Raw genomic sequence first — 54590 nt, 5'->3', positions numbered from 1 at the left:
GCTCATGGCCTACATCGACAAAGGCCGCGAAGCCGAACAGCCGCGCGCCGAACTGTTGCTGGGCCGCCTCTATTACGAAGGCAAGACGCTGCCGGCCGATGCAGCAAAGGCCGAACAGCACCTGCAGGCCGCCGCCGACGCTGGCGAAATCAGCGCCCATTACTACCTGGGCCAGCTGTACCGCCGCGGCTACCTGGGCAATGTCGAGCCGCAGAAAGCCGTCGACCACCTGCTGACTGCCGCCCGTGGCGGCCAGAACAGCGCCGACTATGCCTTGGCCCAGCTGTTCAGCGAAGGCCATGGCATCCGCAGCGAGCCGACCAACGCCTGGGTGTTCGCCCAGCTGTCGCAGCTAAACCCGACGCCACAGTCCAGCGAGCTGCTGCAGCAACTCGACCAGCAACTCTCGCCTGACCAGCGCAGCCAGGCCCAGCGCCTGCTGGCGCAGGAGAAGCAGGCACGCGGCAGCATGAGCCAAGGCGCCAACAGCACCCTGGCCCTCGAAGCCTTGCAAGACGACGAAAAAGAAGTAGACGGTGAGGACTCGCTATGACGCTCAATCCCTTCGTGAAAGCCGGCATTGGCCTGAGCTTCGCCCTGCTGTGGTCCTGCCCGACCCTGGCCGACATGACCGCTGAGAAAAACTTCGGCCTGGACGTGAAAATCACCGGTCAATCGGAAGATGACCGCGACCTGGGCACCCGCCCTGGTGGCGACGTCAACGGCCTGGGCCTCGACCTGCGCCCATGGGTGTACGGCGAGCGTGGCAACTGGAGCGCCTATGCCATGGGCCAGGCCGTTGCCGCCACCGACACCATCGAAACCGACACCCTGCGCCAGAACGATGACGGCACCACCACCGACACCGGCGACGACAGCCGCAAGTCAGACAAAAACTACCTGGCCATGCGCGAGTTCTGGGTCGGCTACAGCGGCCTCACCGCCTACCCGGGCGAGCAGCTGCGCTTCGGCCGCCAGCGCCTGCGCAGCGACGACGGCATGTGGCGCGACACCAACATCGAAGCGCTGAACTGGTCCTTCGACACCACCTTGCTCAAGGCTGACCTGGGCGTGGCCCAGCGCTTCAGCGAATACCGCACCGACCTCACCGAGCTGGCCCCGGAAGACAAGGACCGCACGCACATCTATGGCAACGTCGCCACGCAGTGGACGCCTGGCCATTGGGTTGGCGTACGCGCCCACCACACCCACGACAGCGGCAGCCTGAAAAACCCCGGCGAGACGGTCGATGCGCTGGACAAGACCCGAACCGGCGACCTCACCTGGCTGGGCCTTGAGGCCAACAGCGACGCCTACAACTGGCGCAACGATCACACCGTCAACTACTGGGGCAGCCTGACCTGGCTGACCGGTGATCGCGACACCCTGAGCAGCCAGGCCGTAGGCGACGAGCAGGTGGCTAACGGCAAGCAGAGCGGCGACGTCAACGCCTGGGCCACCGACCTCGGCATCCGCCTGCGCCTGGACCCCAACTGGCAAGTCGGCGCGGCCTATGCCCGTGGCAGCGGCGGCGGTGGCGACGACGGTTCGAACAACTTCGAGCAGACCGGCCTTGAGAGCAACCGCTCCAACTTCACCGGTACCCGCTCGCGCGTGCACCGCTTCGGCGAAGCCTTCCGCGGCGAGCTGGGCAACCTGCAAGCAGCCACTTTGTTTGCCTCCTGGCAGCTGCGCGATGACTACGACGCCAGCTTCATCTACCACAAGTTCTGGCGCGTCGATGGCCAGCAGAACATTGGCTCCAGCGGCATCAATGCTGCGGTCAACGACAACGGCGTCAGCCGCCCGCTGGTCAACGGCGAGAAAGACCTCGGCCAGGAAATGGACGTGGTCGTGACCAAGTACTTCAAGCAGGGCCTGCTGCCCGCTTCAATGAGCCAGGCCATTGACGAACCGTCCGCCCTGGTGCGCTTGCGTGCCGGTGTATTCAAGCCGGGCGATGCCTATGGCAAGGAAGCGGACTCGTACATGCACCGTGCCTTCGTCGACGTGATCTGGCGCTTCTGAGGCCGGTAGAGGATTTGTTGCCATGACCCTTCACCCGCACCTACGTCACAGCCTGTTGGCCAGCGCCTTGCTGCTGGCCTCAGGCCTTGCCGTCGCCGCAGAACCCACGGCAGTCGCCAAGGAACTGCAGCAGGCCAAGACCTACACCATCTCTGCCGCACCGGTCGAACCGCTGCACATGGACCCGCCCAAGCTGCCCGACCTCACCGGCTTCACCGCCGAGGCCGTGCAGAAAAAGATCGACCGCAGCCACAAGGGCAAGGTCAGCGTGCGCCGCATGCTGCAAGAAGTGTCGCTCAAGGAATTCATCGGCGGTGACAACAAGGCCGCCGAGTGGGTGCAGCGTCAGCATGGCATCCCGCAGGCGATTTTCGTCGACGACGGCCATGTCGACCTGGTCGAGTTGAGCAAGCAGGTACCCAAGCAGTACCTGCGCGAAGTCGAGCCGGGCGTGTACCTGTCGCGCCTGCCGATCGTGGTGGGGCACAAGGGCATCCTAGAGATCGACGGCAAGGTCAAGCAACTGCGCCTTTCCCAGGAAGGCGGCGCGTTCCTGGTCAACGACGGCAAGCTGTTCGTCACCGACACCCAGGTCACCGGCTGGCGCGAGAAGGACAACGGCCCGGCCACCTTCCGCTCGCCCAAGGAGTTCCGCCCGTTCCTGTTGTCGTGGGGCGGTACCGAGACCTACATCGTCAATACCAAAATGGCCAGCTTCGGCTACGCCAAGTCCAAGTCCTACGGTGTGAGCATCTCGCAGTACACGCCGAACATGTCCAAGCAGATGGGCCGCGCCGAACCTACCGGCTGGATCATCGGCTCGGAGTTCAGCGACATGTGGTACGGCTTCTACTGCTACGAGACCCAGGACTTTGTGGTCAAGGACAACACCTACCGCGACAACATCGTCTACGGCATCGACCCGCACGACCGTTCGCACCGCCTGATCATCGCCGGCAACACCGTGTACGGCACCAAGAAGAAGCACGGCATCATCGTCTCGCGTGAGGTCAACGACAGCTGGATCATCAACAACAAGAGCTACGACAACAAGCTCTCGGGCGTGGTGATCGACCGTAACAGCGTCAACAACCTGATCGCCTACAACGAGATCTACCGCAACCACACCGACGGCATCACCTTGTACGAAAGCGGCGACAACCTGATCTGGGGCAACAAGCTGATCAACAACCGCCGCCACGGCATCCGCGTGCGCAACAGCGTGAACATCCGCCTGTACGAAAACGTTGCCATGGCCAACGGCCTGGTCGGTGTGTACGGGCACATCAAGGACCTCTCCGACACCGACCGCGACATCGCCCTCGACCCGTTCGACACCAAGGTGTCGCTGATCGTGGTCGGCGGTGAACTGGCGGCCAACGGCTCCGGGCCGCTGTCGATCGACTCGCCGCTGTCGGTCGAGCTGTACAAGGTTTCCATGCTCGCGCCGCGCAAGGCCAACGGCATCAGCCTCAACGGCATCCTCGGCGAGCGCCAGGACGAAATTCTCGACCTGCTGGTGCGCCAGCAAAAGGCTGTGCTGATCGACCCGGTCGAACGCCAGACCGAAATGATCGATTAAGGAAGCCCAGACCATGACTCCACACCTGATGAAACTGCTGGGCCTGTCCGCCGCCCTCCTGGCGATCAGCCAGGGCGTGCGCGCCGACGAGGTGAAAGCCCCGACGTTCAGCGCCGAACCCTGCTGCCAGCTGTGCCCCGAGGCGCACGACGCCAGCCGCTACACCACCCGCTACCAGCAGAACTTCACCACGCTGGTGCAGGCCCAGGGCGACTGGCTGTTCCGTACCCGCGAAGACCTGCGCACCGAGTTCACCACCACGCCCGCCGGCTACAAACGCCTGCAGCAGGTGCACGACGCGTTCAAGAAACGTGGCGTGGAACTGGTCGTGGTCTACCAGCCGACCCGTGGCCTGGTGAACCGCAACATGCTCAAGCCCGAAGAAAAGGCCGCCTTCGACTACCAGAAGGCCCTGAGCAACTACCAAGCCATGCTCAAGCGCTTCGCCGGCATGGGCTACAACGTCCCCGACCTGTCGCCGCTGACCAACGAGCAACTGGCCGCCGCCGACCAGGGCAAGGACTTCTACTTCCGCGGCGACCAGCACTGGACGCCATATGGCGCCGAGCGCGCCGCCAAGATCGTGGCCGATACCGTGCACCACATGCCGGCTTTCGAAGGCATCCCGCGCAAGGAATTCGAAACCCACAAATCTGGGCGCATGGGCAAGACCGGCACCCTGCACAACGTCGCCGGCCAGCTCTGCGGCACCAGCTACGCCGTGCAGTACATGGACCAGTTCGCCACCGAGCCGAAAGGCGCCAGCGGCGGCGACGACCTGTTCGGCGACGGCGGCAATGCGCAGATCACCCTGGTCGGTACCAGCCACAGCGGCAAGAACTACAACTTCTCGGGCTTCCTCGAGCAGTACATCGGCGCCGACGTGCTCAACGTCGCCTTCCCTGGCGGTGGCCTGGAAGGTTCGATGATCCAGTACCTGGGCAGCGAGGAATTCCAGAACAACCCACCGAAGATCCTCATCTGGGAATTCTCGCCGCTGTATCGCCTGGACCAGGAAACCATCTGGCGGCAGATCCTCGGCCTGCTCGACGACGGTTGCGACGCGCGCCCGGCCCTGATGAGCGCCAGCAGCACACTCAAGCCTGGCAAGAACGAGCTGATGGTCAACGGCAAGGGCGGCGTGATTAAAGACCTGATCAACCGCAACCTGCAGATGGACGTCAAGTTCGAAGACCCTTCGGTCAAGGTGCTGCAAGCGACCCTCTGGTACCTCAATGGCCGCCACGAGGACATCAAGCTGGAGAAGCCGGAAACCTCCGAAACCGACGGCCGCTTCGTCTTCCAGATGCGCGAGGACGAGGACTGGGCCAACCAGAACCTGCTGGCCTTCGAGATCCAGGGGCCGGAAAACGGCACCCAGAAGGTCGAGGCCAAACTCTGCAAACGCAACAACTTCGCCGTGCCTGCGCACACCGCGCAAGCCGGCCAGTGAGGCGACCATGACCACGTTCAAGCACATCTTCAGCCCCGCCCTGCTCGCCCTGGCCCTGGTCGGCGGCGCCGCGCATGCCGCGCTGGTGCCCCCTCAGGGCTACTACGAGGGGATCGAAAAGCTCAAGACCAGCGACGGCAAGTTCCGCTGCGAAGCGGCGCCCAAGCCTTACACCGGCGCGCTGCAGTTTCGCAGCAAGTACGAAGGCTCGGACAAGGCACGGGCGACCCTGAACCTGGACTCGGAACAGGCCTTCCGCGATTCCACCAAAGACATCACCACGCTTGAGCGCGGCGTCGCCAAGATGGTCAACCAGTACATGCGTGATGGCCGCCCGGCGCAGCTCGACTGCACCCTGACCTGGCTGGGGGCCTGGGCACGCGCCGATGCGCTGCTGTCCACCGACTACAACCACACCGGCAAGTCGATGCGCAAATGGGCGCTGGGCAGCATGAGCGGCTCATGGCTGCGCCTGAAGTTCTCCAATTCTCAGCCCCTGGCCGCGCACCAGACCGAAGCCGAGCAGATCGAGCGCTGGTTCGCCCGCCTGGCCGAACAGACCGTGCGTGACTGGAGCGACCTGCCGCTGGAGAAGATCAACAACCACAGCTACTGGGCCGCCTGGTCGGTGATGGCCACCGCCGTGGCCACCGACCGCCGCGACCTGTTCGACTGGGCCGTGAAGGAATACAAGGTCGGCGCCAACCAGATCGACGACCAGGGCTTCTTGCCCAATGAAGTCAAGCGCAAGCAGCGCGCCCTGGCCTACCACAACTACGCCCTGCCGCCGCTGGCGATGATCGCAAGCTTCGCCAAGGCCAACGGTGTGGACCTGCGCAGCGAGAACAACTTCGCCCTGCAGCGCCTGGGCGAAGGCGTGCTGGCCGGCGCCCGCGACCCGCGCCATTTCGCAGAGCGCGCAGGTGAAAAACAGGACATGAAAGACCTCAAGGTCGACAGCAAGTACGCCTGGCTCGAGCCCTGGTGCGCGCTGTACCAGTGCGTGGGCGACACGCTTGAGCGCAAGCACGGCATGCAGCCATTCGACAGCTTCAGGCTGGGCGGCAACCTGACCCGGGTCTATGACCCGAGCGCGGCTTCGAAGAAGTAACACCCCTGTCGGGGGTGATCTGTGTGGGAGCGGGCTTGCCCCGCGAAGGCGTCAGCAGCGACAACGCCTTTGCCCTTTCGGGCCTCTTCGCGGGACAAGCCCGCTCCCACAGGAAATGAGTTGCTCTCCAGTCATGAACTGGGGGGTTTGGGGGGCGCTTTGCCCTGGATGCTGTGAACAAATTAGGAGAACCGGGATGGTCTTCTCGTCCAACGTGTTCCTGTTCCTGTTCTTGCCGATCTTCCTCGGCCTGTACTACTTGAGCGGGCAACGCTATCGCAACTTGCTGTTGCTGGTCGCCAGCTACATCTTCTATGCCTGGTGGCGCGTGGACTTCCTCGCCCTGTTCGCCGGCGTGACCCTGTGGAACTACTGGATCGGCCTTAAAGTCGGCGCAGCAGGCGTACGCACCAAGCCGGCGCAGCGCTGGCTGCTGCTGGGCGTGGGCGTCGACCTGGCGATCCTCGGCTATTTCAAGTACGCCAACTTCGGCGTCGACAGCCTCAACGCGATCGTCAGCTCGTTTGGCCTGGAGCCGTTCATCCTCACCCACGTGCTGCTGCCGATCGGTATCTCGTTCTACATCTTCGAGTCGATCAGCTACATCATCGACGTGTACCGCGGCGACACCCCGGCCACCCGCAACCTGATCGACTTCGCAGCGTTCGTGGCAATCTTCCCGCACCTGATCGCCGGCCCCGTGCTGCGCTTCAAGGACCTGGTCGACCAGTTCAACAACCGTACCCACACCCTGGACAAGTTCTCCGAAGGCTGCACCCGCTTCATGCAGGGCTTCATCAAGAAAGTGTTCATCGCCGACACCCTGGCAGTGGTCGCCGACCATTGCTTCGCCCTGCAGAACCCGACCACCGGCGACGCCTGGCTGGGCGCCCTGGCCTATACCGCGCAGCTGTACTTCGACTTCTCCGGCTACAGCGACATGGCCATCGGCCTGGGCCTGATGATGGGCTTCCGCTTCATGGAGAACTTCAAGCAGCCGTACATCAGCCAGTCGATCACCGAGTTCTGGCGCCGCTGGCACATCAGCCTGTCGACCTGGCTGCGCGACTACCTGTACATCACCCTGGGCGGCAACCGCAAAGGCACCTTCAATACCTACCGCAACCTGTTCCTGACCATGCTGCTGGGCGGGCTGTGGCACGGCGCCAACTTCACCTACATCATCTGGGGCGCCTGGCACGGCATGTGGCTGGCCATCGAGCGGGCGCTGGGCCTCGACACCAACCCGCAGCGCTTCAACCCGGTCAAGTGGGCGTTCACCTTCCTGCTGGTGGTGGTTGGCTGGGTGATCTTCCGGGCCGAGAACCTGCACGTGGCCGGCCGCATGTACGGCGCCATGTTCAGCTTTGGTGAATGGCAGCTGTCGGAGCTCAACCGCGCCCAGCTCACCGGGTTGCAAGTAGCCACCCTGATCATCGCCTACCTCACCTTGGCGTACTTCGGCCTGCGCGACTTCTACCGCAATGCCAAGCCGACGCCGCAGGCGACCCCGGTGCAGATCAACGCCGACGGCTCGATTGGCCTGGACTGGACCCGGGTGATGACCCGCGTCCTGATCCTGCTGCTGTTCGTGGCCTCGATCCTCAAGCTTTCGGCGCAGAGCTACTCGCCGTTCCTTTACTTCCAGTTCTGAGGTTGATGACCATGACCCGGACATTACGCATTACCTATTCGCTGTCGTTCCTCGGCCTGCTGGTCGGCATGGGCGCCTGGTCCACTGGCGGCCTGGACAGCTTCCAGCGCACCGCCCAGATGACCTTGCTCAACGGCAAGCTGGCCAAGGCCGCCGAGACCCACTACGACGAGCAGTTCCCGATCAAGCGCCTGGGCACCAACCTCTGGGCGGCACTGGACTTCAAGCTGTTCAACGAAGGGCGCCCAGGCGTGGTGCTGGGCCGCGACCAATGGCTGTTCAGCGATGAAGAGTTCAAACCCACCGCCGGTGCCGAGCAACTGATGCAGGAAAACCTGGCGCTTATCCGTGGCGTGCGCGACACCCTGCAGCAGCATGGCAGCCAGCTGGTGCTGGCGATCGTGCCGGCCAAGGCGCGGGTCTACTCGGAGTATGTGGGCAAGGAGCTGCCAGCCAGCCTGCATGACGACCTGTACAACCAGTTTCATGCCCAGGCCCGCCAGGCCAACGTGTTCGCCCCGGACCTGATGGCGCCCCTGGAGCAGGCCAAGGCCCGTGGCCAGGTATTCCTGCGCACCGACACCCACTGGACGCCGATGGGCGCCGAAGTCGCCGCACAGGCGCTGGCCGAAGCGGTCAGCCGCCAGAGCTTGCTCAATGGTGACCCCCAGGCCTTCATCACCGAAGCCGGCAGTACCGCGCCGTACAAGGGCGACCTGACCAACTTCCTGCCACTCGACCCGCTGTTCAGCAACCTGTTGCCGGCGCCGGACAACCTGCAGCAACGCACAACACGCCCAGCCGAAACCGAAGGCGAGGCGGGCGATGCGCTGTTCGCCGACAGCCAGATTCCGGTCGCACTGGTAGGCACCAGCTACAGCGCCAACCCGCACTGGAACTTCCTCGGTGCCCTGCAGCAAGCCCTGCACAGCGACGTCGCCAACTACGCCGAAGACGGCCATGGCCCGCTGCTGCCGATGCTCAAGTACCTGCAAAGCGATGCTTTCAAAAATGCCGCGCCACAAGTGGTGGTGTGGGAATTCCCCGAACGTTATCTGCCCATGAAAAACGACCTCAGCAGCTTTGATCCGCAGTGGATCGCGCAACTGAAAAACACCCGTAAATCCGAAGAAAACCTGGCCCTGTCGTCCACCCGGACGAACCACTGATCGATAGAGAGGAACACGCACATGACTACCAAAACTTCCATTGCCAAAGCCCTCACCCTCGCGGCCGGCCTTTCCCTTGCTTCGATGCAGGCCTTCGCCGGCGCCGATGCCGCGCTGTATGGCCCGACCGCGCCGAAAGGCTCGACCTTCGTGCGCCTGTACAACGCTGCCAGCGCCCCGGCCGCCGCCTCGGTCGGCAATACCCAGATCAAACAAGTCGGCGCCCAGGCCAGCAGCGACTTCAGCTTCCTGCCCGGTGGCGACTACACAGCCCAGGTCGGCGGCAAGAGCGTCCCGGTCAAACTGGCCTCGGACAAGTACTACACCCTGGTCAACAGCGGCAGCGGCAACCCGCAACTGATCGAAGAGCCACCGTTCAAGAACAAGCAGAAAGCCCTGGTACGCGTCCAGAACCTCAGCGACCAGTCGCTGACCCTGAAGACCGCCGATGGCAAGACCGAAGTGGTCACCCCGGTAGCAGCCAAAGGCCGTGGCGAACGTGAGATCAACCCGGTCAAGGTCAACCTCGCCCTGTATGCAGGTGACAAGAAAGTCAGCGACGTCAAACCCGTCGCCCTGGAGCGCGGCGAAGCTGCCGTGCTGTACGTCACCGGCTCGGGCAGCAGCCTGTCGCCGGTCTGGGTCACCCGCCCAGTGTCCACCAACTGATCCCCTGCCTCGTTAACGACCTTATTGGAGAAACATCATGATCCCGGTAATTCTTTCTGGTGGTAGCGGTTCGCGTCTGTGGCCTCTGTCGCGCAAGCAGTTCCCCAAGCAGTTCCTGGCCCTGACCGGTGAACACACGCTGTTCCAGCAAACCATCCAGCGCCTGGTGTTCGAAGGCATGGATGCGCCGATCGTGGTCTGCAACAAGGACCACAAGTTCATCGTCCAGGAGCAGCTCGGCGCGTTGAAACTTGAAACCCAGGCCATCCTGATGGAGCCGTTCGGCCGCAACACGGCGCCCGCCGTGGCGATGACCGCGATGAAGCTGGTCAGCGAAGGCCGCGACGACTTGATGCTGGTGCTGCCTGCCGACCACGTGATCGACGATCAGAAAGCCCTGCAGCGCGCCCTGGCCCTGGCCACCGTGGCCGCCGAGCGTGGCGAGATGGTGCTGTTCGGCGTGCCGGCGACCAAGCCTGAGACCGGCTATGGCTACATCCGCTCCAGCCAGGACGCACTGCTGCCAGAAGGCGTGGCGCGGGTTGCGCAGTTCGTCGAAAAACCCGATGAAAAACGCGCCGCCGAGTTCGTCAAGGCCGGTGGCTACTTCTGGAACAGCGGCATGTTCCTGTTCCGCGCCAGCCGTTTCCTCGAAGAGCTGAAAAAGCACGACGCCGACATCTACGACACCTGTGTGCTGGCCTTGGAACGCAGCCAGGAAGAAGACGATGTGTTGAGCATCGACGAAGCCACCTTCGCCTGCTGCCCGGACAACTCCATCGACTATGCGGTGATGGAGAAGACCCAGCGTGCCTGCGTGGTGCCGATGTCGGCCGGCTGGAGCGACGTGGGCTGCTGGTCGTCGCTGTGGGAAGTGCACGACAAGGACGACAACGGCAACGTCACCAAAGGCGATGTGGTGGTGCAGGACAGCCGCAACTGCATGATCCATGGCAATGGCAAGCTGGTGTCGGTGATCGGCCTCGAGAACATCGTCGTGGTCGAGACCAAGGACGCCATGATGATTGCCCACAAGGACAAGGTCCAAGGCGTCAAGCAGATGGTCAAGACCCTGGACGAGCAGGGCCGCAGCGAGACTCAGAACCACCTGGAAGTGTACCGCCCATGGGGCTCGTACGACTCGGTGGACATGGGCGGCCGCTTCCAGGTCAAGCACATCACCGTCAAGCCGGGCGCCAGCCTGTCGCTGCAGATGCACCACCACCGCGCCGAGCACTGGATCGTGGTGTCCGGCACTGCCGAAGTGACGTGCGACGAGAACGTGTTCCTGCTGACCGAGAACCAGTCGACCTACATCCCGATCGCCTCGATCCACCGCCTGCGCAACCCAGGCAAGATCCCACTGGAGATCATCGAAGTGCAGTCTGGCAGCTACCTGGGCGAGGATGATATCGAGCGCTTCGAGGACGTCTACGGGCGCACCTCGACGCCGGTCGAGCGTGGTGTTTCGGTGAAAACCATCGCGCAGTAAGTGAAACCCCGGGGCCGCACCTGCAAAGATCACACGATCCGGTAGGAGCGGCCTTGTGTCGCGAAAGGAGGGCAAAGCCCTCCCGCTTTTGAGCCCTCCCCCATTTCAAGCTACGATGGTCAGACCCCGCGCAACCAAGGTCTGCAAGCCCCATGATCATCGGTGCCTTCCTCATCCTCACCTGGCTGGTGCTGCTGCTGCGCTACCCGGCCAAAGCCCTGCCGATATCCCTGGCCGCTGTCTGCGGCCTGGGCCTGGTCGCCCTGTTCGTCGCCTGGCAAGACACCCGCGAAGCCACGCAACTGGCACGCCTGGACCTGCGCCTGAGCTACGCCCCTGACAAGTGCCCCGCCGACCGCGCGCTGCACGTGCACATGAAAAACGGCAACAAAGTCCCGCTCACCGAGCTGCGATGGCGCGTGGGCGCGTATGCGCCGGGCGATACCGTCAACCTTGCCGAAAACACCTACAGCGCGCCGCGTTATCGCGGGCCGGGTGAGCTGCAACCGGGTGCCGAATGGAACGATTGCCTGCCGGTACCGCCTCTGCGTTCCGGCTACCGGGCACAGACGCTGGAGTTTCGTGCCGAGCGTCTGCAAGGTACATTTGCCAATTGACGCATTGCCTGCCTCGCGAAGAGGCCGGCGCAGGCCACACACAATTCCCAGACCCAAGGCCCTCCCCATGCCCACCGTCCTGATCACCGGTTGTTCCAGCGGCATCGGCCGCGCCCTGGCCAACGCCTTCCGCGATGCCGGCCACGAGGTCTGGGCCACCGCCCGCAAGCCTGAAGACGTCGAGCAGTTGTCCGCTGCCGGCTTCACCGCCCGGCAACTGGACGTCAATGACAGCGATGCCCTGACGCAACTGGCCGATGAGCTGCAAGCGCGCCACGCCGGCCTCGACATCCTGATCAACAACGCCGGCTACGGCGCCATGGGCCCGCTGCTCGACGGCGGCGTAGACGCCATGCGCCAGCAATTCGAGACCAACGTATTCGCCGTGGTCGGCGTGACCCGCGCGCTGTTCCCGCTGCTGCGTCGCGCACGCGGGCTGGTGGTGAACATCGGCAGCGTTTCCGGGGTGCTGGTCACGCCGTTCGCCGGTGCCTATTGCGCCTCCAAGGCCGCGGTCAACGCCCTGAGCGATGCCCTGCGCCTGGAGCTGGCGCCGTTTGGCATTCGGGTGATGGAAGTGCAACCGGGGGCGATCGCCTCGCAGTTCGCCAGCAATGCCCAGCGCCAGGCCGAGCAGGTACTGGCGGCGGATTCACCGTGGTGGCCGCTGCGCGAGTACGTCCAGGCACGCGCCCGGGCGTCGCAGGACCGGCCGACGCCGGCAGCGGTGTTTGCCCAAGGGGTGCTGGCGGCTACGCGCAAAACGGCGGTGCCTGCGGTGGTGAGGTTGGGCAATGGCAGCACAGCGTTGCCGCTGATCGCCAGGCTGTTGCCGCGGCGGCTGCTGGGCTGGGTGTTGCGCAAGCGGTTCGGGCTGCTGCGTCCGCTTTGATGTTTGGCCAGCACAGCCAGCGCAACCGTCATACCTTTTTCGACGGCTGAGTATCAAACGCCTGCCAGCCCCCGCCCAGCGCCTTGTACAACCCCACCAAGGCCTGGGAAACCGCTGCCGAGCTGTCGATCCACTGCTCTTCGCTGGCCAGCAACGCACCCTGTACCGTCAGCACATTGAGAAAGTCCACCGCCCCTTCCACATACTGGCGCTGGGCAGTCTCCAGGGCGATGCGGTTCTGCCGCACCGCCTCGGCCAGGTGGTCGCGGCGCAACTGGCTGGCGTTGTACAGGCGCAGCACATCGTCGATCTCGTGCCAGGCACCGAGCACCACCTTGCGGTAGTTGAGCGCCGCTTCCTGCTGCTGCGCCTCGCGCAACTCCAGCGTGCCTTTAAGCCGCCCCCCTTCGAAGATCGGCAACGACAGTTGCGGGCCGAAGGCGAAGCGGCGCGAGTCCCAGCCGCCGAAGTCGGACAGCTGCATGGCCTGGAACCCCATGCTGCCCGACAGCCGAATGCTCGGGTAGAAGTCGGCCTTGGCCACGCCGATGCTGGCGGTTGCCGCGTGCAACCGCGCCTCGGCCTGGCGAATGTCCGGGCGGCGCTCAGCCAACTCGGACGGCAAGCCGATGGCGAACTGCTGTTGCGGCGCGGGCAGTTCACCGCCTTCAAGCAGCTGCGCCTGCAGGCTGCGTGGCGGTTCGGCCGCGAGCAGGCTGAGGGCGTTGATCAGGTCGTCGCGGCGGGCCTCCAGGCTGGGCAGGCGGGCTTCGATCGAAGCGACCTGGGCACTGGCTTGGGCCACGTCGAGGCGGGTGGCGACACCTTCGGCCTGGCGGTTTTCAGACAGCTTCAAGCTGTGCTGCGCCACCTTCAGGTTGTCACGGGTGACATCGAGCGTGTGCTGTACCGCACGCAATTGAATGTAGTTGCCGGCGGTTTCCGACAGCAGCGCCAGCAGCACGCCACGGCGGTCGTTCTCGGCCACTTCGACCGTCGCATCGGCAGCCTCGACCTGGCGCCGCACGCGGCCCCAGAGGTCCAGCTCCCAACCCGCGACCAGGTCACCCTGCCACAGGTTGAAGGCAGACTTACCGGCATGGCCAGAGGGGTCGCTCAGCCCTTCGGCGCTGTTGCGAGCACGGCTGTAGCCCGCGTTCACATCCACCGAAGGCGCTTCGTCCGCCGCCACCGTACTGCGCAGGGCACGGCTTTGCAGCAGGCGTGCACTGGCCATCTGCAGGTCCAGGTTGCGTTCGGAGACCTGCTGGATCAGCGCGCTGAGGCGGGCATCGTGAAAGGTTTCCCACCAGCGCAGCTCCAGCGGCTCGGCTTGCGGCTGGCTTGCTGCGGCCTCGCCTTGCAGCGCCGCCCACTGTTGCGGGGCCTGGCTGGCGGGGCGCTGGAAGTCCGGCCCCAGGGTGCAGCCGGCCATGAGCACAGCCAGCAACAACGGGCTCAAGCGTAATGCTGGCTTCATCGCGCGCTCACCTCTTTGCCCTCGAGCTTGTCGCCACGGGTATCGATGGTGGCTTCCACCGACATGCCCACGCGCAGCCGTGCAAGCAGCGCCTGGCCGTCATCGAAGACGATCTTCACCGGAATGCGCTGCACCACCTTGGTGAAGTTACCGGTGGCATTGTCGGGTTTGACGGCGGCAAAGGTGACCCCGGTGGCCGGCGCAATACTCTCGACATGGCCCTTGAGTTGCTCGCCAGAGAAGGTGTCGACCGTGATGCTCACCGGTTGGCCAGGCTGCACGTGGGTCAGCTGGGTTTCCTGGAAGTTGCCGACCACATAGGCCTGCTGCAACGGCACCACCGACAACAGGCGAGCACCCGGGTTGACATAGGCGCCCACGCGCAAGGCACGCTCACCGACCATGCCGTCCACCGGTGCGGTGATGCGCGTGTAGGACAGGTCCAGCTGGGCCTTTTCCAGCCCGGCTTCAGCACGCTTGAGCTGGCCATCGGCGCTGGCCACCTGGGCGGTGAGGATATCCACCTGTTTGCGTGTCGCCAGCAAGGCCGCCTGGGTATTGGCCAGGCGCGCGCGGGCCTGGTCGACCCCACTGCGCGCTTGCTGCGCGTTCTGCACGGTGCCGGCGCCCTGCTCGGCCAGGCGGCTGTAGCGGTTGACTTCATGATCGGCGAAGGCGGTTTCGGCCTGAGCCGCTTTTACCGCGGCCTCGGCCTGGGCGATCAGTGCCGCCTGGCGCTCCAGCGTGGCGCGGGCGTCGGCGCTCTGCGCCTTGGCCACCAGCAATTGCGCCTGGGCAGCGTCGAGCGCGGCCTGGTAGTCGCGGGCATCGATGGTCGCCAGCAACTGGCCGGCCTTGACCTGCTGGTTGTCCTCGACCAGCACCTCTTTGATAAAGCCTGCGACTTTGGGCGCGACCACGGTGTAGTCGGCGATCACGTAGGCGTCGTTGGTGCGCTGGCGGTGGTCACTGCCAAACATCCAGGGGCCGACGATGCCGGCCAGCACGGCCACGGCGAGCACCGAGCCGATGATGATTGTCTTGCGGTTGTTGGTCATCTCAAGTTCTCGAATTCATTCACGGGCTCAAGCCACCGCACGCGGCGGGAAGATCCGGGTAGGCACGAAGGGGATCAGGCAGATCAAAGCGACGGCGATGCAGGCCATCACCAGGTACTGGTCGGCCGAGGTCAGTACCTGGGCCTGTTCATGAATGCGTCGGGCAAGGCCGGTGGCGCTGCCATCGATCAACGGCGCGTTGCCCAGGCTGTCGACCAGGTGGTTGGAATGAAAATGCCGGCGCACGGTGCCCATGGCATCCAGCAGGCCACCGGCAATCACCGCCGACAGCCCTTTGACCGTGTTGAACCAGGCCGAGGCGAACGGGCCCTCCTGCGGGGTCATGCCATTGGTGGAAAGCATCAGCAACGGCAACACCGCCATCGGCTGGCCAAACACCTGCAGCAGGTAGAAGGGGTAGAAATCGCCGCGAATCCATTCGGAGGTCAACAGGCTGCAGCCCACGCACGACACCGCCAGCATGCCAAGCCCGATCGCCAGCACCCAGCGGCAATCCACCACGCGCAGGTTGCACAGCGCTGCCGTGAGCGGCAGGGCGATGAGTTGTGGCATGGCCACCAGCATCATCAGCGGGCTGGTCTGCGCCGGGCGGTAGCCCTGGATCTGCGCCAGGTAGGCTGACGGGATGGTGCCCACGCCAGACAACACAACCAACACGCCGGCCAGGGTCAACAAGGCAAAACTCAGGTTGCGCCGCGAGAGCATGCGCAGCTGGAAGAACGGCAGCGGCTCGGACCATTCGTTGTACATGAACAGCACCAGCAACAGCAGGCCGCCCCCCAGCAGCCAGCAGATCAGCGGCGAGTCGAACCAGCCCCAGCGGTCACCCAGCGACAAGCCGAGGACGATGCAACTGATGGCCGGCAGGCCAAGCAGCACGCCACGCCAGTCGAGCTGCTTGAAGCGTTCGAGGCGCAGTGGGTCTTGCGGCAGGCCCCAGCCGACACAAGCCATGGCCAGCAGCGACGGCAGGATGATCTGCCAGAACGCCCACTGCCAGCCGACATACTCGGTCCACAGGCCTGCCAGCGGCGTGCCGAGGTTCGGCCCGAAGGTGGCGGTCAGGGCATAGCAGGCCAGGCCATAGACCTTGATGCCCGGTGGCAGAAAGCGCAGCGCGACGCTCATCAGCATCGGCGGCAAGGCGCCAGAGGCGAAACCCTGCAGCACCCGCAGCAGCATCAGGCTGTGCAGGTTGGGGGCGAAGGGTTGCAGCAGGCCCAGCACGGCGAACAGGCCGACGGCAGACAGGGTGAAGCGGCGCAGCGAAAAGGTCGTGGCGAGCCAGGGTGCGAAGGCCATCGCCGAGACCGAAGCCGCGCTGTACACGGCCAACAGCCAGGCGCCCTCGTCGGCACCGATGCCCATGGCGCCACGGATGTCGTTGAGGGAAATCTTGGTCACTGCCTCGTTGAGGCCGGCGCACAACACCGCCAGCAACACGCCGAACAGCCCCACCACCACCTGCAGGCCGAACGCCGACTGCGCAGGGGCAGCCGGCGCAGGGGCGGCGGCCAACGCAGCAGAAGGCGCGGTCAGGGAACTCATGGGATACATCTCCAGCAACAATTTTAGGGCTGGAGCAAGTCTAAGAAGATCGAATGCTGACGAAAACTGACTTGTTGGCAGCTTTATATTGCGTCAGACGCAATTGATGGTGCGCTCACGGGTCCAACCGGCCACACGCCCTCAAGGTCTGGCGCAGCCACCGATGCGCTGGGTCGTTGTCGAACCGCGGGTGCCAGGCCTGCATTACATTGACTTTTGCCAGCGGCACCGGGATCTCGAACGAGCGCAAGGGCAGCTTCAAGCGCTGCACGCTGTTGAGGATATTGGCCGGTATCGGCAGGATCAGGTCCGAATCCGGCAACGAGAACATCGCCGAGTGGAAGCTGGTGGTGATCAGCGCCACGCGCCGCTCCACCTTGTGCTGGGCCAACGCCTCATCGATCGGCCCATTGGCCCGGCCGCGGCGCGACACACTGATCTGCGGGTAGGCGGCAAAACGCTCAGGAGTGATCGGGGCGTCGAAGATCGGGTGCCCCACACGCGCCAGGCCCACGAAGTAGGTGTTGAACAGGCTCTGCACCTTGATTTCCGGGCCCAGCTCAATGGCCGAACTGATGATCAGGTCGATGTGCCCGTTGCGCAGCACCGCATCATCGTCGCCACTGCCCTCCGGCACGAAACGCAGCACCGTGCGCGGCGCCTGGGCCAGCATCATGCGCAGCAACTGGGCACCGTACAGGGCAATGAACAGGTCGTTGGTGCGGATGTTGAAGGCACGGTCAAGGTTCACCAGGTCAACATCGTCACGGCTGCGAAACACCTGCCCAGCCTGCTCCACCAGGCCATGCACCTGCTCGCGCAAGGCCAGCGCACGGGGGGTGGGCACCAGGCCACGGCCGGCGCGTACCAGAATCGGGTCACCCAGGGCATCGCGAATGCGCCCCAAGGTGCGGCTCATGGCCGCCGGGCTCAGGTTCATGCGCTGCGCCGCGCCCACCACACTGCCTTCGTCAAGCAAGGCGTCGAGGGCGACGAGCAGGTTCATGTCCGGGAGTTGCATGGCCGTTTTCCGTTACAGCTGTGGGAAAGGCGATGGTAGCAGGTTGGTTGATTGCATCAGACGCAATGCGCTCTTGCGTGGTGGGGCATTTATTTGCTGGGCATGTTCGGCCATAAATGGGTTATTGGCAGGTCCGGCCCTTTCGCGGGGCAAGCCCGCTCCCACAGTTTACTCCACAGCGTTTGGGCATTTTGGGAGTCCAGTGGGAGCGGGCTTGCCCCGCGAAAGGGCCGGACCTGCAAGCACATCACTCAGCCTCAGCCAAGGATCCCCATGCCCAGCACCGTCTTGATTGCCATCGATGCCTCCCCTGCTGCTGCCGCCCTGCTCACCCTCGCCCGCCGCTACTGCCGCCCTGACGAACATGAACTGCACGTGCTGTTGGCCATCGACACCACCTTTACCGTGCACGACCAACCTGCGCCCTATACCGCCGAGGAACTGGAGGAATACCCGGCTGCCTGCGAGGAGCAGCACTTGGGCGAAAGCGCCGTGGCGGATGCCGTGCGTGTGTTGCAAAAGGCGGGTTTTGCCAGCCAAGGGGCCATGGTGGCCGGGCAGCCGGTGGAGGTTATCGTTGGCCAGGCGCAGGAGCTGGGGTGCGAGTTGATCATCATGGGGCACCGGCATTTGTCGCGATTGGGGCGGTTGCTGGATCCGTCGATCAGCGCGAAGGTGATTGACCGGGTCGAGGTGCCGGTATTGGTGGGGGTTGCGGGGTAGAGATTGGGGGTGAGCCTGCGAGGGTTCGCCTTGAGTTTTGCAGCGCCCATGAGATCGAGCGCCGCGCGGGCGGCGCTCGATCTCATGGGCGCCAGAAGGGTTGCGGCGAACACTGGGGCAAACACCTCACTCCTCCCCCGGCTTCACCACCACCGTACAGGTCGTCCCCGCCGCCAGCAAAAACCCTTCTGGCACTTCATCAATGTGAATCCGCACAGGCACCCGCTGCGCCAGCCGCACCCAGTTGAAGGTGGGGTTCACGTCAGCAATCAGCTCGCGGCTCTGCGGGTTGTCGCGATCATAAATACCGCGCGCGATGCTCTCCACATGCCCGGTGATGCGCTCGCCGCTCATCATCTGCAACTCGGCCCGATCACCTACCTTTACATGCGGCAGCTTGGTCTCTTCGAAAAAGCCGTAGACCCAGAATGAGTGCTCATCGACCACCGCCATCACCGCCTCACCGGTGCGCGCATAGTCGCCCTTGTGAATGTTCAGGTTGGTCACGTAGCCATCCACCGTGGCCACGATATGCGTGCGCTTGAGGTTCAGCTCGGCCGCCGCCAGCTCGGCCAGGGCCTGTTGATAATCCGCCTGGGCCGAGTTGGCGATGTTGCTGGCGTCGTCGCGGTTTTCCTTGGAGATCACCAGGTTGTCCATGTCGGCCCGGCGCTTGGCGTTGACCTTGCGCATCTCCCAGGTGGCCTTGCGCGAGGCGACCAGGGCCTTGGCCTGGTCGACGGCCAGCTGATAGTGCTCAGGGTCGATCTGGATCAGCAGGTCGCCCTTCTTCACCCGCTGGTTGTCCTTGACCGGCACACCCACCACATAGCCCGGCACGTCGGCGGCGACGTTGATGATGTCGGCACGCACACGGCCGTCGCGGGTCCATGGCGTGGTCATGTAGTGCAGCCACAACTGGCGGCCGATCGCCACGGCAGCCACCAGCACCAGCAGGGTGGCGATCAGGCTGAAGAACTTTTTCATCGAAGGTTTCTCACCAGTAGACAGACAGCGCCAGGGCGCCGAAAAGGCAAACGAACAGGCTCAGGCGCAGCAGCGCCGGGTGCCAGAAGAAGCGGTAGCCGTCATGGCTGGCGATGAAGCGGTCCAGGCCCCAGGCCAGGCCCAGGGCGAACAGGAACATCAGGGTCATGGTGGGCATGTACACGCCATGGAAGGCGATCTCACGGGGCATGATTTCACGGGGCATTGTGCAATCCTTTCGCCGGTGCCAGCGGCGACTGAGGGTCCAGCAGGGAAGAACGGATGAAATGCAGGTAGCTTTGCGCGCGGCGCAGCACCGAGGTGTCGAAGTGCCGGGCGAACGGCTCATCGGTGGCCTGCACGCGGCTGATGGCATGGTCCACCGCCACCAGGGCGCGCTCGTGGTTGCTGGCGCTGGGCTGCAGGAACAAGCGCGCCAGCGCCCGGCCCATGACGCGAATGGCCTGACGCCACGGCTGGGATTCGGCATACGCCGGATGGATCGGCGCGCGGGCCTGCTCCTTGCGCAGTTCGATGATGGCGTGGCCGACCTCCAGCACGGTGAACATCCAGCCCATCAGCTCGCTCTGCACCTGCGGTTTGCCGGCCGCCAGGCCATAGGCCTGGTGCAGCAGGTCGCGGGTGCGGCTCTCGAAGGCCGAGCCCAGGCCTCGCAAGCGGCCGCTGATGGCGAACAGCACCTGCTCGCGCAGCTCCTGCTCCAGCCGACTCCACAGCCAGCGGCTGTTGGGCGGCAGGATGATCGCCCCGGCTGCGGCGCAGACGAACATGCCGATGACCATGCCGATGTAATCGTTGATGAAGGTGTAGGGGTCGTAGACGGTCAGGTTGTTCGGCACCGAACCGATGGCGAAAAACACCAGCAAACCGATGCCATAACCGGCATAGGCAGGCCGCGACGAGAGGAACGCCCCAAGCACGAAGACCGGCGCCAGGACCATGCACAGCAGCGGGAAGCCGTCGATCCAGGGGAATACGAAGAACGTCTCGAAGAAGCCGACAAAGGCCCCGATCGCCGTGCCGCAGGCCATCTGGAACGACATGCGCTTGGGGTTCGGCGAAGCCGCCGACAGGCCCACGGTGACCGTGGCGATCAGCGTCATCATGCCGCCGCTGGGCCAGTCGCTGAGCAACCAGTAGCTGCCCAGCAGCAACAGCACCGCCGAAGCGCGCACACCGGCCGCCAGTGACACCAGCCAGCTGGTCTGCGCCACATAGGGCTCGTCCCACTGCTCGCGCTGATGCGTGTGCGCGGCCAGCGAGGCATGGGTCTCGGCATAGCTGTACATCTCGTCGACGAAGCGGTAGAGCAGCTCGAAGGCGGTATGGAAGTCGAGCAGGTCGGACTCGCTGGGGTCGGTCTGCTGGTACTCGGTGCGCAGCCCACGCACCTGGGCTTGCAGGCCCTCTTTATAGGCGGCCAGCTCCAACGTCAGGCGCAGCGCGTCCGAGTCGGTCAAGGCGCGGCCCACGTAGGGTTCAAGCAACGCGACCAAGGTGTTCAGGCCGGGCTCGATGGCGCTGACGATCTGCAATGGGCCACGTGCGCGCAGGCGTTCGAGCAACCGGTGCAGGGCGTTGAAGCGCGTGGTGATGGCCATGAATTCGCTGTTCATGCGCACCAGCCGGCCAGAGCGCCTACGCATGTGCGGGTCTTCGAATGCGGTGACGTTACGCAGGCTCTCCAGGCCCACGGCCTCGGCAACGAAGCGCACGTTGCTGGTTTCGAAACGGTCACGCTGGCTGTCGCCACGCAAGGCTTCGACCACCACCCCGGCAAACACGCCGAAGCGCTGGTACAGGGCGTTGCGCATGGCCGCGCTGGCCGACTGCGGCAAAATCGCGGCGCTGACAAAGGTTGAAACGAGAATTCCCAGGGCGATCTCCAGCACCCGCCACACAGCAGCCATGAAGGCCTGGTCGGGGTGTTGCAGCACCGGCAAGCCGATCATCGCTGCGGTGTAGCCGGCCAGCACGAAACCATAGGCACGGAAGGTGCGGTAGCGCATGGCGCCCGCCGAGCACAGGCCGACCCACAGGGCCAGGCTGGGCAGGAACAGCTCGGTGTTCTGCGGGAAGATGGCGATCAGCGCAACCATCATCGCCGAACCTGCCAGGGTGCCGAGCACCCGGTAGAAGCTCTTGGCGAACACGTGCCCGCTTTGCGGCTGCATGACGATGAACACGGTGATCATCGCCGTGCGCGGCTGCGGCAGTTCCAGGCGCATGGCCAGCCACAGGGTGATGAAGGCGGCAGCCAGCACCTTGAAGATGTAGACCCAGGTCACACCATCGGTGCGCGCCCAGGCAAAGAAGCCCCGGCGCCACTCCAGGCTCTGCAGCCAGCGCACGGGCAGACTGGAAGTGCTCATTCGGCGTTATCCGGCTGCTTGTCGAAAACGGCCAGGGTGGCCGGGGTTTTCGGCGCAGCCTCGCGCCCTGGCTGCGGCACGTCCTGGCCCGCTTGCAGGCCGCCACCCAGGGCTGTGACCAGCTCGGCATGGGCGACCAGGCGGGCGGCCTGCACCTGCTGCTGCACCTGCTGCTGACGGAACAGTAAGGTTTGCGCGTTGAGCACATTCAGGTAGTCGGTCAGGCCACGCTGGAAGGCGACCATGGCGATGTCGTAGGTCTTCTGCGCGGCGGCGACCGATTCGGCGGCGAAGTGCGACTGTTCTTTCATCGACTCACGGCGGATCAGCTGGTCGGAAATGTTTTTCAGCGCTCCGATCACGGTCTGGTTGTAACGCGCCACGGCCATGTCATAGCCCGCCGAAGCGACGCCCAGCTGCGAGCGCAGGCGGCCACCGTCGAAGATCGGCAGGCTGATGGCCGGGCCGACGTTGTAGTTGAACTTGCGCCCGGTGAGAAACTCCAGCGGGCCGCCGCCGGTGGCCATGAAGCCCAGGCTGCCGACCAGGTCGACATTGGGGAAGAAGCCGGCATGCGCCACGTCGATGCCGCGGGCTTGCGCGGCCACCTGCCAACGGCTGGCCACCACGTCCGGGCGCTGGCCCACCAGTTCGGCGGGCAGTGCCGAGGGCAGCTTCAGCGGGTCGCCGAGGGTCAGGCTCGGGCGCTCGATCTGCGCGCCGTCGCCCGGCCCCTTGCCGGCCAAGGCGGCCAGCTGGTTGCGGGTCAGGGCGATGTCTTCGTTGAGGCTGTCGAGCTGGCGATGGGTTTCCGGCAGCGGCGCTTGCGCCTGGCTGACTTCGAAATGGGTACCGATGCCCGCGTCCAGCCGGCGCTTGGCCAGGGCCAGAATCTGCTCTTGCTGCTCGAGCTCGGCCTTGACGATATCGCGCTGGGCAAAATGCAAGCTCAGTTGAATGTAGGCACGCACCACGTTGCTCTGCAGTTCGAGCTGCGCCTGGCGGGCCTCGGCCACGCTCATGTGCGCCTGGTCGACGGCCTGTTCACTGGCATTGCGTTCGCGGCCCCAGAGGTCGAGGGCATAGCTGAAACCGAGGGCGGCGTTGTTGTCCCAGGTATTGGCGCCCGACAGCGCGCCAGGGCCGTAGAACTGGTCCTCAGGCCAATTGTGGCGCTTGAGTGACGCCTGGCCGTTGGCCTGCAGTTTTTCCGCCGACTCGACCACACCGGCCATGGCCTTGGCCTCGCGCACCCGCGCCATGGCCATGGCCAGGTTGGGGCTGCCTTCGACGGCCAGTGCAACCCAGCGGTTCAGCTGCGGGTCGCGGTAGGCCTGCCACCACTGCTGGTCGGGCCAGTGCGCGTCAGTGGCGGCTTCGCGTATCGCCGCGTCGGTCGTCAGGGTGTTGGCGTGCAACGTCTTGCTTTGCGGGGCGATGCCCCAGGTTCCGATACAGCCGCTCAAGGTGAGGCTAAGGGCACAGGCACTGAACACTTGAAGCGTTCTGATGATGCGACGCGGCACAGCTGCGATTTCCCGAGGAAGAGGTGGAGGGGCCGAGCAATTCTAGGGGGCCGCAGGACTGGCGATAAGCGCATATTCCTGCGAATCTTTGTTACCAAACGCGCGATAATCAGCCTTTGGTCGAAGGTAACTTTTAATAACTTCGTCGTTACTTCGTGACACAATTTTGTCCTCTACCTTGAGAGCGACCCATGGACACCCTGCAAAATATGCGTGCTTTCAGTTGCGTAGCCCAACTTGGCAGCTTCACGGCTGCGGCGGCGCAGCTGGATACGACCACCGCGAACGTGTCGCGGGCGGTCTCCAATCTGGAAGCCCATCTGCAAACACGGCTGCTCAACCGCACCACCCGCCGCATCGCGTTGACCGAGGCTGGCAAGCGCTACCTGATGCGCTGCGAACAGATTCTTACCTACGTTGAAGAAGCCGAAGCCGAGGCCAGCGACGCCCATGCCCGCCCGGCCGGGCAGTTGAAGGTTCACTCGATGACGGGGGTCGGCCAGCACTTCGTGGTCGATGCCATCGCCCGCTATCGCGAATCGCACCCGGACGTGACCTTCGACCTGACCATGGCCAACCGCGTGCCGGACCTGCTCGACGAAGGCTACGACGTATCCATTGTGCTGGCCACCGAGCTGCCGGACTCGGGCTTCGTGTCGCAGCGCCTGGGCATCACCTACAGCATCGTCTGCGCCTCGCCCGCCTACATCGCGCGCAACGGCATCGCGCATAAGCCTGCCGACCTGCTCAAGCACGCCTGCCTGCGCATGGTCAGCCCAGTGATTCCGCTGGAAAAGTGGCTGTTCGACGGCCCTGAAGGCCAGGAAATGGTCAACATCAGCACCTCGCCGTTCCAGGTGAACACGGCCGACGCCATGAAAACCGCAATCCGCAGCGGCATGGGGGTGGGCGTGCTGCCGATCTATTCGGCCATCGAGGGCCTGCGTGATGGCAGCCTGGTACGGGTGCTGCCCGAGTACCGGTTGCAGGAGCTGAACCTGTACGCCATCTACCCGTCGCGCCAGTACCTGGATGCCAAGATCAAGACCTGGGTCGAGTACCTGCGCAACTCGCTGCCGGAAATTCTTGCAGCCCATGAGGCAGACCTGAAAACCCATCAGGTGCTGATCGCCAACTGAAAGCAGCTGCAAGCCATAAGCTTCAAGCCGCAAGAAAAAGCAGATCGTCGCAAGCGTGGCTTTTTCTTGTGGCTTGAAGCTTGTAGCTTGTAGCTTTTCTTGTGGAAGTTGCCCGATGAAAAAGACCGTCCTGGCCTTCAGCCGTATCACCCCGGCCATGGCCGAGCGCCTGCAGCAAGACTTCAACGTAATCCTGCCGAACCCCAAGCTCGGCGACATCAGCGCCCAGTTCAACGAAGCCCTGCCCGAGGCCCACGGGCTGATCGGCGTCGGCCGCAAGCTTGGCCGTGCGCAGCTTGAGGGCGCGGCCAAGCTTGAGGTGGTGTCCAGCGTCTCGGTCGGCTACGACAACTATGACGTCGACTACTTCAACGAACGCGGCATCGCCCTGACCAACACCCCCGACGTGCTGACCGAAAGCACCGCGGACCTCGGCTTCTCGCTGATCATGGGCTGCGCCCGGCGCACGGCCGAGCTCGATGCCTGGACCAAGGCCGGCCAGTGGCAGGCCACCGTCGGCCCGGCCCACTTCGGCAGCGATGTGCATGGCAAAACCCTGGGTATCGTCGGCATGGGCAACATCGGCGCCGCCATTGCCCGTCGCGGGCGGTTCGGTTTCAACATGCCGGTGATCTATGCCGGCAACAGCCGCAAGACCGCGCTGGAGCAAGAGCTGGGTGCGCAGTTGCGCAGCCTGGAACAACTGCTGGCCGAAGCCGATTTCGTCTGCATCGTGGTGCCGTTGTCCGAGGCAACCCGCAAGCTGATCGGGGCCCGTGAGCTGAAGCTGATGAAGCCAAGTGCCTTCCTGATCAACATTGCCCGCGGCCCGGTGGTCGATGAAGCGGCGCTGGTCGAGGCACTACAGAACGGCACTATTCGCGGCGCCGGCCTGGATGTGTACGAAAAAGAGCCGCTGAGCGAGTCGCCGCTGTTCAAGCTGCCCAATGCCCTGACCCTGCCGCACATCGGATCGGCCACCGCCGAAACCCGTGAGGCCATGGCCAACCGGGCAATGGACAACCTGCGTGCGGCGCTGCTGGGCGAGCGGCCGCGCGACCTGGTTAACCCGCAGGTGTGGAAGGGCTGAGGTTTCCACCTAGCGTGCCAACACGGCAGCCGGCTTGAGCGAAGGCTTGCGAAACACCAGCACGTTACCCGCCATGACCGCGACGAGCCCCAGCAACGCTGGGGCCGTCCATTGGTACCCTTCGGCAAACGCCGACACGTTCAACGCCACCAACGGGAACAGCACCGTGCAATAGGCTGCCCGCTCCGGCCCCATGCGCCCGACCAGGGTCAGGTAGGCGGTGAAGCCGATCACCGAACCCGGGATCACCAGGTACATCAACGAGCCGATGTAGCGGGTGTTCCATTCCATGGCGAAAGGGATGCCGTTGAACAGGCAATACACGGTCAGCATCGCCGCGCCATAGACCATGCCCCAGGCATTGGTGGTCATGGGTTTGAGCCCGGCCTTCTGCTGCATGCTCGACAGCATGTTGCCAGCCGAGAAGCACAGCGTGCCGAGCAGCGCCAGGCCGAGGCCGTACAAGGTTTCACGACTGGCCGCATGGTGGCCGAGTTCGGGCCAGAACAGCAGGCCCAGGCCCAGCAGCCCCAAAGCGCCGCCGCCCAGCACATTGGCGGCGATCTTCTGGCCGAAGAACACCCGCGCATTGAGTGCGTTCCACAAGGTCGCGGTGGAGAACACCACGGCGATCAGGCCGCTGGCGATCCACTGGCTGGCGGTGAGAAAGCACATGAAGTTGACGCAGAACAGGCACAAGCCCTGCGCCAGGCAGATGAGGTGACCGCGGCGATTCATCGGTTGCAGGCGGCGGGTAAGCAGCAAAATGGCGAACAGGATCAGCCCGGCCAAGGCGAAGCGATAGACGATCGATACCGGGATGGCGACCACGCCCAGTTGCAGTTTCAGGGCGATCCAGGTGGTGCCCCAGATCAGGACGGTGAGCAGGTACAGGGACAGGTTCATGGCGGTGGTTCCTTGGGCCTTTCGAGATCGGTGCCCGGCGCTTCGCGGGGCAAGCCCGCTCCCACTGGTACCGCCCAGCCTCGAAACCTGCGGCGCATCCGTGGGAGCGGGCTTGCCCCGCGAATCGAGGGCGCAGCCCTCGCCGAGGCCCTCAGTGTTCGCCCTGCTGGCCCCTTCGCGCTTGCACAAACTTGCGCTTTTGTATTGCAGCTAGCTGCCTGCACGGCGAACTCGCAGTACGATGGCGCTCAGAGGAATCGCCCATGACCCCACTGTCCCAGTTGCAAGTGTTCAACGCCATGCACGCCTCGCCCCATGCCCGCCTGGAGCTGAGCGCGCACCTGGGCGACGGCCTGGCTGCGGCACTGTGGCGAAACCGCGACGATGCCCGCGACTACCAGGCGCCAAGCCATCACACGCTGTCGTGCTACATCGCCGATGGCACCGGCACGTTTCGCCGCCAGCGCCCGGCCGACAAGGGCGCGCCGAACAAGCTGTGCGTCATGCCGGCCGGCCACGAGTCGAACTGGGTGGTCAATGGCGAGATCCGCCTGGCCCACCTGTACATCAGCGAGGCGCAGTTCGCCCTCGGCTGTGTGCGCCTGCTGGACCGCGAACCGCGCGAGCTGCAGTTGCAGGAGGCGACGTTTCTCGACGACCCGCAGCAGGCGCTGCGCTTTCACCAATTGATCAGCCTGGCCTGGGATGAACCCGGCGAGCGCTTGCTGGCCAGCAGCCTGGCGCACGAGATCGTCGACCACGCAGTGCTCAGCCAGGTTGGGCTACGTGAGGGCTTGCGGTTGAAAGGTGGGCTGGCGCCGAGCCTGCGTCGACAGTTGGTCGAATACATCGAGGCGCACCTGGACCAGCCCATCACCCTCGGCGAGCTGGCGGTGCGCTGCAATTTGTCCGAGTACCACTTTGCGCGGATGTTCCGCAGCAGTTTCGGCTTGCCGCCGCACCAGTACCTGCTGGCTCGGCGGCTGCATCGGGCTTGCCAGTTGCTGCGCCTGGGCCAGTTGCCACTGGGCGAGGTTGCGTTGCTGTGCGGGTTTGCCAGTGCCAGCCATTTCAGCAACCGGTTTCGTCAGGCACTCGGGGCGACACCCGGCGCCTATCGTGCAGCCTTCACCCTTTGATGGGGCCGCTGCGCAGCCCTTCAGAATTCCAAGGTGCTGGAAAGGCTCACCTGCCGCGCATCCCCCACCGCCACGAAGTACTGGTTCACCGCCGAGCTGTAGTACACCTTGTCGAACAGGTTCTTCACATTCAGTTGCAGGCGCACGTTGTGTTCGTCGAGCTTGGTCTCATACGTGGCAAAGGCATCGGCCACGGTATAGCTCGGCAGGTCGAAGGTGTTGGTCGCATTCCCCGCACGCTCGCCAACATAACGGGCCCCGGCACCCAAGCGCAGGCGGTCAGCGCCGAACAGGCTGCCAAAGTCATACACCGCCGACAACGAGCCGCTGTGCCTGGCCACGTTCTGCAGGCGGTTGCCCTCAAGGTCAGGGTCTTTGGTCACCTTGGCATCGGTAAAGGCATAGCTGCCGATCAGGCTCCAGCGTTCGCTGAGCTGCCCGGTCAGGTCCAGCTCGACACCGCGTGAATTGACCTCACCGGCATTGCTGTAGACCGTCTCGCCGGTGCCGCTGTCGAAATTGGCCACCAGCACGTTGCGCTTGGTGATGTCGAACAGCGCCAGGGTACCGGTCAGGCTGCCCGGCATGTCGAGCTTGGCGCCCAGCTCCCACGACTTGCCCTCCTCCGGCGCCACCGAGGCGTCCAGCACCACGCCGCCGGTCAGCGGCGCAATGCTGGAGTTGGGCTTGAACGACTCGCTGTAACTGCCATAGAACGACAGCTGGTCATCGACCTTGTAGACGATGCCGGCATGCGGCACCCAGGCCTGGCCGCTGGTGTCGGTATTGGCCTTGAACGGGCGGCCGCGCCCGGCGTACTGGTCGAACTGCTGGAAGCGCGCGCCGGCCACCACAATCCAGTGGTCGTCCAGGTGCACCGCGTCCTGCATGAACAGGGCATCGGTGCGCAGTTTGTCGGTCTGGTCGCTGTCGCTGGCGCGCACGCTGCTGCCCTCCACTTCCTGGCCATACACCGGGTTCACATAGCTGAAGCTGGACTGCGCGGTCTGGCGAATCAGGTCGCCACGAAACACCTTGCGGTCTTCGTGATCGATACCGAGCAGCAGGTCATGCTGCAGGCCGCCCAGCTCGACGTTGCCCGCCAGGCTGACGGTGGCGAACTGGTCGCGGCTCATGGCGTTGTGGGTGCCATCGATGCTGCGCGTCAGCGTGCCCTTGGCCTCGTTTACACCGGTCACACGGACCTGGCTGGCATCGTAGGTTTCGCGGTTGAAGCTGTAGCCGAAGTGCAGCTTCCAGTCATCGGCCAGTTGATGGTCGACCTCCAGGCGGTACAGGTCGGAGCGCCCTTGCATGTCGTTGAACGGCTCGTCCAGGCGACGCGTGGCCGGTATGTCCAACGGGTGGCCGTTGCTGCCAAATGCCGTGCCGCGGTCGAACGGGTAGCGAAACTCGCGGTGCTCGTAGGCCAGCACCACCTGGGTGTCCTCGCCCAGCCAGGCCAGCGACGGCGCCACCAGCGATTCACGGTGCACGCCGAAGTTGCGCCAGTAATCTTCATCCTCATGATCGACGATCAGCCGGTAGGCGAACGGGCTGTCGCCCAGTGCCCCGGTGCTGTCGAAGCCGCCGCCGCTGCCGTTCTTGCCGCTGCCATAGGTCGAGCCGCGCACGGTCAGGGCGTTGTACTGCTGCAGTTGCGGGCGCTTGCTGACCACGTTGATGACCCCGCCCGGGTCCTGGATGCCATACAGCAACGAGGCCGGCCCCTTGAGCACCTCGACCCGCTCGGTATTGGCGTTGAGGCTGCGGCCCTGCACGATGGGCATGCCGTCACGCATGATCGAACCGTCGCGGTTGTCACCGAAGCCGCGCTTCATCACGGTGTCGGAGGTGCCGCCGAAGTTATTGCCCTGGGTAATGCCGCTGACATGGGTCAAGGCGTCATCGAGGTTACGTGGGGCCTGGTCACGGATGACCTGGGCCGGGACTACGTTGATCGCCTGGGGGATGTCCTGGTTCGGGCCTTGGCCACGCATGATCGAGGCACTGGCCGGGGGCTGGTAGCTGTAAGCGTCCATTTGCGAGGTCACAGTGGTGGCCTGCAGGTTCAGTGCCCCATCGGTGCCCACGGCTTCAAGGGTCAGGGTGCGCGCATCGACGCGGCGCCAGGCCAGGCCGGAGGTGCCCAGCAATTGCTGCAGCGCCTGCTCGGCGCTGAACGTACCGTTGAGGGCGGGTGCTTGCACGCCTGGAAGCTCGAGGGTGTAGACCACGCTCTGGCCGGTGGCACGGCTGAAAGCATTGAGCGCCGGGGCCAAGGGCTGGCTCGGTTGGGCGAAGGTGTACGCCTGCATCTGCTCGGCGGCCCTGGCCAGCGGTGCGATGGCGATGACCGGGAACACTGCAAGACCGAGCCAGAGGGGGACGCAACGCGGGGTGAACTTCATGGACGCTGACCTGTAAGTGGGTATTGACTGCGAATGAATCGCACTTCCACTCATTACACGGATGCCACGCCCTGTTACCTCATCCGTTATCTGAAAAATTTTTGCGCGACCGGTGCCTAGCGGATAAGGGTCAAACGCCCCAATACGGTCTGCCGCGAAAAGCCCATCACCTTGCCGAGCGAGTCGAGCGCCGCCAAAGGCTCCTGCACCGGGAAACTGCCACTGACCTTGCGCTGCCCCAACGCTCCATCAAGCAACAGGATGCGCCCCGGGTAATAGCGCCCAAGGTCTTCGACCACCTGCGCCAGCGGCACCTGATAGTAATTCAGCCAGCCCTGGCGCCAAGCCAGGCGGCTCTCGCTGTCCACGCTCTGGGTGCTGCCCGCCCGGCCGCCAACGTAGGCCAGTTGCTGATTGGCCGTCAGTTCTCGGGCAACCTCGCCTTGCACCGGCGTCACCGCCACACGCCCACTGCGCACCGTGACTTGCGCGCCATCACCGTGCTCACGCACCTCGAACTGGGTGCCCAGCACCCGCACCTCGCCGCCCGCGGCGGCTACCAGAAACGGCTCACCCGTGTGGGTGACCTGAAAGAACGCCGCCCCGCGCAGCAGCCGTACTCGCCGCTCGCCGTGCGCAAAGTCGACCGAAATGGCGCTGCCCGCGTTCAGTGTCACTTGCGATTTGTCGGCCAGGGTCAGCTGGCGGACGTGCCCTGTGCTGCTGTAGTCGGCCTGCAGGTCCTGCAACCAGAAGCCGGGGTGCCAACCGCCCACAACGCCGACCGCCAGCACCAGGCAGGCTGCCGCCGCCAAGGCGGAGACACGTTGCCGCCAACGGCCTTGGGCAGGTGGCCGGGCGATGGCATCCAGGTACTGCTGCAGGCCTTCGCGCTCTTCATCGGCCAACCGCGCCGCCGGCACCGCGCTCATCTGCCACAGCGCCTTGGCCTGGGCATAGGCTTCGCGATGCCCCGGGTCGGCCAGTAACCAACGTTTGAACGCTGCGCCCTGGGCTTGCTCAGGCTGCTCGTTGATGCGGATCAGCCACTGCAGGGCGGCTTGTGACTGCGCGGCAGTGATCGAATTCGGACGGCTCATCGACGGGCGCTCCCTGGCCTGCGCATGGTGGACGCGGGCTCGGCGATACTCGCCTTGCACGCTTCGAGGGCGCGCATCATATGCTTTTCCACAGCGCTCTGGGACAGTTGCATGGCCGTGGCAATCTCGCTGTACGTGCAGCCGTGGATGCGGTTGAGCAGAAAGATCTGACGCGTACGCGCGGGCAAGGCACGCAATGCGGCTTCGATGCGTTGCAGGTCGTGATCGACCTCCAAGGCTTGCTCAGGCTCCGCGGCGCTGGCTTGCTCATCCACGGCGTGGGTGGCTTCTGCCACGCGCTCGCGGCTGCTTTCACTGCGCAAGTGGTCGATGGCGAGGTTGCCGGCACAGCGCAGCAGGTAGGTGTCCAGTGCCTCGACCTTGACCTCGGGGCGGCGCCAGAAACGCAGGAACAACTCCTGCACCAGGTCCGATGCCGTGGCCCGGCAGCCGACGCGGCGGTTGACCAACGCTTCCATGCGCGCCCGCTGCGCCAGGAACACCTGAACGAAACGCGCACGCCCGCTGGCGCTGTCGGCGTCAGGTTCGCGCATGTCTTGCGGCTGGCTCAAGCGGTCACCCCGCCAGCACAGCCAGCAGCGGGCCCAGCACCAGGCTGGCGGCGGCCAGGCCCAGCAACAGACGTGGCTGGTACGGCAGGACGAACACCCAGAGGGTCACCCCCGCCATCAACACCGCGATCCACTCCACCAGGCCATGGCCCCAGCCCCGCAGGTGCACGCTGAGTACCAGCGACAGCATCAGCAGCAGCCAGCCAGCGACGCGCAGCAAGCGCACCTGTTGCGGGCGCGGCTTGCACCCAAGCAGGTCGCTGAAGTGTTTTTCCATGGCCAGGCACAGGGCAGCGAAGCCTGCGAAGCCGATCAGCGCAATACCTAGCATCAGCCTACCTCGACCACGTCAGCAGTCGGTTTTTTTGCCGCGCGCGAGGCGCGCTTGGCCACAGGTTTGGGGGCGCGCAGCATCTTGCTGGCCGCCCAGGCCAGGAACAGGCCGACGGCCAATGCCGTGAGATCGAACCCGGCCATGGCCCAGTCGCCAACCTGCAGCGAATGATCCAGGCCCTGGCCGGTGGTCAGGCCATTGACCAGTGGTAGCAAGGCGAACGCCAGCGCGCCCAGCGCCAGTTGCTCACCCCAGGCGCGACGCCCAGGACGCAACACGGCATGCACCAGCGACAGCAGCCAGGCCAGGAAGAAGGCGTTGACCTCCCAGTCGGCGCGGCCTTCCAACGCCACAGGAACCAGCCGGTTGGCCCAGAAGAACCCCGCCACCGCCAGCAGCAGGCCGCTCATGCTGGCAATGTTGAGCACCTCGACCAGGCGCAACTCGCTTGGCATGTGCTCGCTCTTGGCATGCTTGAGCTGACGCTTGCCCAGCCACATCACCAGGCCTGTGCCGATCACCGCCGTGCCGGCCACACCGAACACGAAGTACAGCCAGCGCAGCCAGGGACTCGCGAAATTGCCCATGTGCAGGCCGGCGAAGCTGAAGGCCGTCGCCATCGCGCCGCTCTCCGGCGCACCTTGGCTCAGCAGCGCGCCGTTGGTGCCGTCGAAGGTCCACTTGGCGCTGCGCTTGTAGGCGATGTTGTCGGCGGAGGCCTGGGTGAAGGTGACCTGGGCATTGCTGTCGCCGGGGTTGTGCAGCTGGATGTAGCCGATACGCGCACCTGGCAGTTGTTCCTGAACCTTGGCGTACAGCGTCGGCAACGGCACCAGCGGCGTCGCGACGTTGGCCGCCTTGGGTGGATCGTCACGGCCGAACAGCTCGTTGAAGTAATCGCCGGTGTTGCCGCTGTAGCTGGCCAGAATGCCGGCAGGCATCACCATGTACATGAACAGCACCAGGCTGCTGTAGCTGATCATCAGGTGGAACGGCAGCACCAGCACACCGATTGCGTTGTGCCCGTCCAGCCACGAGCGCTGGCCCTTGCCAGGGCGGAAGGTGAAGAACTCCTTGAAGATCTTCTTGTGGGTGATGATCCCGGTGACCAGGCCTACCAGCATGATGAAGGCACAGAAGGTCGACAGCCAACGGCCAAACGGATACGGCATCTCGAGCTGGAAGTGGAAACGGTAGAAGAACTCGCCGCCGCGGCTGTCGCGGGCCTCGACCGGCTGGCCGGTCTGCGCGTCGAGGCTTTTGCTGACAAAGCCGCGCCGCCCGGCCTCGGGGTCACGCCAGCTCACGCTCAGCGCAGCCTCGCGGGCATTAGGCAAACGGATCATCCAACTGCCGGCGTGCGCGGCATTGGCCTCCAGGTAGCGCTGGGCCAGGCCTAGGCTGTTGACCGGGTCGAGCGCATGGCGGCGCACTTCGGGCTGGGACCAGTGGTTGATCTCTTCCTTGAAGTAGGACAGCGTGCCGGTGAGGAAGATGGCAAACAGCAGCCAGCCGAAGATCAGGCCGGTCCAGGTGTGCAGCCAGGCCATGGCCTGGCGGAAGCCTTCTTTCATGGGGTTTTCATCCAGTAGGCAATCCCGCTGGCCATGGCCATCAGCAGGCTGGGCAACAGCACGCCCAGCCAGGCACGCCAGGCGCTGCGGCAAGCAAAGCACCAGATGAAGGCCAGCAGGTAGAAGACGAACGACAGCAGCAAGCCGATGAGCGTCGCGTCTACCCGTGACAGGGGCGCCAGCAACGCGATGCAGACACTGGCCATGGACGCCAGCAGATAACCGCCCAACAACGCGGCCAGGCAACGTGAAGCCACGGCCAGGCGGTAGCTGAGTGGGAGGCCGGCGGCTTTGCTCTTCATGGCGGAGGTCCGGGCATTTTCGGGGCCGCAATAGTAATGATTTCAATTCTCATAAGCAAAGCATTGCCTGTTGCGCAGGAGGTTGCGCGGCCCTCAACGTGCATTTGCAACAAGAAATTTATTTTCAAAAAGGGCTTGAAATCATGCCTCGGTTGCCTGACCTTAGAGTCAAGAGGCGCAGAAATTCCAAGGGTCTCAAGGGCCTAGGCACGCCTCCATGCGAGCAAGCTGAATAAGGATTGAATCATGCAAATCCAGGTCAACAGCAGCAACCATATCGAAGGTAACGCCCGGCTCGACGAGTGGGTCCGCAGTACGCTGGAAAGCTCACTCGAACGTTACGAGGACGACCTCACCCGCATCGAGGTCCACCTGCGCGACGAGAACGGCGCCAAGCCCGGACCGCATGACAAACGTTGCCAAATGGAGGCTCGCCCGAAAGGCCACCAGCCGATTTCCGTGACCCACACCGCCACCTCGCTGGACCAGGCGGTCGATGGTGCCGCCACCAAGCTCAACCATGCGCTGGAACACTTCTACGGCAAGCTGCGCAGCAAGCGCGGTGTGCTGGAACTGAGTGACCCAGACGCCTGATGGTTACAACAAAACGCCCGGCCTAGAGCCGGGCGTTTTCGTTTCTGCCGATCAACGGCGCTGAACCAACGAGGTTTTTGTCCGGTCAACCTGTGCAATCCATTTGCTGCAGAAGCATGACCATGAACAACCCATTCGAACTCATCAGCGCCGCCTTCGCCCCCGAGTACCGGGTCAACCTGAGCATCGCCAACCTCGATGGCAGCATCATGCTGACCCTGTCCGACGACGCCGGCGTGGTCGCCAAGCGCCTGATCAGCCAGGCCCAGCGCAACGACCCGGTGCGCCTGCAGCGGGTCATCGACAGCATCCGCCTGGGCCTGGCCATAGAACTCGGCCAGAACCCCATGCAGGTGCTTGCCGCGCTGACCCGTGATACGCAACACGCGCCGCGTCACTTCGTGGCCAACTAGGGTTTGGCCAGGGGTTTTACTTGCCCTCCTCCACTTCCTTGCCGTTGGCATCCAGCACCTTGGTCGAGGGATAGCGGTACGAGGCGTAGCGCACCACCAGGATCGAGAACGCCAGCAGCAGGATGCCACCGCACAGGTACAGCAGGCCCTCATCCGGCGCCTTGTGATGCGAGACATCGCCGATCAGCAGGCGCGTTAGCGCAGTGATCGCCACGTACAGCAGGAAGCGGATGGGCATGTGGTTGGTCTTGAAGTAGATCCCCACCATCGCCCCCAGCTCCAGGTAGATGAACAGCAGCAGGATGTCATCGACACTGACCCCGCCCTTGCCGAGCATGTCCAGAAACGTCACCACCGCCGCGTAGGCAGTGATGGCACCAATGCCGAACAGCGCCAGATAATGGAATGCCTCGACGCACAGGTTGCCCAGTGAGTCGGCCGAGCCGTGCAGGCCCTTGCGCAGCTTTTCAGCCCATTTGATGTTCACGATTGTCCCATTCCCCGATACGCCATGAAGGATGATGCGCCACCTCTGTGACGCTTGTGCCTTGCAGTTAAAGGGCCAAGCCCCCCGCTTTGGAAGGCGACCGATTGCCGCAAGGCACCTGTGGGCTACGCTTTTGCGCAAGATTCTGGTTGCGCAACGATGCCCGATGCCATTACTGTATATAGATACAGTAAAACGCAACCCAACCAGCAAAAAGGCATAGAGGTGATGAATGGCCGTCGAAGTGGTGTACCGCAGCAGCCGCGACCCGGAGCGCTTGTTCATGGATAAGGCCGAAGCAGATCGTCACGACAAGATGCTCGAACTGGCCGAGCGCCTGGCCGAAGTGCTGCACAAGGCAGTGCCATCGCTGACTGAGCAGCAGGTCGAAGAAGCCGGTATCTACATGGCCAAGAACCGCGATGTGTTCGCCCGGGCGTTCAAGAGCCAGCCAGACGCTTTGGCCGAGCTGCTCGATGGCCAAGCAGCCGAATAGTATCGCGCGGCATTTGGGGGAGCAGGTTTAACCGCTCCCACAGGCAACAACGCCGCACTCAACCGTAGAGCAACCGCTCCGCCAGCATCTGTGCCACCCGCGCCGGCGAACGTTTCTCCGCCTGGGCATGGCCAAACACTTCGGTCAGCCGCGTGGGAATACGCGCCAGGTGCGCTGTGATGGTGCTCAGGTCCTCACCCCGATGGGTCAATGCCACATATATCAGCCCACCGGCATTGATGACATAGTCAGGCGCATACAAGATGCCGCGCGACTCCAACTGGTCGGCCACCTGCAGGGTAGTCAGCTGATTGTTCGCCGCCCCCGCCACCGCCGCGCAACGCAGTTGCATCACGCTCTGCCCGTTGAGCACCGGCCCCACGCCACAAGGGGCGAAGATATCGCAGGGGGTGCTGATCAAGGCATCGTTGGTCACCGGGTGCGCATTGAACTGCTCGACCGCCAGTCGCACACGCCCAGGGTCCAGGTCACTCACCAGCAGCTCCGCACCCGCCGCGTGCAACTGCTCGGCCAAGGCATAGCCAACGTTGCCCAAGCCTTGCACCGCAACGCGCAAGCCTTCCAGGTTGTAGCTGCCCAGGCGGGCATAGGACGTGGCGCGAATACCCGCGAACACCCCCATGGCGGCATGCGGTGAAGGGTCACCCGAGGCTGTGGTGCTGGTCACATGCGGTGTACTCTGGGCGATGCAGTCCATGTCCACGGTTGAGGTACCGCTGTCTACGGCGGTAATGAAACGCCCCTGCAGGGTGTCGACGAAACGGCCGAACGCCTCGAACAGCGCTGCGCGGTTTTCGACATGGGGGTTGCGCATGATCACCGCCTTGCCCCCCCCCAGCGGCAACCCCGCCAGCGCGGCCTTGTAGCTCATGCCCTGGGCCAGGCGGATCGCGTCGGTCATGGCGCTCTCGTCATCGGCGTAAGGCAGGTAGCGACACCCGCCCATGGCGGGGCCCAGTTGCTCGCTGTGGATAACCACCACGGCCTTGAGCCCCGTAGGCGGGTCGATGAACAAGTGCAACGATTGGGTACGGGTACTTTGCATGAGTGCGAACATCGGCGGGCTCCCCAACGAGGTGCTCCTAGCAGTATAGGCACGCCCGCGAGGGTAGAGCCTTGGTCAGACCACTGGACGAAACAGCGCGCCACGGCTAATAGTTAAACGTGTGTGGAGATCCCCCCATGAAGCCACGTCAAGCCTGCCTGGCCTGCCTGGAACGCGAGCCTGTCGCCCTGCTGGAAGCCGCATTGTGGATTGCCGCCGAGCACGACGCTGCTGTCGAGCCCGCGCACAGCCTCGCCCTGCTGCACGACCTGCACCGCGAGATCAACGCCAACCTGCCGATGCTGCCCCTGTGCGAACTGGCCCAGCCGCTGCTGCGCCAACTCAATGCATTGGGTTTTCAGCAAGACGAATATCACCCATTGCGGCCCCAAGCGGCGTTGCTGAACAACGTCTTGCAACGCCGCCGTGGCCAACCGTTGACCCTGGCCATTCTGGCGCTGGAGCTGGCGGGGCGCCTGTCCATCCCGCTGGAAGGCGTGGGCTTCCCCGGCCACTTCCTGCTGCGCGTGCCCGGCGCCGACCACCTGCTTGACCCCTGCGGTGGCAGGCGCCTGTACCCAAGCGATTGCCGTGACCTGCTTGCCCGCCAGTTCGGCCCGCACGTGCCGCTGAACGCAGAGCACATGCGCACGGCCAGCCCACGGCAGATGCTGCAACGCCTGTCACGCAACCTGCGCCAGTTGCACATCAGCAACGACAACCACCTGGCCGCGCTGATCGATGCCGAGCGGGTCATGCAACTAGGCCCGGTGCAAGTCAGCGACTACACCACCCGCGCTTCGCTGTACCAGTCCCTGGATTGCCCGCAGGCCGAGCGCTTCGACCTGGAGCATGCCCTGCTACTGACGGACGACCCGGTGCAACGCCTGAAGCTGTCCGAACGTATCGGCAAACTCCCGGCGCCGACCCATTCCATTCACTGAACCGGGGTATCGGACTGCTGCGAGGGGTGCGCCTTGGCGAACGCCGGGTGCTGGGCAGCCAGTGCCGCAACGCGACGCAGCCGCGGGTAGCCGCTGAGGTCAATGTTGAAGCGCTCGGCAGCGTACAGCTGCGGCAGGAGGTAGACATCCGCCAACCCCGGCTCATCGCCAAAGCAGAAGCCGTGCTCGCCGATCAGTTGCTCGACCGCCGACAGCCCTTGGCTGATCCAGTGCGCGATCCACTGGTTGACCTGAGCCTCGTCCTGGCCGGCCTGGCGCAGCAGGTTGAGCACGCTGACGTTGTGCAGCGGGTGAATGTCGCAACCGATGATCGCCGCCACGCCGCGCACCTTGGCCCGCGCTTCGGCCGTGTCCGGTAGAAGCGCAGGCTGTGGATAAACCTCTTCCAGGTATTCGATGATCGCCGGTGACTGCACCAACAGCGCACCGCTGTCGGTGCGCAGGGCCGGCACTCGGCCCTGCGGGTTCACCGCGACATAGCCCGCATCGCGCTGCTCGCCCTTGAGCAGGTTGACCGGCAGTGACTGGTAATCCAGCCCCTTGAGCGCCAGCGCGATGCGTACCCGATAGGACGAGGTGGAACGGTAGTAGGTGTACAGCTCCATACCCCTGCCCCCTCAGTTGGCCGCGATGACAGTGCCGCGGCATTCGCCGAAGCCAATGCTGGCCACGCCATCACGCGTGCACCGGGCGCGCAGGATGATCTCGTCGCCGTCTTCGAGGAACTTGCGCACCTCGCCGCTGGCCAGTTCCACCGGCAGCTTGCCGCCCTCGGTGATCTCCAGCAGGCTGCCAAAGGAGCCCGGCGTTGCGCCCGACAGCGTGCCCGACCCGAACAGGTCGCCCGGTTGCAGCTGGCAACCGTTGACGCTGTGGTGGGCCACCATCTGCGCCACGGTCCAGTACATGCTGCGGGTGTTGCTCAGGGTCAGGCGGTGAGCGGCAAGGCCTTGCTCGCGCATGCGCTCGGTGAGCAGCAGCACTTCAAGCTCGATATCAAATGCGCCATTAGCCTGGTCACGCGCGTCCATCAGGTAGGACAACGGCTGCGGATCGCCTTGCGGGCGCGCCGGTTGTGCCGTGCGGAACGGCTCGAGGGCTTCGGCGGTCACCACCCAGGGCGAAACGCTGGTAATGAAACTCTTGGACAGGAACGGCCCCAGTGGCTGGTATTCCCAGGCCTGGATATCACGCGCCGACCAGTCGTTGAGCAGGCAGAAGCCGGCCACATGCTCGGCGGCATCACCCACCGGGATCGACTGGCCCATGCCGTTGCCCTGGCCGATCCAGATACCCAGCTCCAGCTCGTAGTCCAGGCGTGCGCAGGGGCCGAAGCTCGGCTCGCTGTGCCCGGCCGGCAAGGTCTGGCCTTTGGGGCGGCGCACATCGGTACCGGACGGACGGATGGTCGACGCACGGCCGTGATAACCGATTGGCACGTGCTTGTAGTTGGGCAGCAGCGGGTTGTCCGGGCGGAACAGCTTGCCCACGTTTTTGGCGTGTTCGATGCCGACATAGAAATCGGTGTAGTCGCCGATGCGGGCCGGTACATGCAGTTGGCAATCAGCGGCCGGGTACAGCGCGGCGTTGAGCGCCGACTGGTGTTCGCTGTGTTCGCCGAGCAGTACCAGCAAGCGCTCGCGCAGGGCCACACGGGCGCCACGGCCGAGGGCAAAGAAGGCGTTCAGCGCACCGCCGCGGGTGGCTTCTGCCGCCGCCTTGGCTTCACCTTCGAACAGCCCCGCGGCAAGTACTGCCTCGAGGTCAAGAATGGCATCGCCGATGGCCACGCCGCAGCGCAGCGCTTCACCCGGCCGACTGAAGATGCCCAACGGCAGGTTCTGCAGCGGGAAATCGCTGTGCCCGTTGGCATGCTCGACCCAGCTACGGGTAATGGCGGTCTGGTTCATGGGTTATCTCCGGTTCGGGTTGAAGGTGCTCGGCAAGGTGGCCCAGCAACTATCGTAGTCGGCCTGCAATTGCGGGCATTCGAGTGCATGGCGGCTCGGACGCAGCACTTGGCTGGTCTCGAACATGAAGGCCATGGTGTTGTCGATCTTGTGCGGCGCAAGGTCGGCGGCGATGGCCTTGTCGCAGGTATCGGCGTCCGGGCCGTGGGCGCTCATGACCCCGTGCAGCGAGGCGCCGCCAGGCAGGAAGCCCTCGGCCTTGGCATCGTAGGCACCCTGGATCAGGCCCATGAACTCGTTCATCAGGTTGCGGTGGAACCAGGGTGGACGGAAGGTGTTCTCGGCCACCATCCAGCGCGGCGGGAAGATCACGAAGTCCATGTTGGCAAGGCCATGCACGCTGGTGGGCGAGGTCAGCACCGTGAAGATGGACGGGTCGGGGTGGTCGAAGCTGACCGTGCCAATGGTGTTGAAGCGGCGCAGGTCGTATTTGTAGGGCACGTTGCTGCCGTGCCAGGCGACCACGTCCAGCGGCGAATGCTGCAGCTCGCAGGCCCAGTGTTCGCCAAGAAACTTCTGCACCAGTTGCACGGGGCCTTCGGCCTCTTCGTAGTGCGCCACCGGGGTGAGGAAGTCACGCGGGTTGGCCAGGCCATTGCTGCCGATCGGCCCGAGGTCCGGTATACGCAGCGGCGCGCCATGGTTTTCGGCAAGGTAGCCACGAGCCTGGCCATCGAGCAGTTCGATGCGAAACTTCATACCCCGCGGGATCACCGCGATTTCCAAAGGCTCGACGTCCATGATCCCAAGCTCGGTGGCGATCCGCAGGCGGCCCTGTTCCGGCACCAGCAGCAGTTCGCCGTCGGCATTGAAGAACACGCGCTCCATGGAGCGGTTGGCGCTGTAGATGTAAATGCTCACACCCGCCGGCTTGTCCGCTGGCGCATTGGCCACCATCGGCACCCAGCCTTCGATGAAGTCGGTGGGTTCGGCCGGGATCGGTTGCGGGTTCCAGCGCAGGCGGTTGGGCGTGACCGCACCCAGCGGCCCAGCCAGTGGCTGGCGCGCCAGGCGTTCGAAACGGGGGTGCAATGCAGACGGGCGGATGCGATACAGCCAGGTGCGACGCAACTCACTGCGGCTCATGGTGAAGGCCGTGCCCGAAAGCAGTTCGGCATACAACCCATAGGGGGCTTTTTGCGGCGAGTTCTGGCCGACCGGCAAGGCGCCAGGCAGTGCTTCGCTGGCAAACTCGTTGCCGAAGCCGCTCAGGTAGTGAAGGTCGGGGGACGTGTCGCGGTTCATCGATGCCTCCGGGCTCTGGCAGAGCCGTTGCTGGCAGCTGGCTGCTGACCTGGCCCGGCGGTTTCCGGGGTCAGGCACTGGGGTGGCAGCACGTCTGCATTGTTTTTATCGTAATCAGATTACGAATAACGTAATTTGCTACGGACAAGGCGTCAAGCTATAAAGGCGCCACTCGACGAATCCGGAAGCCCATGCCCATGGCCAAAGCCAGCTCACCCACTGATAACGGCAAGCAGAAGGTCCGCTCGGCGGAAGTCGGCACCGATATTCTCAAGGCACTCGCCGAACTCGCCCCCTCCACGTCGCTGTCACGCCTGGCAGAGCATGTGCAGATGCCGGCGAGCAAGGTGCATCGCTACCTGCAGGCGCTCATCGCCAGCGGTTTCGCCGAACAGGATGCGGCCACCAACCACTATGGCCTGGGGCGTGAAGCGTTGCGCGTGGGGTTGGCGGCGTTGGCCAGCATCGATGTGCTGAAGATCGCGGCGCTGCCGCTGTCGCAGTTGCGCGATGAGCTCAACGAAAGCTGCTTTATTGCCGTATGGGGCAACCAGGGCGCGACGGTGGTCAGCATTGAACCGGCGGTGCGCGCGATCACGGTGGTGACCCAGATAGGCTCTGTGCTGCCGCTGCTCAGCTCGTCCACCGGGCTGGTGTTCGCCGCCTATCTGCCAGAACGCGAAACCATCGACTTGCGCGACCGGGAGCTGACTGCGCTGCAGCACCAAGCCTGCGACTACGCAGCCTTGCTGGAAGGCATTCGCGTGCGTGGCCTGCACCATGTGCATGGCCTGCTGATGCCAGGTGTGGATGCGCTGTCGGCACCGGTGTTCAATGCCATGGGGCAGATCGCTGCGGTGATGACTGTGGTGGGGCCGACGTCGATATTCCATGCTGACGAACATGGCCCTGCGGCGCAGAGATTGTTGGCGGCTGCGCGGGATACCAGTTGGCGAATGGGGTATGCGCCTGCGGGTTGAGCGAAGTGGGGACTATTGCCCGAAACGTAAAGGTGAATGTCATAGGCGGCTATTTTTCCCGAGGGATCAAGCGCTTATTCTTGTCTCACTGGCCGGCATGAAGGGCACTACCCCCCGCCTTTCAGGCCTGCGAGGTTCACCGACGTAGATTTTGAAGCTCCTTGATCTAACGTCTCGATTGGCCGCTGCGATTGCAGCGGCCTTTTTTTTGGGTGATCGCCTGAGGGCTGGGAGGGGCAAGCCCCATCAAGACCACGCCACCTTCTGCTGCAAGAAACTCAGCGGTTGCTCACGAAAGGCCAGGTAATGCCGCAGCACCTGCACCGGCGCTTCGGTATGCGGGTAATGCCCGATGCCCTGCAGCAGCACGGTATCCGGCTGCGGCACCAGTTGCCGGTAGCGCTCGACCATGCGCCCGCCAGACACCGGGTCGACCACACCGTTGATGAAACGCAGTGGCACCCCCTCGCGTTGCAACGCACCCACCCAACGCTCGCGATGCACGGTGCGCTCCGGCAAGTAGCCGACCAGCTTGTGCAAGATACGCGTGCCCCGGTTGGCGGCGATCAGGCTCCAGCAATCATCCAGCGCGCTTTCACTCGGGTGGGTGCAGGGGCCATAGACCTGCGACACGTTGCGCACCAGGTCGTCCCGCCCGAACGAGCGCCCCACCAGCCAGCCCAGGCGGCTGAGCAACAGCTTCTGGATCAGCAGCATCCGGTAGCTCTCGGGGAACAGCCCGCTGTTGAGAAACACGCAACTGGCGATGTTCGCTCGCTGCTCGTGGTGCCGCGCCAGCAGCTCCTGGGCCACGCTGCCGCCATAGTCATGGGCCAGCAGGTGCACAGGCTGGTTGACCTTGAGATGGGCAAGCAACGTTTGTTGCAGGTCTGCCTGTTCCATCAGGCTGTAGGCATGGTTGACCGGCTTGGCCGAATCGCCAAAGCCGAGCATGTCGCAGGCAATCAGCCGAAAACGCTGCGCCAAAGGCGTCCATAGGTAGTGCCAGTCCCAGCTGGCGGTGGGGAAGCCATGTAACAGAAGCAGGGGCTCTCCTTGCCCTGCGGTCCAGTAGCGGATGCTCTGGCCCCGGAAGATGAAACTCTGTCCCCGGGTACGCCAGACGCACAATGGAATTTCGGCCAAAGGCATCAGATCGGTCCCGGTGGAGTTGTGTTGACGGAATAGGGCAAGGCTGCGGTCATTGCATGTTACCTCGGCACTTACATGTGCTCTCTATGTCGAGGCTGAGTCTAGCCAGCAGCCCATGGGCTGAAACTTGCGTTGCCAGCCAGCTTGATGACCTTGCGAGTCAGTGGCACGAACGGTCAGAGCAGCATGGCCAGCAGCGGTGCGGCGAACAGGTTCAGCAACCCGGTCAGGACCATGACCAGGCCGGCCACGGAACCTTCTTCGCGGCCCATTTCCTGCGCCCTGCTGACTCCGGCACCATGCGCGCCCACCCCGAACAACGCGCCCCGCGCCAGCGCGGTACGCAACGGCAACCAGCGCAGCAGCACACCGCCGAACAGGGCGCCCAGTACCCCAGTGAACATCACGAACACCGCAGTCAGTTCCGGCACGCCGCCCAAATCGTGGGCCAGCGGCATGGCAAACGGCGTGGTGATCGAGCGCGGCACCAGCGACAGGCTGGTTGCATTGTCCAGCGCCAGCAGGTGGGCCAACCCCCACGAGCTGGCGATCGAGGCCGTGCTGCCAGCCAGCATGCCCATCATCAGCGCCGGCCAGTGACGCGCCAGCAGCGCCCGCTGTTGCCATATGGGCACGGCGAACGCCACGGTCACCGGGCCGAGCACGGCCATCAGCCAATGGGTGTTGCGGGCGTATTCGGCATAGGCGGTATGCAGCGGTACGGCCACCGCCAGCAGCAATGCGGGCACCAGGATCAGCGGAGACAGCACATAGCGCCCGCTGCGCCGGTACAGCCAGCGGCTGCCCAGGTACGCCAGCAAGGTCAGCGCCAGCCAGAACAACGGCATGGGTTCAAGGCTCATGGCGCAAGCTCCAGCGGCACACCAGTTCGACGGTGAGTGCGGTCACTACCATGACCATCAACGTGCTCACGGCAATCACCAACAGAATGCGCCAACCTTCTTCGCGCACCAGGGTGCCGTAATCGAGCAGGCTCATCAGCGCCGGAATGAAGAACAACAACATCTCGGCCATCAGCCAGCCGGCGCCCAGTTGCAGCGTGGCCGGCTTGACCACGCCGCTGGCGAACAGCAGCAGAAGCAATGCCAGCCCCATGACCCCGGCGGGGATCGGCCAGCCCAGCCAGGCAGCCAGCTGGCCGCCGAACAGGAACAAGGCATAGAGGGTCGCCAACTCGACAAGCAGGCGCAGGGCTTTTTTCACTAACGCAGGTTTCATGGGGCTACCTCGACAGGCCCTCATTTTAAGATTTACCTGCCTAGGCCAGAAGCGAATTGTTAGACTGGCCTGCATTCCAGAATGGAATTGGAAACATGGAATTCAAACAACTGCGCAGCTTCATCGAAGTGGTCCACCGCGGGGGCTTTACCCAGGCGGCGCAGACCCTGCACATCAGCCAGTCGGCGGTGAGCAAGCAAGTGGCTCAGCTGGAGCAGGACGTGGGCCAGCCGCTGCTTGAACGGCAAGCCTCGCAACTGCACCTGACTGCGGCCGGGCGCATCGTGCTGGAGCGCGGGGAAGCACTGCTGCGTCAGCGCCAGGCATTGCTCAGCGAACTCGATGACCTCGGCCAGATGGCTCGCGGCGAACTGCGCCTGGGCTTGCCGATGCTGGGCAGCGATGCCCTGTTCGCCGGCCTGTTCGCCGAATACCGGCAACGCTACCCGAACATCACCATCCAGTTGCTTGAAGGCGGCAGCCGTAGCGTCGAGCAAGCGGTACGCAGCGGCGAGCTGGAACTCGGTGGTAGCCTCACGCCCAGTGACAGCGCCTTCGAGCACCAGCCTTTCTGCAACGAACCACTCGATGCCCTGCTGCCCGCCGGGCATGCGCTGGCGGGCGCGGATGGCGTGCATCTGCGGCAACTGGCCGATACGCCGTTTCTGCTGTATCAGCGCAGCTTCGTGCTCAATGACCGGTTGCTAAAGGCCTGCCAGCAACAGGGCTTCACCCCGAAAGAAGGCGGGCGCAGTGGCCAGGCGGATTTTCTGGTGGCGTTGGTGGCAGCGGGCCAGGGCGTGGTGTTGCTGCCCCGGGTGGTGGCCAAGGCCCTGGAACGCCCCGGGGTGGTGCGCTTGCCGCTGCAGGCGCCGCTGGACCTGCGCTGGGACATCGCGTTCATCTGGCGGCGGGGGGCGTACTTGTCACGGGCAGCGCAGGCGTGGTTGGCGTTGCTGCGTGAGCGCGCCAGTTGAATCGCAGGTTGGAGCGGGTTAGCCGTTGAGGGCCTGCGCAAACGAGGCCAACCACGGTTCGGCATCGGTTTCAGGGGTCACCGTCTCACTGGCATCCAGGCGCAGCATGGGCTGCACTTCATGCACCCCCAGCTCAGCGAACAGCTCACGCATCTGCTCGCCACCGCCGCAGTACGTATCACCATAACTGGAGTCGCCCAATGCGATAACCGCACCCGGCAGACCACGCCAGGCGGCGGGCAAAGTGTCGCGAATCATGCTGTACAGCGGCATGAGGTTGTCCGGCAGCTCGCCCATGCCGGTGGTCGAAGTCACCGCCAGCAATGCCTCGGGGGCAAAACCTTCTACGTCCTGCAGGGTGGCACGCGCGGCATGCCAAGCCTCATGGCCCGCAGCCTTGAGCAACGATTCGGCATGGCGGGCGACTTCTTCGGCGGTGCCGTACACCGACCCGGAAATAATGGCGACTTTCATCGGGAAGAGGATTCCGAAACTGAGTGAAAACGTAGGATACTAGCATTCAACGCTGGCAAAAGGCCGCCTCGACCCAACTACCAGCCCCCTTTTCTCGCCCAATGGCCCGGACATGATCAACGCGCAACTGCTGCAATCGATGGTCGATGCGTCCAACGACGGCATCGTGGTCGCCGAAAAGGAAGGTCAGCCGCCAGGTCGAACTGGAGCGCGAACTGGCAGAAATGTACGCTCGTCAGAAATCTGACCTACGCTCCTGAACCAAGCGCGCCTCGCACGGTCAATCCCGTTGAAGAAATCGCCACCGCCGAGTTCGATCATGCAAGCAGATGCGCTCCTGACCCAGGACGAGCTGGATTTCATACAGAACATGCAGCACTCGCCCCAGTTCAACCTGGCTGACACGATGTCCAGCCTGCTGGTCAATGGCGACCGCCGGATTCAGACCTTGCTCACCCGCCTGGTGGCCAACGAGCAGGTGACCTTGCAGGCGCAGTTCAACAACCAGCAGATCAGCTTTCCGCTGCAACTGGTGGAAGACGAGTTCCATGCCCTGCACCTGCAGTTAGGCTCCCCGGAAATCTACGAAGACGGCCCGATGCTGCGCCCATGGCGCTTGTCCATGGACCAGCCAAGCGCCCTGCTCGATGCACATGATCAGCAAAGCGGCCTGTGGGTTCGCGAGATCTCGTTCAAGGGCGCTTTGCTGGAGGTCCGCGACCTGGCACAAGCCCCTGCGCGCTTCGAATTGTGCTTTGCACCTGCCGGCATTGCCCCTATCGAGCTGCACGGCGTGCTGCGTCGGCGCATTGGCCCCGACCTTGCGGCCTACGATTTGAGCTGCAGCCCCGCCGAAGAGATCGAGCGCCTGCGCGAATACATCCTGCAAGCCCATCGCCAGGCTCACCCGGAGCTGCACAGTCACGTATCGAGCTGACCCCCCAGAAACTGCCGCAGCCGTTGGCGCATCACGCTGCCTTGTGCCCCCAGGCACGCTACCGGGCTGCCTGCCAGGCTGTCCTGGGCGAGCTCGGCCACTTTACCGGCCAGCAGCAACGGGCACTCAAGGCCCACCACCAGGCGCCCAAGGCGCTTGCTCAACTCGGCGGTCGGCGCCTGGTTGGAAAACAGCACCAAGGCATCAGGCCTGAGCCGCTCGCAAATCAGCGTCAGCTCTTGCAAAGGCTGCCCTGGCGCCAACACACTTACCTCCACCTCATCGCACCCCAGCAACAAGGCCGTCACCAGCAATTCCAACTCGTGACAAGGCCCCGCCAATGGCGCCAGCAAGACGCTGCGGCTGCGCGGCATGCGCGATAGCTGCAAGCGCACGAATACGCGGCTGCGCATGAACTGATCGAAGAACAGCCATTCACTGGCCTGGCCGAAGGCCCGCTGGCCGTAGCCGCTCTGGCCTGCCGCCAAATCGTGCCACACCGGCATGAAGATTTCGCCGAATACCTGATCCAGCGAATGGCTCGCGAACGCCTTGTCGAACAGACGGTGCAGGCGCGTGCCATCAAAGCGCAGAACCGCCTCGTGTATCTGCTGCCGCCATCTCAGCCGGGCACTTTGCTCATCGCCGTTATCCTCCACCAGCGCCTGGCTACGGACAAGGATGCTAGCCACCTTGCTCACTGCAACGCCGCGCTCCAGCCAGCCGAGGATGTTGCGGATATCATCGATATCGGCTTGGGAGTACAGGCGATGGCCACTGTCGGTACGGGTGGGCAGAATGAGCCCATAACGGCGCTCCCAGGCGCGCAGGGTCACTGGGTTTACGCCCGTCAGGCGGGAGACTTCACGAATCGGGAACAGCTCCTGGTGTTGCAGTCCCTCGTCGATCGGCGAGGTACGTCCCTGTTTGCTCATCTGCACTGAGTACCCGTGTGCGGAAGTTGAACGCGCATGTTACTACGAACAGCATAGTGCGCATGTTAACAACTGTTCGCCCCTTTGCTCTTGCGGTACGACGCCATATCGCGATAATTCGCGCCCGATTCTTGCATGCATGCCTGCGTCGCCCACCACCCCGGGCGACGCCGCCAAAGGGGCCAGCTACCCGCCAGCCCCGTCGCCAGGAGATACACGATGTCTACCCCACCCGTCACCTTGCTGGTGTCGCGCCGCGCCGCCAATGGCCGCTACCAGGCCCTGCTGGCTTGGCTCCACGAAGGCGAGCAACTGGCCACCGACTTCCCCGGCTACCTCGGTTCGGGCATCTTCGCGCCGCCTCGCGATAGCGATGAATTCCAGATCATCTTTCGCTTCAGTGACGAACCTACACTGCACGCCTGGGAACATTCCGCCTCGCGCCGGGCCTGGCTGCAACGTGGCAACGGGCTGTTCGAACGCCCCAAAGAAGCGCGCGTAAGCGGTCTCGATGACTGGTTTGGCACCAATAGAGTGCAAAAACCGCCACGCTGGAAGCAGGCAGTCGCTATCTGGCTAGCCTTTTTCCCAGTCTCGTTGCTGTTCAACCTGTTGTTCGGGCATTGGCTGGCAGGCATGGACCTGGTGCCGCGTGTGATGCTCAGTACCCTGGCCCTGACGCCTGTGATGGTGTACCTGTTCATCCCCCTCTCCACACGCCTGCTGGCGGGCTGGCTGCATGCCGCCCCAGCTACTGCTGCAGCCCTGCGCAGCCGCTGAGGGCTGGTCTACAAGAAGGAAACAGTTCGGGTATGCTGGGCGGCAACGAAAGGACAGACAAGTTGACCGCCCCGAACATGAACAGCCCAATTCTCGTTACCGGAGCCAGCCAGCGCGTCGGGTTGGCCCTGGCCCTCGAACTGGCGCAAGCCGGCCATACGGTGGTCAGTGCCAGCCGCAGCCTGCAGCCGCAATCCGCACACCCCAACATCGTGCAGTTCCAGGCCGACCTGTGCCAGGCTGCCGACCGCCAGGCGCTGATCGACTACCTGCAAGGCCACTACGACGGCTTGCGCGCGATCATCCACAACGCGTCCCTGTGGCTTGACGATGGCCTGGCCAACCTCGACACCATGTTCCGCCTGCACGTCGAAGCGCCGTACCACCTCAATCTGGCCCTCGGCGAGATGCTGGGCAAGGCAGGCAGCGTGGGCAAGGCCGACATCATCCACATTTGCGACGAAACCTCTTCGCGGGGCAGCAAGAGCCACATTGGCTACGCCGCCACCAAGGCCGCGCTGCAGAACATGGTGCTGTCGTTCGCCGAAAAGTACGCGCCCAAGGTGCACGTCAACGGTATCCTGCCCGGGCTGCTGATCCTCAAGGAAGGGGGTGACGAAGCCTACCGCCAGCAGACCCTGAAAAAGGCCCTGCTGGAATTCGAGCCCGGCGCCGGCCCGCTGATCGAGACGGTCAAATACCTGCTCGAAAGCCAGTACAGTACCGGTAGCCAGGTGGTCATCAACGGTGGCCGCCACCTGAAGAATCGCATGACCTGAGAGAAGCCCATGACCCCGCAACAACAGCTCGAACTCGAAGCCGCCGCGTTCCGGCGCCTGGTCGACCACCTGCAAAAACGCACCGACGTGCAGAACATCGACCTGATGAACCTGTCCGGCTTCTGCCGCAACTGCCTGTCCAAGTGGTACAAGGCCGCTGCCGACGAGCGCCAGGTCGATGTCAGCCTGGATGACGCCCGCGAAGCGGTGTACGGCATGCCCTACGCCGAGTGGAAAGCCCAATACCAGAAAGAAGCCAGCGCCGAACAACACGCGGCGTTCGAAAAAGGAAAACCTCGTGACTGATCTGAACACCCTGCGCGCCAGCCTGAAAAGCGGCGAACACGTCTTTGCCGATACCTTGGCGTTCATCGCCGCCCACTACAGCTATCAGCCACAGGCCTTCAACAACGGCGGCGTGGAAAATGCCGCCGGGCAGAACGAAGGCTCGTGCAAGACCCTGGGGCTGGCGCTGCTGGAGGGCTTGAGCGATGAAGAGGCCCTGTTGGCCTTTGGTGAGCATTATCGCGATGTGGTGGCCACGCCTGAGGGCAGCGACCATGGCAATATCCGTGCGCTGATCGCGCATGGCCTGGCTGGGGTGAAGTTCACCGGGCAGCCACTTTCGCGTAAGGCTTGAGCGTGCTGGGGCCGCTTTGCGGCCCTCTTCGCGACGCGAGGCCGCGCCTACAAACGTTACCCGATCCCTGTTATTTGATGACCGTCCCCGGCACCTCTTCGGGCAAGCCGCCCTGCTGCAACCACGCCAAGGCAATCGGCCACAGGCTGCCCCGAAAGCGGTCATGGAAAAACGCAAAATGGCCAATTTTCTCGACCGAGATATCCACAGGTGCAATACGCAGGTGCTGACGCTCAGCCCCCTGCAGGTACCCTAGCAATCGCTCTGTAGCCGCCACGGTGCCAAACGGGTCATCGGTCAGGCTGATTGCCAGCGTCGCCCCCCGCACCTGTGCAAACGGCACCCCCTGCAACCGGCGCCCGCTTGGCCGGTGCTCATAGCGTGGCGTACGGGTCGTCCAGTCGTGCACCACCCCGGCCGGCGTGTCTTCCATCCAGCCCAGGCGCTTGCCGGGGAAGTAGCCGAACGCACGGGTCAGCAAAGGCATCACCAGATGCCATTTACCGAACAGCCGCCAACGCTGATCAGCGGCGTAATCGCGCCAGTAGGCGAATTGCGCACCCACCATCACCACCCGCCTGACCTGCCCGGCAGACGGTGCCAACCCCACCGCGCAACCGCCGAAGCTATGCCCCACCACGTCCACCGGTTGCCCGGGAAACGCCTGCGCGGCGTGGGCCAGCATGGCTTCGAAGTCCAGCCGGCCCCAGTCGCTCCAGGACGCCTGGAAGCCACGCAGTGACGGCGGCCGTGATTCGCCGATGCCTCGGTAATCGTAGGTCAGCACATCGCAGCCATGGGCGAACAGGTAGTCGGCAAAGCGGGCGTAATAGCGGCAACGCACAGAGGTGGCGGCGTTGATGATCACCAGCGGGCGCAGGGGGTTGGGCTGGGCGTGGCGCCAGCAGAAGCCGCCGAGGCTGTAGCCGTCGGCTGCGGTGTGGCGAAAGGCGGTGGCCGGTTGGGTGAGGCTGCTCATGGCGCGCGTCCTGTTGTAGTGCGCCAACGCTAGCAAAAAAATCGGGGGCTGTACCGGCCTCTTCGCGGGGCAAGCCCGCTCCCACAGGATCCCCATTGAGCCAAAGCCTTGTGGAGCACCGGTGGGAGCGGGCTTGCCCGGCGAAGAGGGCGGTACAGCCCCCTCATGTTTCAGCCGTGCTTACAGCTCGATGCAGTCGAACTTCACATCGGTGGCCACGTCTTCGTCGTAGTTGACGTCAGCGCGCTCGAAGCCGAACAGGTTGAGGAACTGCTTCTTGTAACCGGCATAGTCGGTCAGCTCGAACAGGTTCTCGGTGGTGACTTGCGGCCACATGGCCTTGCAGGCGTCCTGCACGTCATCACGCAGCTCCCAGTCGTCCAGGCGCAGGCGGCTCTTCTCGTCGACTGCGGCCGGGGCACCGTCTGCACGGTACAGGCGATCACGGAACATGCGGTCCAGCTGGTCCTGGGTACCCTCGTGAACACCCTTCTCCTGCATGATCTTGAAGACCATCGACAGGTACAACGGCATCACCGGAATGGCCGAGCTGGCCTGGGTGACCACCGACTTCAGCACGGCCACATTGGCGCCGCCCTTGATTTCGCCGGCCAGTTTCTGGTCAAGGCGCAGCGCGGTTTCGTCCAGGTCCTGCTTGGCCTTGCCCAGGGCACCGTGCCAGTAGATCGGCCAGGTGATCTCGGTACCGATGTAGCTGAAGGCCACGGTGCGGGCGCCTTCGGACAGCACGTCGGCACCGGCCAGGGCATCGATCCACAGCTGCCAGTCCTGGCCACCCATGACGGTGACGGTGTCAGCGATTTCCTGCTCGGAAGCCGGCTCGATGCTGGCCTCGATGATGGTGTCCTTGTTGGTGTCGATGGCGGTCGACTTGTAAGGCTGGCCGATAGGCTTGAGCGCCGAGCGAATCACTTCACCGGTTTGCGGCAGCTTGCGCACGGGGGAGGCCAGGGAGTAGATGACCAGGTCGACCTTGCCACCCATTTCGTTCTTGATCAGCTCGATGACCTTGGCACGGGCCTCATCGGAGAACGCATCACCGTTGATCGACTTGCTGTACAGGCCTTCGGCCTTGGCAAACTTGTCGAAGGCGGCGGAGTTGTACCAGCCCGCAGTACCGGCCTTGGTCTCGGTACCTGCTTTTTCGAAGAACACGCCCAGGGTGTCGGCCTTGAAGCCGAACGCTGCGGTGATGCGGGCCGCCAGGCCGTAGCCGCTGGAAGCACCAATCACCAGGACCTTCTTCGGGCCATCCTCGCGCACGCCCAGCTTGCGGGTGGCTTCGATCTGGTCACGGACGTTGAGCTCGCAGCCCTTCGGATGGGTCGTGGTGCAGATGAAACCGCGGACCTTAGGATGAATGATGGCCAATGTCTGTACCTCGTCAGGTTTATGCCAGGGAAGCGCCGCCACGGGCGATTCCGATTGATCAGAGGGTGAGACTACCCCCGCCGGTTATCCGACACATATTACGGGGTGATTGGGGGTATACAAAACCCAGGTTGCCGCCGAGTACCGCTTTCAGCCACTGCAGAAACGGCTGCGCCAGTGGATCGTCCTGTTGCACTAACACGCAACGCGCCATGCCTGGCGCACAACTAAAAATGGCCAGCCCTATTGCTTTCAACCGCCTGGTCAGGCCGCCTTGTGCTTCACAGTGATATCAATTTCCAGATTTGCGCTGGCCAGCATGTTCACCAGAGCATCCAGGGAAAATTTGTCGATTTTCCCATTCAGCAGCTCGCTCAAACGCGGCTGTGTTACGTGCAGCTGACGTGCTGCATCTTTCTGTGGGAGGTCCCAAGACTTAACTGTCTTGGTAAGGATACGCATTAGCTTTGCGCGTACCCGAAGGTTCTCGGCGTCTTCTGGCGAGTCAACCAACGCGTCCCACACGGAGGTAGTGCGTTCGTTTGCCATTTTATATGTCCCTCTGTTACGGATTAGGTTGTTTCTTGCACAAAGCAATTCGTAAGTTTCACCGCCCAGCCTACAGGCTCTACTGTGTGGGATTTTGAAGAGCGTCGGGGCATCGAGCGCCATTGCGGCAGGGGGTGACGGCATCTATTGCGCGACCCATCAGTGCCCGGCGGTGTAGGTGGCCGCGAGCGTAAAACGCTCACTGATCTTCCGGTAATCGTCTCCGGCCGGTGATCATCGACAAGGGCAGGTTCTCGCCCAGGCGCAGGCTTTCGACGATGGCTGCCAATACATGCACGCAGACCAACGCCAGCACCGCGTCGGCCAGAAAGCTGTGCAGGCTCATCGGCCAGTCGGCGCCCCACAGGGCGTCGACCTCTTGCGACGCCCAACCGGTCAGGCCCAGGCCCGCGATGCCGGTGAGCATCAGCAGCATCACCAGGGCGCCGATCGGCGAATGCCCCAGGCGATGGTAGGGCTGCCCGCTTATCAGCGCGCGGGCGTGGGCGGCCAGGCGTGCCGGGGTCGGCCAGAAGTCGGCCCAGCGCGCGCTTTGCGGCCCGACGAAGCCCCAGACCAGGCGCAACATCACGCACGCCAACCCGTAATAGCCCAGCCACTGGTGCCAGTCGTCGCCCTCTTCATTGAAAAAATAATCCGCGAAGTACACCGTGGCCAACGACAGGTGGCACAGCCGCAGGAGCGGGTCCCACAGCTGTACCGTGCGGCGGGCCTTCAATCGTGGTACTCGGTCTTGACCGCCTTGCCGCTGACCGGGTCATGGTAGATCTCGATCTTGCGGCCATCCTTGTCGAAACCATAGATTTCGTAGCAGTTGCCTTTAGTGACCTTGAACTTGCTGATCTTGTAGCCCTGATCCTTGAGCTGGGCCTGGAACTTGCCCGGGTCTTGCCAGGTGCTTTTGTCTGCAGTGGTGCACTGGGTGGCGGCGAATGCTGTGCTGCTGCCGATCAGGAGGGTAAGAGCGATCAAGATGCGCATGGCCATGAGCTCCGTTGCGTTGAGTGAAACAGCACGACATCCAGCTTAGACCAGGGTCAGCGCCTTGCCTGCTGGGCCGGCATCATTCATTTGCTTTCCAGAACAATCACAAAGAAAAACAAACTTAACAAATGAACCAAACCCGCCGATGCTGACAACATCCTGCCCTCGCGGCGCCCACCCTTGCACGGAGAACAACAACATGAACGACGTGGTCATCGTCGCCGCCACCCGTACCGCCATCGGCAGCTTCCAGGGCGCCTTGGCCACAGTGCCCGCCGTCGACCTCGGCGCAGCCGTGATCAAGCGCCTGCTGGAACAGACCCAACTGGACCCTGCCCTGGTCGACGAAGTGATCCTCGGCCAGGTACTCACCGCCGGCGCCGGCCAGAACCCAGCCCGCCAGGCCGCGATCAAGGCCGGCCTGCCCTACAGCGTGCCCGCGCTGACGCTCAACAAGGTCTGCGGCTCGGGCCTCAAGGCCCTGCACCTGGCAGCCCAGGCTATTCGTTGCGGTGACGCCGAGGTGGTGATTGCCGGCGGCCAGG

General features: G+C 64.0%; 59 protein-coding genes (2 of these 59 running past the window's edge). 28 read left to right on the top strand and 31 right to left on the bottom strand.

Annotated features, from left to right (window positions below):
* The 11 genes from algK to CKW22_RS12330 all read left to right on the top strand — a co-directional run.
* Positions 1–553, top strand: partial view of an alginate biosynthesis TPR repeat lipoprotein AlgK gene (algK, locus tag CKW22_RS12380; protein WP_047582655.1) — the 3' end only. The gene continues 875 nt to the left of window position 1, outside the view; the window shows 553 of its 1428 coding nt (coding positions 876–1428); its start codon lies off the left edge, out of view; the stop codon is at positions 551–553.
* Positions 550–2028 (top strand): alginate export family protein, encoded by a 1479-nt coding sequence (locus CKW22_RS12375; protein WP_095064188.1) that lies wholly within the window; start codon positions 550–552, stop codon positions 2026–2028. Before algK ends, CKW22_RS12375 begins: the two co-directional genes overlap by 4 nt.
* A gap of 22 nt (positions 2029–2050) precedes the next feature.
* The gene (gene algG, locus CKW22_RS12370) at positions 2051–3610 is read left to right on the top strand and encodes a mannuronan 5-epimerase AlgG (RefSeq protein WP_033702877.1); all 1560 of its coding nucleotides are present in this window, start codon (positions 2051–2053) and stop codon (positions 3608–3610) included.
* 13 nt (positions 3611–3623) lie between these two features.
* Complete coding sequence (locus tag CKW22_RS12365; RefSeq protein ID WP_033702878.1) at positions 3624–5063, top strand: alginate O-acetyltransferase; 1440 nt, start codon at positions 3624–3626, stop codon at positions 5061–5063.
* Between the two features lie 7 nt (positions 5064–5070).
* Entirely contained in the window at positions 5071–6174 is a 1104-nt protein-coding gene (locus CKW22_RS12360) for a mannuronate-specific alginate lyase (RefSeq protein ID WP_033702880.1), read from the top strand.
* A 196-nt stretch (positions 6175–6370) separates the two neighbouring features.
* On the top strand, positions 6371–7828 hold the full coding sequence (locus tag CKW22_RS12355) for an MBOAT family protein (protein WP_033702881.1): 1458 nt from the start codon (positions 6371–6373) through the stop codon (positions 7826–7828).
* Positions 7829–7839: 11 nt separating this feature from the next.
* Entirely contained in the window at positions 7840–8997 is a 1158-nt protein-coding gene (locus tag CKW22_RS12350) for an alginate O-acetyltransferase (protein ID WP_033702882.1), read from the top strand.
* A 21-nt stretch (positions 8998–9018) separates the two neighbouring features.
* Positions 9019–9666, top strand: coding sequence for an alginate O-acetyltransferase AlgF (locus CKW22_RS12345; protein WP_027595301.1), 648 nt, complete (start codon positions 9019–9021; stop codon positions 9664–9666).
* A 37-nt stretch (positions 9667–9703) separates the two neighbouring features.
* Complete coding sequence (locus tag CKW22_RS12340) at positions 9704–11158, top strand: mannose-1-phosphate guanylyltransferase/mannose-6-phosphate isomerase (RefSeq protein WP_033702884.1); 1455 nt, start codon at positions 9704–9706, stop codon at positions 11156–11158.
* Between the two features lie 152 nt (positions 11159–11310).
* Entirely contained in the window at positions 11311–11775 is a 465-nt protein-coding gene (locus CKW22_RS12335; protein WP_033702885.1) for a hypothetical protein, read from the top strand.
* A gap of 67 nt (positions 11776–11842) precedes the next feature.
* Positions 11843–12667, top strand: coding sequence for an SDR family oxidoreductase (locus CKW22_RS12330; RefSeq protein WP_095064187.1), 825 nt, complete (start codon positions 11843–11845; stop codon positions 12665–12667).
* Between the two features lie 28 nt (positions 12668–12695).
* Here the strand turns inward: CKW22_RS12330 and CKW22_RS12325 are convergent, their stop codons facing one another.
* The 4 genes from CKW22_RS12325 to CKW22_RS12310 form a co-directional block, all read right to left on the bottom strand.
* Positions 12696–14147: an efflux transporter outer membrane subunit gene (locus CKW22_RS12325; protein WP_033702887.1), complete on the bottom strand. Its 1452-nt coding sequence runs from the start codon at positions 14145–14147 to the stop codon at positions 12696–12698.
* Positions 14144–15205, bottom strand: a complete 1062-nt coding sequence (locus tag CKW22_RS12320) for an HlyD family secretion protein (RefSeq protein ID WP_033702888.1) — start codon at positions 15203–15205, stop codon at positions 14144–14146. Before CKW22_RS12320 ends, CKW22_RS12325 begins: the two co-directional genes overlap by 4 nt.
* Positions 15206–15232: 27 nt before the next feature.
* Positions 15233–16774, bottom strand: coding sequence for an MFS transporter (locus CKW22_RS12315; RefSeq protein ID WP_095064186.1), 1542 nt, complete (start codon positions 16772–16774; stop codon positions 15233–15235).
* Between the two features lie 115 nt (positions 16775–16889).
* Positions 16890–17795 carry a LysR family transcriptional regulator gene (locus CKW22_RS12310; RefSeq protein WP_033702890.1) on the bottom strand — a complete coding sequence of 302 codons (906 nt, stop codon included), beginning with the start codon at positions 17793–17795 and terminating at the stop codon, positions 16890–16892.
* 273 nt (positions 17796–18068) lie between these two features.
* Here CKW22_RS12310 and CKW22_RS12305 point away from each other — a divergent pair, with 273 nt between their 5' ends.
* On the top strand, positions 18069–18518 hold the full coding sequence (locus CKW22_RS12305) for a universal stress protein (protein ID WP_033702891.1): 450 nt from the start codon (positions 18069–18071) through the stop codon (positions 18516–18518).
* Between the two features lie 126 nt (positions 18519–18644).
* Here CKW22_RS12305 and CKW22_RS12300 read toward each other — a convergent pair whose 3' ends face one another.
* The 4 genes from CKW22_RS12300 to CKW22_RS12285 are packed head-to-tail and all read right to left on the bottom strand — an operon-like array spanning position 18645 to position 23424.
* Positions 18645–19505, bottom strand: a complete 861-nt coding sequence (locus CKW22_RS12300) for an HlyD family secretion protein (RefSeq protein WP_033702892.1) — start codon at positions 19503–19505, stop codon at positions 18645–18647.
* Between the two features lie 10 nt (positions 19506–19515).
* Positions 19516–19716: a DUF1656 domain-containing protein gene (locus CKW22_RS12295; protein ID WP_027595286.1), complete on the bottom strand. Its 201-nt coding sequence runs from the start codon at positions 19714–19716 to the stop codon at positions 19516–19518.
* 4 nt (positions 19717–19720) lie between these two features.
* On the bottom strand, positions 19721–21898 hold the full coding sequence (locus CKW22_RS12290; protein ID WP_033702893.1) for an FUSC family protein: 2178 nt from the start codon (positions 21896–21898) through the stop codon (positions 19721–19723).
* Complete coding sequence (locus tag CKW22_RS12285) at positions 21895–23424, bottom strand: efflux transporter outer membrane subunit (protein ID WP_095064185.1); 1530 nt, start codon at positions 23422–23424, stop codon at positions 21895–21897. The genes CKW22_RS12290 and CKW22_RS12285 overlap by 4 nt, the downstream gene beginning before the upstream one ends.
* A 191-nt stretch (positions 23425–23615) precedes the next feature.
* On the opposite strand from CKW22_RS12285, the gene CKW22_RS12280 reads away from it, so the two are divergent.
* Positions 23616–24563 carry a LysR family transcriptional regulator gene (locus tag CKW22_RS12280; protein WP_033702895.1) on the top strand — a complete coding sequence of 316 codons (948 nt, stop codon included), beginning with the start codon at positions 23616–23618 and terminating at the stop codon, positions 24561–24563.
* 115 nt (positions 24564–24678) lie between these two features.
* Positions 24679–25653, top strand: coding sequence for a D-glycerate dehydrogenase (locus tag CKW22_RS12275; RefSeq protein WP_033702896.1), 975 nt, complete (start codon positions 24679–24681; stop codon positions 25651–25653).
* Between the two features lie 9 nt (positions 25654–25662).
* Here the strand turns inward: CKW22_RS12275 and CKW22_RS12270 are convergent, their stop codons facing one another.
* A complete protein-coding gene (locus tag CKW22_RS12270; RefSeq protein ID WP_095064184.1) occupies positions 25663–26559 on the bottom strand; it encodes a DMT family transporter in 897 nt (298 codons plus the stop codon).
* Positions 26560–26822: 263 nt separating this feature from the next.
* Here CKW22_RS12270 and CKW22_RS12265 point away from each other — a divergent pair, with 263 nt between their 5' ends.
* A complete protein-coding gene (locus CKW22_RS12265; protein WP_095064183.1) occupies positions 26823–27698 on the top strand; it encodes a helix-turn-helix domain-containing protein in 876 nt (291 codons plus the stop codon).
* Positions 27699–27718: 20 nt separating this feature from the next.
* On the opposite strand, the gene CKW22_RS12260 is transcribed toward CKW22_RS12265, so the two are convergent.
* The 6 genes from CKW22_RS12260 to CKW22_RS12235 form a co-directional block, all read right to left on the bottom strand.
* A complete protein-coding gene (locus CKW22_RS12260) occupies positions 27719–30109 on the bottom strand; it encodes a TonB-dependent receptor (protein ID WP_033702899.1) in 2391 nt (796 codons plus the stop codon).
* Positions 30110–30225: 116 nt separating this feature from the next.
* A complete protein-coding gene (locus CKW22_RS12255) occupies positions 30226–31209 on the bottom strand; it encodes a FecR family protein (RefSeq protein ID WP_095064182.1) in 984 nt (327 codons plus the stop codon).
* The gene (locus CKW22_RS12250; protein ID WP_371856414.1) at positions 31206–31763 is read right to left on the bottom strand and encodes an RNA polymerase sigma factor; all 558 of its coding nucleotides are present in this window, start codon (positions 31761–31763) and stop codon (positions 31206–31208) included. Before CKW22_RS12250 ends, CKW22_RS12255 begins: the two co-directional genes overlap by 4 nt.
* Before the next feature lie 22 nt (positions 31764–31785).
* On the bottom strand, positions 31786–32112 hold the full coding sequence (locus tag CKW22_RS12245) for a DUF3325 domain-containing protein (RefSeq protein WP_033702902.1): 327 nt from the start codon (positions 32110–32112) through the stop codon (positions 31786–31788).
* The gene (locus CKW22_RS12240; protein WP_095064181.1) at positions 32112–33689 is read right to left on the bottom strand and encodes a PepSY domain-containing protein; all 1578 of its coding nucleotides are present in this window, start codon (positions 33687–33689) and stop codon (positions 32112–32114) included. Before CKW22_RS12240 ends, CKW22_RS12245 begins: the two co-directional genes overlap by 1 nt.
* On the bottom strand, positions 33686–33991 hold the full coding sequence (locus CKW22_RS12235) for a DUF3649 domain-containing protein (RefSeq protein WP_033702904.1): 306 nt from the start codon (positions 33989–33991) through the stop codon (positions 33686–33688). The genes CKW22_RS12240 and CKW22_RS12235 overlap by 4 nt, the downstream gene beginning before the upstream one ends.
* Positions 33992–34237: 246 nt before the next feature.
* On the opposite strand from CKW22_RS12235, the gene CKW22_RS12230 reads away from it, so the two are divergent.
* Both CKW22_RS12230 and CKW22_RS12225 read left to right on the top strand, forming a co-directional pair.
* Complete coding sequence (locus CKW22_RS12230; RefSeq protein ID WP_027595269.1) at positions 34238–34585, top strand: HPF/RaiA family ribosome-associated protein; 348 nt, start codon at positions 34238–34240, stop codon at positions 34583–34585.
* Between the two features lie 122 nt (positions 34586–34707).
* Positions 34708–34998, top strand: a complete 291-nt coding sequence (locus CKW22_RS12225) for a DUF3509 domain-containing protein (protein WP_095064180.1) — start codon at positions 34708–34710, stop codon at positions 34996–34998.
* Positions 34999–35014: 16 nt separating this feature from the next.
* Here the strand turns inward: CKW22_RS12225 and CKW22_RS12220 are convergent, their stop codons facing one another.
* A complete protein-coding gene (locus CKW22_RS12220) occupies positions 35015–35485 on the bottom strand; it encodes a phosphate-starvation-inducible protein PsiE (protein WP_012274137.1) in 471 nt (156 codons plus the stop codon).
* A 232-nt stretch (positions 35486–35717) separates the two neighbouring features.
* On the opposite strand from CKW22_RS12220, the gene CKW22_RS12215 reads away from it, so the two are divergent.
* Positions 35718–35981: a YebG family protein gene (locus CKW22_RS12215; protein ID WP_033702906.1), complete on the top strand. Its 264-nt coding sequence runs from the start codon at positions 35718–35720 to the stop codon at positions 35979–35981.
* A gap of 58 nt (positions 35982–36039) precedes the next feature.
* Here the strand turns inward: CKW22_RS12215 and CKW22_RS12210 are convergent, their stop codons facing one another.
* Positions 36040–37059, bottom strand: coding sequence for a Glu/Leu/Phe/Val dehydrogenase dimerization domain-containing protein (locus CKW22_RS12210; protein WP_033702907.1), 1020 nt, complete (start codon positions 37057–37059; stop codon positions 36040–36042).
* A 125-nt stretch (positions 37060–37184) separates the two neighbouring features.
* Between CKW22_RS12210 and CKW22_RS12205 the strand changes: the two genes are divergently transcribed.
* Positions 37185–37991, top strand: coding sequence for a SirB1 family protein (locus CKW22_RS12205; RefSeq protein WP_033702908.1), 807 nt, complete (start codon positions 37185–37187; stop codon positions 37989–37991).
* Here the strand turns inward: CKW22_RS12205 and maiA are convergent.
* From maiA to hmgA, 3 genes are read right to left on the bottom strand one after another with little or no spacing between them, the layout of a single operon-like run.
* Complete coding sequence (gene maiA, locus CKW22_RS12200) at positions 37985–38617, bottom strand: maleylacetoacetate isomerase (RefSeq protein WP_095064179.1); 633 nt, start codon at positions 38615–38617, stop codon at positions 37985–37987. The genes CKW22_RS12205 and maiA overlap by 7 nt on opposite strands.
* 12 nt (positions 38618–38629) lie before the next feature.
* On the bottom strand, positions 38630–39922 hold the full coding sequence (fahA, locus tag CKW22_RS12195) for a fumarylacetoacetase (protein ID WP_095064178.1): 1293 nt from the start codon (positions 39920–39922) through the stop codon (positions 38630–38632).
* Between the two features lie 3 nt (positions 39923–39925).
* On the bottom strand, positions 39926–41227 hold the full coding sequence (hmgA, locus tag CKW22_RS12190) for a homogentisate 1,2-dioxygenase (protein WP_033702911.1): 1302 nt from the start codon (positions 41225–41227) through the stop codon (positions 39926–39928).
* A gap of 197 nt (positions 41228–41424) precedes the next feature.
* On the opposite strand from hmgA, the gene CKW22_RS12185 reads away from it, so the two are divergent.
* Entirely contained in the window at positions 41425–42207 is a 783-nt protein-coding gene (locus CKW22_RS12185) for an IclR family transcriptional regulator (RefSeq protein WP_095064177.1), read from the top strand.
* Between the two features lie 246 nt (positions 42208–42453).
* On the opposite strand, the gene CKW22_RS12180 is transcribed toward CKW22_RS12185, so the two are convergent.
* The 3 genes from CKW22_RS12180 to CKW22_RS12170 form a co-directional block, all read right to left on the bottom strand.
* On the bottom strand, positions 42454–43359 hold the full coding sequence (locus tag CKW22_RS12180; RefSeq protein ID WP_095064176.1) for an alpha/beta fold hydrolase: 906 nt from the start codon (positions 43357–43359) through the stop codon (positions 42454–42456).
* A gap of 176 nt (positions 43360–43535) precedes the next feature.
* Positions 43536–44222 (bottom strand): LrgB family protein, encoded by a 687-nt coding sequence (locus tag CKW22_RS12175; RefSeq protein WP_033702914.1) that lies wholly within the window; start codon positions 44220–44222, stop codon positions 43536–43538.
* Positions 44212–44598 carry a CidA/LrgA family protein gene (locus CKW22_RS12170; protein ID WP_033702915.1) on the bottom strand — a complete coding sequence of 129 codons (387 nt, stop codon included), beginning with the start codon at positions 44596–44598 and terminating at the stop codon, positions 44212–44214. The genes CKW22_RS12175 and CKW22_RS12170 overlap by 11 nt, the downstream gene beginning before the upstream one ends.
* 95 nt (positions 44599–44693) lie before the next feature.
* Here CKW22_RS12170 and CKW22_RS12165 point away from each other — a divergent pair, with 95 nt between their 5' ends.
* Positions 44694–45575 carry a LysR family transcriptional regulator gene (locus CKW22_RS12165; RefSeq protein ID WP_033702916.1) on the top strand — a complete coding sequence of 294 codons (882 nt, stop codon included), beginning with the start codon at positions 44694–44696 and terminating at the stop codon, positions 45573–45575.
* 18 nt (positions 45576–45593) lie between these two features.
* Here CKW22_RS12165 and CKW22_RS12160 read toward each other — a convergent pair whose 3' ends face one another.
* Positions 45594–46049 (bottom strand): flavodoxin, encoded by a 456-nt coding sequence (locus CKW22_RS12160; RefSeq protein WP_033702917.1) that lies wholly within the window; start codon positions 46047–46049, stop codon positions 45594–45596.
* A gap of 112 nt (positions 46050–46161) precedes the next feature.
* Here CKW22_RS12160 and CKW22_RS27815 point away from each other — a divergent pair, with 112 nt between their 5' ends.
* Together CKW22_RS27815 and CKW22_RS12155 are read left to right on the top strand one after the other, a co-directional pair.
* Entirely contained in the window at positions 46162–46296 is a 135-nt protein-coding gene (locus CKW22_RS27815) for a hypothetical protein (protein ID WP_256577296.1), read from the top strand.
* A gap of 72 nt (positions 46297–46368) precedes the next feature.
* Positions 46369–46986, top strand: coding sequence for a hypothetical protein (locus CKW22_RS12155; protein ID WP_047582630.1), 618 nt, complete (start codon positions 46369–46371; stop codon positions 46984–46986).
* Here the strand turns inward: CKW22_RS12155 and CKW22_RS12150 are convergent.
* A complete protein-coding gene (locus CKW22_RS12150; RefSeq protein WP_047582628.1) occupies positions 46971–47921 on the bottom strand; it encodes a MerR family transcriptional regulator in 951 nt (316 codons plus the stop codon). The two genes, CKW22_RS12155 and CKW22_RS12150, sit on opposite strands and share 16 nt — an antisense overlap.
* A 219-nt stretch (positions 47922–48140) precedes the next feature.
* Here CKW22_RS12150 and CKW22_RS12145 point away from each other — a divergent pair, with 219 nt between their 5' ends.
* The 4 genes from CKW22_RS12145 to CKW22_RS12130 are packed head-to-tail and all read left to right on the top strand — an operon-like array spanning position 48141 to position 50120.
* Entirely contained in the window at positions 48141–48701 is a 561-nt protein-coding gene (locus CKW22_RS12145) for an antibiotic biosynthesis monooxygenase (RefSeq protein ID WP_047582626.1), read from the top strand.
* 32 nt (positions 48702–48733) lie between these two features.
* The gene (gene folM / locus CKW22_RS12140) at positions 48734–49480 is read left to right on the top strand and encodes a dihydromonapterin reductase (protein WP_050506172.1); all 747 of its coding nucleotides are present in this window, start codon (positions 48734–48736) and stop codon (positions 49478–49480) included.
* Positions 49481–49489: 9 nt separating this feature from the next.
* A complete protein-coding gene (locus CKW22_RS12135; protein WP_033702921.1) occupies positions 49490–49786 on the top strand; it encodes a DUF1244 domain-containing protein in 297 nt (98 codons plus the stop codon).
* Entirely contained in the window at positions 49779–50120 is a 342-nt protein-coding gene (locus CKW22_RS12130; RefSeq protein ID WP_033702922.1) for a HopJ type III effector protein, read from the top strand. Before CKW22_RS12135 ends, CKW22_RS12130 begins: the two co-directional genes overlap by 8 nt.
* 70 nt (positions 50121–50190) lie before the next feature.
* Here CKW22_RS12130 and CKW22_RS12125 read toward each other — a convergent pair whose 3' ends face one another.
* The 6 genes from CKW22_RS12125 to CKW22_RS27470 all read right to left on the bottom strand — a co-directional run bounded on the left by CKW22_RS12125 (position 50191) and on the right by CKW22_RS27470 (position 54261).
* Positions 50191–51099 (bottom strand): alpha/beta fold hydrolase, encoded by a 909-nt coding sequence (locus tag CKW22_RS12125; protein ID WP_033702923.1) that lies wholly within the window; start codon positions 51097–51099, stop codon positions 50191–50193.
* 180 nt (positions 51100–51279) lie between these two features.
* Positions 51280–52491 carry an enoyl-ACP reductase FabV gene (gene fabV, locus CKW22_RS12120; protein ID WP_047582624.1) on the bottom strand — a complete coding sequence of 404 codons (1212 nt, stop codon included), beginning with the start codon at positions 52489–52491 and terminating at the stop codon, positions 51280–51282.
* 264 nt (positions 52492–52755) lie between these two features.
* Positions 52756–53040, bottom strand: coding sequence for a helix-turn-helix domain-containing protein (locus tag CKW22_RS12115; protein WP_033702926.1), 285 nt, complete (start codon positions 53038–53040; stop codon positions 52756–52758).
* 199 nt (positions 53041–53239) lie between these two features.
* Positions 53240–53779 carry a cytochrome b/b6 domain-containing protein gene (locus tag CKW22_RS12110; protein ID WP_095064174.1) on the bottom strand — a complete coding sequence of 180 codons (540 nt, stop codon included), beginning with the start codon at positions 53777–53779 and terminating at the stop codon, positions 53240–53242.
* On the bottom strand, positions 53776–54042 hold the full coding sequence (locus CKW22_RS12105) for a PepSY domain-containing protein (protein ID WP_047582639.1): 267 nt from the start codon (positions 54040–54042) through the stop codon (positions 53776–53778). Before CKW22_RS12105 ends, CKW22_RS12110 begins: the two co-directional genes overlap by 4 nt.
* 45 nt (positions 54043–54087) lie before the next feature.
* Positions 54088–54261 carry a hypothetical protein gene (locus tag CKW22_RS27470; RefSeq protein WP_156311114.1) on the bottom strand — a complete coding sequence of 58 codons (174 nt, stop codon included), beginning with the start codon at positions 54259–54261 and terminating at the stop codon, positions 54088–54090.
* Between CKW22_RS27470 and CKW22_RS12100 the strand changes: the two genes are divergently transcribed.
* Positions 54245–54590 carry the start of an acetyl-CoA C-acetyltransferase gene (locus tag CKW22_RS12100; protein WP_033702929.1) on the top strand. It continues 833 nt past the right edge of the window, so 346 of the gene's 1179 nt are visible here — the first part of the coding sequence; it begins with the start codon at positions 54245–54247; the stop codon falls past the right edge of the window. The genes CKW22_RS27470 and CKW22_RS12100 overlap by 17 nt on opposite strands.

The organism is Pseudomonas sp. Irchel s3f19 (assembly GCF_900187555.1).
GTDB classification, from domain to species: domain Bacteria; phylum Pseudomonadota; class Gammaproteobacteria; order Pseudomonadales; family Pseudomonadaceae; genus Aquipseudomonas; species Aquipseudomonas capeferrum.
The sequence above is the reverse complement of the archived record's forward strand: the minus strand, read 5'-3'. Positions and strand labels throughout refer to the sequence as shown.

Bases quoted from the DNA above. Each gene is read 5' to 3' on its own strand.
- CKW22_RS12375 (WP_095064188.1), top strand. From the start codon at position 550: ATGACGCTCAATCCCTTCGTGAAAGCCGGCATTGGCCTGAGCTTCGCC.
- algG (WP_033702877.1), top strand. From the start codon at position 2,051: ATGACCCTTCACCCGCACCTACGTCACAGCCTGTTGGCCAGCGCCTTG.
- CKW22_RS12365 (WP_033702878.1), top strand. From the start codon at position 3,624: ATGACTCCACACCTGATGAAACTGCTGGGCCTGTCCGCCGCCCTCCTG.
- CKW22_RS12360 (WP_033702880.1), top strand. From the start codon at position 5,071: ATGACCACGTTCAAGCACATCTTCAGCCCCGCCCTGCTCGCCCTGGCC.
- CKW22_RS12355 (WP_033702881.1), top strand. From the start codon at position 6,371: ATGGTCTTCTCGTCCAACGTGTTCCTGTTCCTGTTCTTGCCGATCTTC.
- CKW22_RS12350 (WP_033702882.1), top strand. From the start codon at position 7,840: ATGACCCGGACATTACGCATTACCTATTCGCTGTCGTTCCTCGGCCTG.
- CKW22_RS12345 (WP_027595301.1), top strand. From the start codon at position 9,019: ATGACTACCAAAACTTCCATTGCCAAAGCCCTCACCCTCGCGGCCGGC.
- CKW22_RS12340 (WP_033702884.1), top strand. From the start codon at position 9,704: ATGATCCCGGTAATTCTTTCTGGTGGTAGCGGTTCGCGTCTGTGGCCT.
- CKW22_RS12335 (WP_033702885.1), top strand. From the start codon at position 11,311: ATGATCATCGGTGCCTTCCTCATCCTCACCTGGCTGGTGCTGCTGCTG.
- CKW22_RS12330 (WP_095064187.1), top strand. From the start codon at position 11,843: ATGCCCACCGTCCTGATCACCGGTTGTTCCAGCGGCATCGGCCGCGCC.
- CKW22_RS12325 (WP_033702887.1), bottom strand. From the start codon at position 14,147: ATGAAGCCAGCATTACGCTTGAGCCCGTTGTTGCTGGCTGTGCTCATG.
- CKW22_RS12320 (WP_033702888.1), bottom strand. From the start codon at position 15,205: ATGACCAACAACCGCAAGACAATCATCATCGGCTCGGTGCTCGCCGTG.
- CKW22_RS12315 (WP_095064186.1), bottom strand. From the start codon at position 16,774: ATGAGTTCCCTGACCGCGCCTTCTGCTGCGTTGGCCGCCGCCCCTGCG.
- CKW22_RS12310 (WP_033702890.1), bottom strand. From the start codon at position 17,795: ATGCAACTCCCGGACATGAACCTGCTCGTCGCCCTCGACGCCTTGCTT.
- CKW22_RS12305 (WP_033702891.1), top strand. From the start codon at position 18,069: ATGCCCAGCACCGTCTTGATTGCCATCGATGCCTCCCCTGCTGCTGCC.
- CKW22_RS12300 (WP_033702892.1), bottom strand. From the start codon at position 19,505: ATGAAAAAGTTCTTCAGCCTGATCGCCACCCTGCTGGTGCTGGTGGCT.
- CKW22_RS12295 (WP_027595286.1), bottom strand. From the start codon at position 19,716: ATGCCCCGTGAGATCGCCTTCCATGGCGTGTACATGCCCACCATGACC.
- CKW22_RS12290 (WP_033702893.1), bottom strand. From the start codon at position 21,898: ATGAGCACTTCCAGTCTGCCCGTGCGCTGGCTGCAGAGCCTGGAGTGG.
- CKW22_RS12280 (WP_033702895.1), top strand. From the start codon at position 23,616: ATGGACACCCTGCAAAATATGCGTGCTTTCAGTTGCGTAGCCCAACTT.
- CKW22_RS12275 (WP_033702896.1), top strand. From the start codon at position 24,679: ATGAAAAAGACCGTCCTGGCCTTCAGCCGTATCACCCCGGCCATGGCC.
- CKW22_RS12270 (WP_095064184.1), bottom strand. From the start codon at position 26,559: ATGAACCTGTCCCTGTACCTGCTCACCGTCCTGATCTGGGGCACCACC.
- CKW22_RS12265 (WP_095064183.1), top strand. From the start codon at position 26,823: ATGACCCCACTGTCCCAGTTGCAAGTGTTCAACGCCATGCACGCCTCG.
- CKW22_RS12260 (WP_033702899.1), bottom strand. From the start codon at position 30,109: ATGAAGTTCACCCCGCGTTGCGTCCCCCTCTGGCTCGGTCTTGCAGTG.
- CKW22_RS12255 (WP_095064182.1), bottom strand. From the start codon at position 31,209: ATGAGCCGTCCGAATTCGATCACTGCCGCGCAGTCACAAGCCGCCCTG.
- CKW22_RS12250 (WP_371856414.1), bottom strand. From the start codon at position 31,763: ATGCGCGAACCTGACGCCGACAGCGCCAGCGGGCGTGCGCGTTTCGTT.
- CKW22_RS12245 (WP_033702902.1), bottom strand. From the start codon at position 32,112: ATGCTAGGTATTGCGCTGATCGGCTTCGCAGGCTTCGCTGCCCTGTGC.
- CKW22_RS12240 (WP_095064181.1), bottom strand. From the start codon at position 33,689: ATGAAAGAAGGCTTCCGCCAGGCCATGGCCTGGCTGCACACCTGGACC.
- CKW22_RS12235 (WP_033702904.1), bottom strand. From the start codon at position 33,991: ATGAAGAGCAAAGCCGCCGGCCTCCCACTCAGCTACCGCCTGGCCGTG.
- CKW22_RS12230 (WP_027595269.1), top strand. From the start codon at position 34,238: ATGCAAATCCAGGTCAACAGCAGCAACCATATCGAAGGTAACGCCCGG.
- CKW22_RS12225 (WP_095064180.1), top strand. From the start codon at position 34,708: ATGAACAACCCATTCGAACTCATCAGCGCCGCCTTCGCCCCCGAGTAC.
- CKW22_RS12215 (WP_033702906.1), top strand. From the start codon at position 35,718: ATGGCCGTCGAAGTGGTGTACCGCAGCAGCCGCGACCCGGAGCGCTTG.
- CKW22_RS12210 (WP_033702907.1), bottom strand. From the start codon at position 37,059: ATGTTCGCACTCATGCAAAGTACCCGTACCCAATCGTTGCACTTGTTC.
- CKW22_RS12205 (WP_033702908.1), top strand. From the start codon at position 37,185: ATGAAGCCACGTCAAGCCTGCCTGGCCTGCCTGGAACGCGAGCCTGTC.
- maiA (WP_095064179.1), bottom strand. From the start codon at position 38,617: ATGGAGCTGTACACCTACTACCGTTCCACCTCGTCCTATCGGGTACGC.
- fahA (WP_095064178.1), bottom strand. From the start codon at position 39,922: ATGAACCAGACCGCCATTACCCGTAGCTGGGTCGAGCATGCCAACGGG.
- hmgA (WP_033702911.1), bottom strand. From the start codon at position 41,227: ATGAACCGCGACACGTCCCCCGACCTTCACTACCTGAGCGGCTTCGGC.
- CKW22_RS12185 (WP_095064177.1), top strand. From the start codon at position 41,425: ATGGCCAAAGCCAGCTCACCCACTGATAACGGCAAGCAGAAGGTCCGC.
- CKW22_RS12180 (WP_095064176.1), bottom strand. From the start codon at position 43,359: ATGCCTTTGGCCGAAATTCCATTGTGCGTCTGGCGTACCCGGGGACAG.
- CKW22_RS12175 (WP_033702914.1), bottom strand. From the start codon at position 44,222: ATGAGCCTTGAACCCATGCCGTTGTTCTGGCTGGCGCTGACCTTGCTG.
- CKW22_RS12170 (WP_033702915.1), bottom strand. From the start codon at position 44,598: ATGAAACCTGCGTTAGTGAAAAAAGCCCTGCGCCTGCTTGTCGAGTTG.
- CKW22_RS12165 (WP_033702916.1), top strand. From the start codon at position 44,694: ATGGAATTCAAACAACTGCGCAGCTTCATCGAAGTGGTCCACCGCGGG.
- CKW22_RS12160 (WP_033702917.1), bottom strand. From the start codon at position 46,049: ATGAAAGTCGCCATTATTTCCGGGTCGGTGTACGGCACCGCCGAAGAA.
- CKW22_RS27815 (WP_256577296.1), top strand. From the start codon at position 46,162: ATGATCAACGCGCAACTGCTGCAATCGATGGTCGATGCGTCCAACGAC.
- CKW22_RS12155 (WP_047582630.1), top strand. From the start codon at position 46,369: ATGCAAGCAGATGCGCTCCTGACCCAGGACGAGCTGGATTTCATACAG.
- CKW22_RS12150 (WP_047582628.1), bottom strand. From the start codon at position 47,921: ATGAGCAAACAGGGACGTACCTCGCCGATCGACGAGGGACTGCAACAC.
- CKW22_RS12145 (WP_047582626.1), top strand. From the start codon at position 48,141: ATGTCTACCCCACCCGTCACCTTGCTGGTGTCGCGCCGCGCCGCCAAT.
- folM (WP_050506172.1), top strand. From the start codon at position 48,734: ATGCTGGGCGGCAACGAAAGGACAGACAAGTTGACCGCCCCGAACATG.
- CKW22_RS12135 (WP_033702921.1), top strand. From the start codon at position 49,490: ATGACCCCGCAACAACAGCTCGAACTCGAAGCCGCCGCGTTCCGGCGC.
- CKW22_RS12125 (WP_033702923.1), bottom strand. From the start codon at position 51,099: ATGAGCAGCCTCACCCAACCGGCCACCGCCTTTCGCCACACCGCAGCC.
- CKW22_RS12115 (WP_033702926.1), bottom strand. From the start codon at position 53,040: ATGGCAAACGAACGCACTACCTCCGTGTGGGACGCGTTGGTTGACTCG.
- CKW22_RS12105 (WP_047582639.1), bottom strand. From the start codon at position 54,042: ATGCGCATCTTGATCGCTCTTACCCTCCTGATCGGCAGCAGCACAGCA.
- CKW22_RS27470 (WP_156311114.1), bottom strand. From the start codon at position 54,261: ATGACCACGTCGTTCATGTTGTTGTTCTCCGTGCAAGGGTGGGCGCCG.